The sequence below is a fragment of the Antarctobacter sp. genome, from assembly GCF_048262615.1.
Lineage (GTDB): Bacteria > Pseudomonadota > Alphaproteobacteria > Rhodobacterales > Rhodobacteraceae > Antarctobacter.
This window is the reverse complement of record NZ_JBLXFB010000003.1, coordinates 164,761-219,777: the sequence shown is the minus strand read 5'-3', so window position 1 is coordinate 219,777 and position 55,017 is coordinate 164,761. Positions and strand designations below refer to the sequence as shown.

Sequence of the window (55,017 nt, the reverse complement as noted above, 5' to 3'; positions counted from 1 at the left end):
TCGGCGGGAGCCTCGTGCACCCGGCGAAAGGCGTTGATCAACCGAATCCGCGTGGCATTGCGCCAGACCAGCACCGGCGAGCGGGCCATCAGATCAACCTCGACCCGATTGGCAAAAACCACCCGGTCGTCGCGCCACGCCGCGTCCTCGACCATGCGTTCAAAATCCTCGAATCCCAGCGCGGGATCGGCCAGCGCATGGGCCAGATCAAGGATCGGATTGTCCGCCGCCTGCCGGTGCACGCGGCTCAACTCGCGTTTCTGGCTGTCCTTCAGGCCGTCAAACACCATCTTTCCCGACTGGTTGACGGGGGCCAACTGCGCCGGATCGCCAAACAGGACAAGGTTGGGAAAGATTTCTTGCAGGTCTTCGAACTGCCGTCCGTCCAGCATCGAGGATTCGTCGACAAAACCGATGTCCAGTGGCTCTTCGCGCCGCTTCCAGCCGGTGATGAAATCGCTGCCCCGCAACCCCGCCGCCGCCAGTGCCGCCGGAACCGATTTGTGTTGGGCATAGACCGCCTGCGCCCGTTCCAGCGCGACATCGGTCAACCCCTCGATCTCTGGCCGCTCGTCCTCATTGCCCATGAGCCACTCGGCGATCTTTTCATATTCGGGATCGTAAACCGGCGTATAGATGATCCGGTGAATGGTGGTGGCCGGCACACCGCGCATCCGCAGAACGCTGGCCGCCTTGTTGGTCGGTGCCAGCACGGCCAAAGTGCGCTTTTCGCGCGCCCGCCTGCTTTCATAGTCGCCAGAGACTGTCTCGACCCCGACGGCCTCCAGCGCCTTGACCAGTTCGGCCAGCAACAGCGTCTTGCCGCTGCCCGCCTTGCCCATCAAGGCCATCACCCGCGCGCGCCCCTCCTGCGCCGGAAGACACAGCCCGTCGTCAAGGTCCACCCCGGCCTCGCGCAAAAGCTCTGTGACGCTGTCATAAGCAGCGGCTTGATCATCGGAAAAAACGAGGGAGGGTACGGTCATGGCGGCACATTACCCCGCGCGGCGGAGGGCCACCAGAACCCTTTGCGGCTTCTTCTTTGTCCAAATACCCAATTCCGCGACGGCTTCGGCCACCGCCCTAACGGGCCAACAGAAAACGCGCGCGGGCATCAACCCGCGCGCGTCTTGTAGAAACGATCTGACACGTCAGATTCTGCAAACGCTCAGGCGGCTTCCAGTTCCTTGGGAACCACGATGTCGCCGAAGGACAGGGCAAACCAGCGCTTGGACATCTCCGGAGTGATCCCCGCAGTTTTCGACACCTGCGCCTGCGCGGCGGGGGTAAACTCCCACAACCCCACGCTGATCTGTTCACGGCCTTCGCCCTGCTGGCCCAGCACTTCGGGAGATGAGCCAATGCGGCGATAGATGCGCACCATCCGCGCATCGAAGACGCCGACATAGTGCTCTACGCCGAATTCCTGCATGACCTCACCCCCGGCCAGCATCAGCGCCGCCGCCACACCGGGTGTGGCCCCACGCGCCAGACAGAACCGGGTGCATTCCCAGATCACCGGTGACTGGATGCGTACACCGTCAGTCAGGTGAACAAAATGATCGTTGACCATGGTGCGGCCCACGGTGGGCAGAAGGCGCATGGATCCGCCATGTGTGCCGTCGGTATTTTCCCAGATGACATAAAGCGGGTTTTCGGCATCGTATTCGTCGCGCTCATAGCCGTTCTCGTCAACGGAAACCTCCCAGCCAAGCCGTGTCTTGAACTGGTCGGCCCGGTCGCGGAACATGGCGTCGGCGAGCTTCGGGAATTTGTGCAGGTCGGTGCCGTAGATGTAGCGGATCATGTTGTTTCCCCTCGGAATGTGAATTCGATGAGGAGAGATTGCCGCCGGACTGGTTAACGAGATTCAACCTCAGCGCGCGCTCATGGAACGCACGCTTTACCAAAGGTCGTATTCAGACCACAATCACACCCCGGCTGAGAGCTCGGGCAACCGCGTGTGTGGTGTTCAGTGCGCCCAGTTTATGCCGGGCACTTTCGACGTAAACGCGCAAGGTATGCTCGGAAATCGAAAGGGTATCAGCGGCTTGCGCCCGGCTATAGCCGACAGCAAGGAGGGTCATGGCTTCGATCTCACGCGGGGACAAAGACTGTGCTGCCTCCGGTGTGCGTCCCGGTTCGAATTCCAGCGCCTTCTGGTTAAAGTAGTGCGCGATCAGGATCAGGTCGCGCCGGTTGGTTACTGTGAAATCCTCCCATTCCGTGTCGTTGCAGTTGTGCGTCAGCGAGAACAGGGCGAACTGGCCATTGGGCCCACGCAGGGGAATTGAAAACCCCTGATTGCCGATGCCATAGGCGATGGCGTCCTGCATAAGCGCCCTTGCCGCCTTGCTTGACCAATCCAGCCGTTTCCAGTCGACGGGGTGGAATCGCTGGTAGCACCCCACCACCACCGGATCGACGCGCAAATAGCCCTTTTCCAGATACCGGTTGACCCACTCCAGATCGTAGGTGCCGCATCCATATTGTTCGCCATTGCTGTTGACCCAGTGATAGACAATGTGGTCGACCCCGTAGCTGTCCCGCAATTCCTCGATCAGAATTTGCAGGTCTTCGAGTCCCTCAGCGGATTCGAGCCGCTCTATCAGTCCGTCCAGTCGTAGTGCGTTTCCCGACAAAAAGCCCAATGCCATTACCCTCGGCCTGGGACGCAATCTCTGCCTGCGCAACGAAGGATGCATCATCCAGCTGCGCGGCCAAAGACTGCATGCCATTGGCCCGAGCGAATGATTTCAGGTCAGTGAGAACGTCCAAAATCCAGTCATGTCCCATGATCAGCCTCGTGTATAGATGGTTAACGCTTCATTAAAACAACCATAGCACGCAGCCAAAGGTGCCGAAATTCACGTAATCTTCCTCCCCAGAAATAGCGAGGGGGTGTTCCGCCAAGTATCTGAAACGGCTGAAACCGGCCCTGAAACGCAAGACGCCCGCGATGCCGGAGGCGATTCGCGGGCGTCTGAAGGTCGATGGAAACGCGGCAAAGGTTACGGGCGTGCGGCCAGTGCATCCTCCAGCGTCCGCAGTCCGGTCTTGGGGGCCTGCACCAGCACCGACATGTTGCCGGGCTTGTGCTCGTTCCGGAGCATCTTCATATGCGCGTCCGGGATCTCGGCCCAGGGGAACACCTCGGACATGCAGGGATCAAGGCGGCGTTCGATCATCAGCCGGTTGGCAGAGGCTGCCTGCTTGAGATTGGCAAAGTGCGAGCCCTGTAGACGCTTTTGGTGCATCCACATGTAACGGACGTCGAAGGTGCAGTTGAACCCCGAGGTGCCGGCGCAGATCACAACGATACCGCCCTTTTTGACCACCAGGGTTGAGACCGGGAAAGTGGCTTCGCCGGGGTGTTCGAACACCATGTCGACGCTCACACCTTTGCCGGTGATGTCCCAGATCGCCTTGCCGAACTTGCGGGCCTCTTTCAGCCACGCATTGTATTCGGGCGAGTTGACGATCGGCAGTTGCCCCCAGCAGTTGAAGTCCTTGCGGTTGATCACGCCCTTGGCCCCCTGCGCCAAGACGAACTCACGCTTGCTTTCGTCCGAGATCACGCCGATCGCGTTTGCACCTGCCGTATTGGCCAGCTGGATCGCATAGGATCCCAGCCCGCCCGACGCGCCCCAGACCAGCACGTTCTGGCCGGGTTTGAGCTCATGCGGGTGGTGGCCGAACAGCATCCGGTAGGCGGTCGCCAGCGTCAGCGTGTAGCAGGCGCTTTCTTCCCACGTCAGATGCTTGGGGCGGGGCATAAGCTGCTGTGCCTGCACCTTGGTGAACTGCGAGAACGACCCATCGCCGGTCTCGTAGCCCCAGATCCGCTGGGTGGGGGAAAACATCGGATCGCCGCCGTTGCATTCCTCATCGGCGCCATCGTCCTGATTGCAGTGGATGACCACCTCGTCGCCGACCTTCCAGGTCTTGACCTTGTCGCCCACCTTCCAGACGATCCCCGAGGCATCGGACCCGGCGATGTGATAGTCCTGACCATGCACGTCAAAGGGCGAAATCGGCTGGCCAAGGCCCGCCCAGACACCGTTGTAGTTGACGCCTGCGGCCATCACCAGAACCAGCACCTCATGGCTGTCGATGTCCCAGACATCGACCACTTCCTGCTGAAAGCTCTGGTTGGGTTCGCCGTGGCGGTCGCGACGGATCGCCCACGCGTACATCTTTTTGGGAACGTAGCCCATCGGGGGCATTTCGCCGACTTCATAGAGATCTTTTTCCGGCGCATCGTATTGAGCGATGTTGGTATGCGTATCCAGAGCCATGTCGGTCTCCTGTAGGCCAGAGTTGAACGTTGAACCGGTTCTGCGGTGCAGAATCGCGGCGTCTGATCAACGGAATATTCGGGCTCACGCAATATTGCAACATCATTTGACCCTATTTTGTAATTTTATGACCGAGCAGACGCAGAATGCCCTACGCAAGCGCAGCATTTCACAGTGACCGTTCCAGGTTGGAAGGTCCGCCAGCGACATCTGAACGCGCAACGACGCGTAGATTCAGAAAAGGTGATCGATAGAGCGCGCGTAGTAGGCTGCCAGCGGCTTACCATCGGAGGTCAGCGCAAAGGTGCCCTCCCGTTCCTGTACGATGCCGCGTTCGATCAACGCGCGCAGACCAAAGTCGACGCTGTAGTCCCGATTGTTGCGGGCAAGATGGACATGTGCCTCAGGCAAGGCCGCGATCGCCGCGGAAAAAGCGCGTTCCAGTTCGGCGCGGCTTTGCGGGCCGCGCATAAGAAGATGTGCCACCAGCGGCACCGGCAAGACCGGGATGATGGCGGCGATCCGCGACATAAGTGCCTCTGCAAGCTCTTTGGCATCGTTGGCAAGCGCAGGGTGCTTACGCAGCGACACAGGCTCACCAAAGCTGACCGCCGCATAACCAAAGCGATGAAACCGTCCGGTCAGGCGCAACCAGACCTGTCGAAAAACCGATCTTATGACACGGGTAACAGAAGCATCGAACCGGCGCGGCCCCTGACGGTCAGCGGCAATCAGCACCTTGTCTTCCAGAACACGGTCGTAGTTCAGCCCTACCGGAACAAAGACGACATCGCGCGCAGTCAGGTCGAGATCGTCGAGGAGATAGGCAAGCAGGCCCAGTTTCGGCGGCGCAAGCGCACCGTCAAGGCTAAGCCCCCCTTCGGGAAAGATGGCCTGGGTCACACCGCCGCTGGTCGCCATCTGGACATAGCGCCGCAATACCTTGCGATAGAGCGCATCACGCGCGGTCCGGCGGATGAAATAGGCCCCCATCGACCGGATCAGACGCGACAGGGGCCAGACCCGCGCCCACTCTCCCACTGCATAGGACAGCGCCGACCGGTTGGCCGCCAGATGCGTGACCAAAACATAATCCATATTGGACCGGTGGTTCATGACAAAGACAACCGTCGCCGATGGATCTATGGCGGATAGTCCTTCGCTTTCATGGCGTCCCAGCCGCACGCGATACAACGTATTCGACAGCCAGCGCGCGCCCCGCAGGCCAAGGCCGAAATAGGCGAAGGCCGAGAACGACGGCACAATCTCCTTTGCGTAGCGGCGCGCCCGTTCAAAGGCGACGTCCTCTCGCAAACCGTTTTCGGCGGCGTGTTCGATGATCGCCTGAGTGACGTCCGGGTGATACAGCAACCGCTGCATCAGGTCATAGCGGCGCAACAGGCGGAAGGGTTCGATCGGGCGCTCCAACCGTTCATTCAACTGCGCAACAGCACGTTCCAACCGGCGACGCAGCACCCAGCGCACCGAGGGAAACAGGAAATGTGTCGCGAAACTGACCACCGCAAAGGCGAGGATCAGGGCAAAGAGCCAAAGCGGCAGGGAAACTTGTGACGTCATCGTGCCGACTCTTGCAGCGGCTTGCACGCCCGGCAAGGGGCAGCTGTCGTCGACCCGCGTTTTGTGCACATCGTGCGTTTTGACCTCGAATTGCGCGTTTCGTGCAAAGTTGACCGCTCCGCGCCACGGCTCAGTACCGCGCCGCGCCGCAGCAGATTGCGCTTATCCCGGAGTCGGCCCATGCTGCATCTGCTCGCGCTGCGACGCGGCGAATTGACAGCGACATAATATTTCGCTTATCCATTCCCGGACGCAACAAGATTGCCGAACCCGATTCATGCCGACGGAGGCCCCGATGACCGCAACCCAGACCCCTGAACGTGACCGGCAATCCAATGAGGCCGCGCGTCAAGCCGACAAACCTTGGCTCATCCGCACCTATGCAGGTCATTCCACGGCAAAGGCGTCAAACGAACTGTATCGTGGCAACCTTGCCAAGGGACAGACGGGCCTGTCTGTCGCCTTCGATCTGCCGACACAGACAGGATACGACAGCGATCACATTCTGGCACGTGGTGAAGTAGGCAAGGTCGGCGTGCCAGTCTGCCATCTGGGCGACATGCGGGCGCTGTTCGATGCGATCCCGCTGGAGCAGATGAACACCTCCATGACGATCAACGCGACGGCGCCTTGGCTGCTGTCCTTGTATATCGCCGTGGCAGAGGAACAGGGCGCGGATGTCAGCAAACTGCAAGGCACGGTGCAGAACGACCTGATCAAGGAGTACCTCAGCCGGGGTACATATATATGTCCGCCGAAACCCAGCCTGAAGCTGATCGGGGACGTGGCCGAATACTGCTATACCAATGTGCCCAAGTGGAACCCGATGAACGTGTGTTCCTACCACCTGCAAGAGGCGGGTGCGACGCCGGAGCAGGAACTGGCCTTTGCGCTGGCCACGGCCACGGCGGTTCTGGACGAGTTGAAGACACGGGTGCCCGCCGAGGATTTCCCGACACTGGTCGGGCGCATCTCATTCTTTGTGAACGCAGGCATCCGGTTTGTGACCGAGATGTGCAAGATGCGCGCCTTTGTCGATCTCTGGGATGAAATCTGCCGCGACCGCTATGGCGTCGAGGACCCCAAGTACCGTCGCTTTCGTTATGGCGTGCAGGTCAACAGCCTTGGCCTGACCGAGCAGCAGCCGGAAAACAACGTCTACCGCATCCTGATCGAAATGCTGGCGGTGACGCTGTCGAAAAAGGCCCGTGCCCGCGCCGTTCAATTGCCCGCCTGGAACGAGGCGCTGGGCCTGCCCCGCCCCTGGGATCAGCAATGGTCCATGCGGATGCAGCAGATCATGGCCTATGAAACCGATCTGCTGGAATTTGACGACCTGTTTGACGGCAATCCGGCGGTCGACGCCAAAGTCGAAGTTCTGAAAGAAGGTGCGCGCGCCGAGCTGGCCAATATCGACAGCATGGGCGGCGCGGTCGAGGCGATCGAATACATGAAGGGCCGACTGGTGGACAGCAACGCCGACCGGCTGAACCGCATTGAGCGGGGTGAGACCGTGGTTGTGGGCGTGAACAAGTTCACCCATGGCGAGCCCAGCCCGCTAATGGACGCGGACGGCGGTATCATGACCGTCGACCCGGCCATGGAACAGGACCAGATTGACCGGCTGACTGCCTGGAGGGATGAGCGCAATGATGGTGCGGTCCGTGCCGCGCTGGCCGACCTGCGCGCCGCCGCCGCCGAGGGGCGCAACGTGATGCCCGCCTCTATCGCCTGCGCCAAGGCGGGGGTGACCACCGGCGAATGGGCCGCACAGATGCGTGCCGTCTTTGGCGAGTATCGCGGGCCGACTGGCGTGTCCCGGTCGGTGTCGAACAAGACAGAGGGGCTGGAGGATCTGCGCGAAGCCGTCAATCTGGTCAGCGACAAGCTGGGCAAGCGCCTGCGCTTTCTGGTCGGCAAGCCGGGACTGGACGGGCATTCGAATGGCGCTGAGCAGATCGCATTTCGCGCGCGCGATTGCGGTATGGAAATCGACTATGAAGGTATCCGCCTGACACCGGAACAGATCGTCGAGGCCGCGCGCGAAGGCGCGCATGTTGTCGGGCTGTCGATCCTGTCGGGCAGCCATATTCCGCTGGTCGAGGATCTGATGCAGCGGATGCGCGCCGAAGGTCTGGCCCATGTGCCCGTGATTGTCGGTGGCATCATTCCGGACGAGGACGCCAAGCGACTGAAGGCAATGGGGGTCGCTCAGGTCTATACGCCCAAGGATTTCGAGCTGAACACAATCATGCGCGATATCGTGACTCTTGCCGATCCGGCCTCTGTCGCAGCGGAATAACTACACATAATACCCCATACGCCGACACAAATGGCCCCGCAATTCCAGCGGGGCCATTTCATTTTGGCGCTATTTAGCGTCAATTTTATAGACCCACTTGGCCGGTCGGCGGCCTCAGAAAACGCATTCCACTCTCTATACGTTTGGATAGAAACCATTCCCGCTTGCCAATGACACAAAATAGCAGTTGAACTGCATTCAAATCAGCTTGAAAAAGCAGCGTCCAAAAATAATGGAGAAGAAACATGGATATCGATCTGGAAAAACTCTCTCGCGAACAGCTTGTTCAATTGATTTCTGATGCGCAGAAGGCGCTCAAGACCGTCGAGACCCGCAAGCGGGCAGAGGCAAAACGGGCTGCGGAAAAGGCCGTAAAAGAGTTCGGCTTTTCGCTGGATGAAGTGTACTCGGCCAATGTCAAAGGCAGCAAGGGCGCTCCGAAATACGCCAATCCCTCTGATCCCAGCCAGACCTGGACAGGCCGCGGACGCAAGCCTAACTGGGTGATTGCGGCACTGGACGGGGGCAAGTCCCTCGACGATCTCGCGATCTGATATGACGATTCATATCGGGGCCGCCGCGGGCGCTATTGCCGAAACCGTGCTGATGCCCGGCGACCCGCGGCGGGCGAAATGGGCCGCGAACCAGTTTCTGGAAGATGCCGTCTGCGTGAACGAAACGCGTGGAATGCTGGGATATACCGGCACATGGAAAGGGCATCGGGTAACGATTCAAGGCTCTGGCATGGGAATGCCGAGCCTTTCGATCTATGCCAATGAATTGCTGCGCGATTACGGGGCAAAGACCTTGATCCGCATCGGCTCATGCGGGGCAATGCAGGACCATGTGGAACTGCGCGACATCGTGATTGCAATGACCGCCACGACCCTTTCCACACCGTCAAAGGGGTTATTCAGGGAATTGAATTTCGCCCCGTGCGCGGATTTCTGCCTGCTGGAAGCCGCTGTTGCCGCGGCGCGCGGCCATGGTGTCACGACCCATGTCGGCGGAATCTATTCGTCGGACGTTTTCTATGACGAACGACCGGATTTGAACGAACAGATGGTGCGGCACGGCGTTCTGGCGGTCGAAATGGAAGCCGCAGAGCTATATACCGTTGCCGCGCGTTTCGGCGCGCGGGCGCTTGCGGTGCTGACTGTATCGGATCATCTGAAAACCCATGCGGCGCTGCCGGCAGAGGACCGCGAGAGGTCATTCGGCGAAATGGTCGAGATCGCTCTGGAAGCGGCTTTTACCTAGCCGACAGGTGGCGGCGGGGGAAACCCCGCCCTACAGACCATGCGACCGGTCATAGCCGTTAACGGGCGGGCTGTGCCACCCTTCCAGCGCGCTGTCGTCGGGTGCAAGCACCTCAACCTTCAGCGGATGGCAGACTGCGGTGTCTGAACTGTGCTGCGCCGAACAATCCCCCCCCGGACAGGCGCTGAGCGCCCCCAGCAAGTCGATCTCGGCAAAAAAGGTGATCTGGTCGCCGGGCCGGACAGGGCTTGCCTTCATGAAATATTGGCCGGTGTCGCGGATGAACCCGGTGCACATGAAAACATTCAGCACGTCATGAACATGGGGTTCGGCTTCTTCCAAGGGCATACCACGCGCCTCGGCCAAGGCCCGGATCAGGTTGGAATGGCAACAATGGTGGTACTGCGTGCCCGCCAGCAGGTTGCCGGTGTAGGGGTCGCAGCGTGTGCCGATCACGTCATGGACCGATCCGCCGAACGCATCTATGCCGTACCAGTTCAGACTGTCCTCGACGATGGTCGCCATAGGCCGCAGCATCGGAAAGCTGGACCAGAGGCGCTCGCCAGTGGTGACATGTGTGCCGTGCAGGGCGCGTGTCTTGCCAGAATAAAACCGTTCTGACAGGTCGTGCGCGTTCCATAGGTTCAGGTCCCCCACCTGCGGGCCCTCGACCGAGGAGATGCGAAAGAAATGTCCCGCTGGCACCGTAAAGGAACAGGCGTCGCGAGGTTGCGCCAGAACCTCGGCGGTGGGTTTTGCCGTTGCCAGAGCCGCTCGGTAGAACGGCAGATCAGGTTTCGGCAGAGTCTCATTGGGATAGCAGATCACAGGAGCAACGGCGCGGCGCTCTTCGGCATCAGGGGGAGGTAGGGTCATGGCGCGTCTCCTTTTGCGCCGAGTGAACCCCCGGAGAATGCAGAACGCAAGAGGGCACAAACCGCGTTGCCTGCCCCGCTGTCAGGGGCGTCCCTGCGCGTCGGGCCGATGGCATTCCAGCGGCGGTTTTCCGATCACGCCCGACACCTGTGCACCGCACTGAATGCAGGTCCACGTACTTTGGCCGTCCCTTCGCCGTTCGCGCCACCGGCAAAGCCGCGTCGCTCGGTTGGAAAAGACCGCGATCAGAACAAAGGCGATGATAAGGCCGACGACAACAAACATGGCCCCACTTAACCGGCGCGACGGTGTAGGAAAAGCTGCCTGTATGCCATTTGGCCCGCGTTGCCCCCGGCCCTGTCGGGCGGCCAACACTCTCTGATATCGGCCTTTGAGAGGCGTGCTATGAAGAGGTCAATCCAGCTTTGCGCGCACCTGTCCAAGGTGCCCGGCCCGACAGACCGGGCACGACCCGATAGCCATCATGTCAGGCGGCCAGCGGCACATCCTCGTAGACCGCCGCGGTGCTTTCGGGGCGTTTTTCGGGGGTGTAATACGCCCAAGCCTGATTGAGGGCTTCAAGGGCAGCTTGGGCTTTGGTTGTCTGCTTCTCGGTCATCGGGTTGCCTTTCTCACTACGGCGCCCCTCCCTGACGGGATACTTAGTCCTGCGCCGCAGGGGTGACACCCGCCAAAGCCGCAAACACGGGTTGCAGGCTGTGCAAGGGAAGCTGCGTCACCCAAACGAATGCGCCCCGACCGCGCAATGGCGGTCGGGGCGTATGCCCGAATGAAAAGCCGATCAGACCGTGCGGTCGACCATCATTTTCTTGATCTCGGCAATCGCCAGCGCCGGGTTCAGACCCTTGGGGCAGGTCTTGGCGCAGTTCATGATGGTATGGCAGCGGTACAGCTTGAAAGGATCTTCAAGTTCGTCGAGGCGTTCGCCGGTGGCCTCATCGCGGCTGTCGATGATCCAGCGATAGGCGTGCAGCAGGGCGGCCGGTCCAAGGTAGCGGTCGCCGTTCCACCAGTACGACGGGCAGGAGGTCGAGCAGGACGCACACATCACGCATTCATACAGGCCGTCCAGTTTCTTGCGGTCCTCGATGGATTGCTTCCACTCTTTCGCCGGGCGGTTGGTCTTGGTTTCCAGCCACGGCATGATGCTGGCGTGCTGGGCGTAGAAATGCGTCAGGTCCGGGATCAGGTCCTTGACCACCGGCATATGCGGCAGCGGATAGATTTTTACATCGCCGTCGATTTCATCGAGCCCGTAGATGCAGGCCAGCGTGTTGATGCCGTCGATGTTCATCGCACACGATCCACAGATGCCTTCGCGGCACGACCGGCGGAAGGTCAGCGTCGGGTCGACCTCGTTCTTGATCTTGATCAGCGCGTCCAGAACCATCGGGCCGCAGGCGTCCATGTCGAGGAAATAGGTGTCGACCTGCGGGTTCTTTCCGTCGTCCGGGTTCCAGCGATAGATGCTGAACTTGCGGATGTTCTTGGCGTCCTTCGGCTTGGGCCAGGTCTTGCCGGTCTTGATCTTTGAATTCTTGGGGAGCGTGAATTGTACCATTTCTCTCTCCTTAGCGAAGCAAGGCTGGCAGGCCGTTCACGGCCAGACAGCGGAGGGTTTCGGGTTTGGACGCGATGTCCATGGCAATCTGAAACGTGCTTTGGGTCGGCCCCAGAACCGAGTCGGCGGCCAGCGCACGGATCTGCTGCGCATTGGCGTTGTCGATCAGGCAATCCAGCGTCGGTTGCAGCGGCACGCCGGGAAACTGTTCGGACACCACCGGGGTCAGCGCGCTGCGGGCCGCATTCCGGGCGATCTGATCCTGCGCCTGCGGCGAGCAGGCGGCAAGGACCGCAAGGGCCACAGCGATAAGGCCATGACGGGTCAATCGAAACAATAGAGCGTGCCTCGATACAGGCGCGGAGCGCCGGGATAACAGCCGACCGGGGCTGCGGGCGCCACCACAACAGGTTTGCGGTAACGTGTTTGGGGAACAGCTGTGGCCTGTCGGTTGCGACACTCGCGAAGGGCCTGCTGGTATCGGTCAGCATAGCCCCATTTTGACCCTGTATAGGCGTATTCATGCGCCCATGCCTCACAGTTGCGGGAGGTCTGGCCATAGCCATCCGCGATCGCGGGGGCCGCCGCCATGCCCAACACCGTGGCGAAAGAGGCCAGTCGCAGCCTTACGCGCCTGCCTCGGACTGAAGCGGTTCGCGGACCATGTTCCTTGACGGTATCACACATCTCGTTCCCCCTTGCTCACGCGCATCACGGCGCACTGGCGGTTCGCCTCAACCAAGATCGGCACGAGGCTTGCGGACTTGCACTCTGGCGCGCGGTGGCGGGTCAACGGGCCACGCCCGCCAATCTGCCCCGCCCCGGAACCCATTTCGGTTCCGGGGGGTCTGACTTGGCCGGTGATAAGCCTGCGCGCCATAGAGCCGCCTCCGCCGACCTCAGAAAGTCCGCGCCTTGGGTGCGATCCTCTGAAGCGAAATACCGCCCTGTTCCTCAGTCGAGAGCGGATCGACCACAACGGGGCGATGGCTGAGGGCAACGCTGTTGCCTTCGACCCGTGCAATTGTGTGCACACGCCAGTTTTCATCGTCTCGGGTCGAGAAATCCTCATGCGCATGGGCACCACGGCTTTCCTTGCGCGCCTCTGCGCCGACGATGGTGGCCAGCGCGTTGGGCATCAGGTTGGTCAGCTCCAGCGTCTCCATCAGGTCCGAGTTCCAGACCAGACTGCGATCCGTGACCTTGAGGTCATCCATCTTGCCCGCGATGGCGGTCATCGCCTCGACGCCCTCTGCCATGGTCTTGGCGGTGCGGAAGACGGCGGCGTCGCGCTGCATGGTCTTCTGCATTTCCAGCCGCAGTTCGGCGGTGGTCGTGCCGCCGCTCGCGTTGCGGATGCCGTCAAAGCGGTCAAAGGCCTTTTCGATCTGGTCCTTGGGCGCGGCGGGAACGGCAGTTTCGGGGTCGACGACCTTACCGGCGCGGATCGCGGCGGCGCGGCCAAAGACCACGAGGTCAATCAGCGAGTTTGAGCCAAGCCGATTGGCCCCGTGGACAGATGCGCAGCCCGCCTCACCCACGGCCATCAGGCCGGGCACAACGGAATTGGGATCGCCCTCGGTCGGGTTCAGCACCTCACCCCAGTAGTTCGTCGGGATGCCGCCCATATTGTAGTGGACCGTGGGCAAAACCGGGATCGGTTCCTTGGTCACGTCGACACCGGCAAAGATCTTAGCGCTCTCCGAAATGCCGGGCAGGCGTTCGGCCAGTGCCTCTGCGGGCAGGTGCGACAGGTTCAGGTGGATGTGATCGCCTTCGGCACCCACACCGCGACCTTCGCGGATTTCCATGGTCATGGAGCGTGAGACATAGTCGCGCGGTGCAAGGTCTTTGTAGGTGGGGGCGTAGCGTTCCATGAAACGCTCACCTTCGGAGTTGGTGAGGTAGCCGCCCTCGCCCCGCGCGCCCTCGGTGATCAGGCAGCCCGAGCCGTAGATGCCGGTCGGGTGGAACTGCACGAACTCCATGTCCTGAAGCGGCAGGCCCGCCCGCGCCACCATACCGCCGCCGTCGCCGGTGCAGGTGTGCGCGGAGGTGGCCGAGAAATAGGCGCGGCCGTAGCCGCCGGTGGCCAGCACGACCATCTTGGCGTTGAAGACGTGGAAGGTGCCGTCGTCCAGCTTCCAGCAGAGGACGCCTTTGCACTCGCCATTTTCCATCAGCAGGTCGATGGCGAAATACTCGATGTAGAATTCGGCGTTGTTCTTCAGCGACTGGCCATAGAGCGTGTGCAGGATGGCGTGGCCGGTCCGGTCGGCGGCGGCGCAGGTGCGCTGCACCGGGGGGCCTTCGCCGAACTCGGTGGTGTGGCCGCCGAAGGGTCGCTGGTAGATCTTGCCCTCTTCGGTGCGCGAGAAGGGCACGCCGTAATGCTCAAGCTCATAGACCGCCTTGGGTGCCTCACGCGCGAGGTATTCCATGGCGTCGGTGTCACCCAGCCAGTCCGACCCTTTGACCGTGTCGTACATGTGCCACTGCCAGTGGTCCGGTCCCATGTTCGACAGTGAGGCGGCGATGCCGCCCTGTGCGGCAACCGTGTGCGAGCGGGTCGGGAAAACCTTGGTCACGCAGGCGGTGCGCAGACCCTGTTCGGCCATGCCGAGCGTGGCGCGCAGCCCTGCGCCCCCGGCCCCGACGACCACGACGTCATAATCATGCGTCTCGTATTCGTATGCTGCCATTGGTGTATACCTGTCGATCTGTAGCGGGAGGCGATTTTTCGGCGAAAAATCGTCACTGGCGGATGGGTCTTGTGCAGCGCCTCAGAGGGCGATGCGGGCGATGGCGAAGAGGCCGACGGCGGCGGCACCGTAGCTGAGGCAGGTCATGAGGAGGATCAGGATCTTTTCCATCGCACCATGCACGTAGTCCTCGATCAGGACCTGAACACCCATGTTGAAGTGGTGAAAGCCGACGAGGAGGGTCAGCCCCGCAACGATCGCCGGGAACGGTCGGCTGTAATAGGCCAGCACCTCTTCATAGGTGCCGCCCAGCGCGCCGCCAAAGGTGAAAATGAAAAAAGGCACAAGGAACAGCAGCGCGACAGAGCTTTTCTTCATCGCCCAGTGATGTTCGGTGCCGGATTTGGCTGCGCCCCAGCCCACTGCGCGCTTGCGATCGGTCAGAAATGCCATGGTCGGGCCTCCTCAGACAACGATGATGGTAAAGAGGGTCAGGAGGACAGAGCCAATGATCACGCCCCAGCCCAGCATTTCGGCAGTGTCGACCTCCAGCATCTTGGCCTCGTCCCAGATCAGGTGACGCACCCCGGCAAGCAGATGATACCAGATCGCCCAGACAGAGCCGAGCAGCACCAGATCGCCAAACCACGACCGCAGCACCGCGTCGGCGGTGGCGAAATACTCGGGCGAAGTGGCTGCGGCAAGAAACCACCAGACGATCATCAGCGCGGCCAACAACAGCGCGTTGCCGGTGATCCGGGTCAGGATGGAAGTGATCGTGGTAAGCTGCGGGCGGTAGACCTGCAGATGCGGAGAGAGCGGGCGATTGCCCCGGTTCACGTCGGCCATGGATGATGTCCTTTCGGGTCCGTTGCTTCATGTTCTACTTCTTTCGCGCGGCGTGTCACGGGGGAGGCCGGTACAATCCTGCGGTTTTTTGGCGCAATGGCGCGGTTTTTGGCAATTTGTGATCATGCCTTTGGAGTGTGTGATCACAGTTTTGCGCTAACGCGTCCCCGGCTGCGCCGCTGTCTGCTTGGTCAATTCGCGCAAGAGTTTTTGACGGATTCTGTCGGGATACTCGGCATAGCTGCTGGCCGTCGCGACAAAGGCACCGGGGCCGAAGATGACGTTTTCAAAGAAATAAGCGGTGAGATCGTGCTCTGCCGCACCCTCGATGGCCAGTGCGTTCACGATGATCCCACCTGCGCCAAGCAGGGGCCGCAGCCTGTCCGGTGGCACCCCCTCGTTCGACAGCCCGTCCCCGGAGAGGTCGATCACCCGGCGGCGGCAATGCGGGACGTCGTCGAACAGCAGGGCCGAGACTCGCAACGCCTCACCGATGGCCGTTGAAAAATGCCGCCAAGCGCGCGGCGAATTTGCGATTTGATCCGCCAGCGCTCGGGTTTCGGCAAAGCTGCGAACCTCACGCCAAGGCAGCGTCACCTGCTGGCGCGAACTGCCGGTCCATTGCACCAGCGCCACTTGCGCGCGACCGCGGATCAGCGCCTCGGCCACGGCGCTGTCGCGCAGGGCCTCGGCCAAACCCTGCATCTGAGTGTCGTATTCCTCGGTGTCCACAGACCCCGAGACGTCCACCGCCAGTACCAACGCGATGTCGCAGGCCGCCAGACGGCACGGCAGGAGGCACATGGCAAGGACCAATGGCAGCAGGCGCATAAGACAGATCAGACCCGTCTGCATCGCGTCGCGCAAGTCACGTCGAGGTGACCGCCTGCGCCACCGGCCAAGGTGGCTGCGCAGTCAACACGCGCCAGCGCCAAGTGGCGCCGCGCCAGTCGGGAAGGCCGAGATGGCAAAGTACCTTGCGGGCCTGCCGACGCAGGCGCGGGTCGGGCGATGAGCTTTCGCGGTGGATTTCGTAATCCAACGGCGACAGGGAACGCCGTTTCAGCAGGCCGTGAATGACCTCGGGGCCCTCTTTCGCGGGTATCTTCAATAGATCGTCCGATGCCTTGGGATGCCTTGTGTCTCTCAGGCCATGACGCCCATGCCGTGACGCGATTCGCCAAACCTTGGCAAAGTTTAGGCGCAGGGGCACATCCGCCATAAGACCCTGTTTTCCGGCGGCGGCAGTCTCGACAACTGTTGCCCCGCATCCAAGCAGGCCAACAGGCATCGCCCCCCCCCCCCGCTGCGCCGCTGTCAGAGCGGCATCAGCGCCCAGTAATCAAGGTCCAGCAGCACATCTGGCAGGTATTTTCCGTCCGGGCCTTTAAGCTCGAACGGTGCGCCGCCCTTGGTCGCCACAAGCCGCAGGCGGATCGCGCCGACGCCGGGGGCAGAGGTCTCGGCTTTGTCCAGCACCTCGGACCAAGCCTTGACCGTGTTGCCCGCCAGACAGGGATTTGCGTGCGCGCCACCGTTCAAACCGACAATGATCTGCGCGTTCGCCAGCCCGTTAAAAGACAGCGCGCGCGCCATCGAAATCACGTGGCCGCCATAGATCAACCGCTGATCGGGGCGCGCGGTGACGTCGAAATGCACCTTGGAGGTGTTCTGCCACAGGCGCGTGGCCATCATGTGTTCGGCTTCTTCGATGGTGACGCCGTCGACATGGTCGATGGTTTCGCCGATCTCGTAGTCCGAAAGGCGGTGCTTTTCGCCCGCCAGTGTAAAGTCGTAGTTGGAGAAATTCAGCCCCTCGGGGATCACCAGATCCGCCGGATCAAGGCTCTTCTTCAACTCGGGGATGACCGGCTCAGGCGCGGGCGCATCCATGTCGCGTTTGCGCAACATGACCCAGCGCGCGTAGTCCATGACCGTTTCATCATTCTGATTCAGCCCGCGCGAGCGCACATAGACCACCCCGGTGCGTCCGTTGGAGTTTTGTTTGACCCCGATCACCTCGGACTGCGAGCGGATGGTATCCCCCGGCCAGACCGGCTTTAGCCAGCGCCCCTCGGCATAGCCAAGGTTGGCTACGGCATTCAACGAGACATCCGGGACCGTCTTGCCAAAGACGATGTGAAACGCGGCAAGGTCGTCGATGGGGGCCGCAGGCAATCCGCAGTCGCGCGCAAATTCATCTGACGAATAAAGCGCGTGCCGCATCGGGTAGAGCGCATGATACAACGCCCGCTCTCCGCCAGAGACGGTGCGCGGGACGGCGTGGTCGATGACCTCGCCCACGGTGTAGTCTTCGAAAAAGCGACCCGGATTGGTCTTGGCCATGTGTCACTGCTCTCCAAGCTTGATATCGGGGGAATAGGTGCCGGGGGCCTCTTTCACCACGGCCTGACCACAGCGCATGACGCCATTGGCGGCGTCAAAGGCATAGGTGGGCGCGCCGTGCAGATCCCACCCGGCGTTCAGGGCGGCGGTCACTTTGTGGCAAAAGGCCGAGGTGTCGTCACTTGATAGAAAACGGTAAAGTTTCATATGCTTACCCAAATGCCTGATAGCCGAGAAGGCCGTGGATATAGCCGATCACGACCAGAAGGACGACAGACGCGGCCAGAAAGATGAAGTCCTTTTGGGTTGCGCCTTTGGCGGGCGGAGTCCAGTTCGGCTCTGCCCGGTTGATCACCGCCATCTCGACCAGCGCCCAGACACCCAAACCGCCGAACAGCACAAAGCTGGGCGTGTCACCGTTCACCAGAAGGTGCGCCACCGCCCAGAGCGCAAACCCGGTCAGCATCGGGTGACGCATCTTGTAAAAGAGCGCGCCTTTCGAGGGTCCGGGCGACGTCAGATAAAGGGCGAAGATCATGATCAGGTTGTTGATGCCCACCGTGGCCGGATGGCGGCCCCAGAAAAACGCACCATCGGCCATGCGATAGCCAAAGATCATCAGCAGGATGCTGACGACAAGCGCCAGCGCCACAACGCCTTTGCCCTTGTCGCCCATGGGTGTGCGGATGCCGGGGGCGACCCGCTTGAACAGATGTGCGCCCCACCAGAGCGCGACGCCGAGAATCAATAGCAGCATGTGAGCCTCCATGGTTTCGGCGCGAAGGTGCGTTTATTCCGCCAGCGCCGCAATGGCTTCGGCTTTGGCAAGCGTCTTGCGGGCGGTTTCGACGTGCAGGTTCTCGACGATCTTGCCATCGACCACCGCGACCCCCTGCCCCGCTTTGGCCGCCTCCTCAAAGGCGTCGATCTGGCGGCGGGCAAGGTCAATCTCGTCCGAGCCGGGGGCAAAAGCCCTGTTGGCGATCTCGACCTGAGCGGGATGAATCAGCGTCTTGCCGTCCATGCCCATGTCGCGGCCCTGCACGCATTCCGCCTGCAACCCTTCGTCATCCTTGAACGCGTTGTACACGCCATCGACTACAATCTTGCCATGCGCCTTGGCCGCCAGAACGCACAGGCCGAGGCCGGTCAGCATCGGCAGGCGGTCAGCGCGGAAGCGGGAGTTGAGTTCTTTCGCAAGGTCGTTGGTGCCCATGACCATGCCTTGCAGGCGCGGATGCGCCGCGATCTGGTTTGCCGCCAACATCCCGGCGGGCGTTTCCATCATCGCCCACAGCGGCTTGTCCGTCAGCGCGGCCAGCGCATCCAGCTGGGCGGTGCTTTCGACCTTGGGCAGCAGGATCGCATCGCAATCCATCGCCGCGGCGGCCTCGGCGTCGGCCTGCCCCCATTCGGTATCAAAGCTGTTGATCCGCACGATACGGGTGCGGTTGCCGTAGGACCGCGACAGCGCCTCGGCCAGCGTGTCGCGGGCGGCGGTCTTTTCGTCCAGGGCGACAGCGTCTTCCAGATCGAAAATGATGGCATCGATGGCCAGCGCACGCGCCTTTTCCAGCGCCCGCTCCTTGGAGCCGGGAATGTAGAGAACGGATCGGTAAGGGCGCGTGCGCAGGTCCATCGGAGTCTCCATCTAAGTCTCCGCCCGAGTCGTGGGCGAAATTTTGTTGCGCGGAATTGCGCATTTTTTGCGGGATAGTTCAAGGCCGAATACGCCGCGCCGCAGCAAATCAGTATATTATTGTGCACAATCCGCTGCCATTTCCGGCGGATTCGACGCAACGCACGGTGCATTAACCGGATCTAAGCGCCCGAGGGCGGACGATGCAGGCATGTCGTTTGACGCGACAACGGGGCATCAGGCCACAGGGATGGCGCCCCGGACTTGAGGGGACATACCCTGTGCCGGGCGCGCGGAAAATCCGCCGGACCTGCCCGGCGCGCAGCCGAAAGGTGACACTATGACGGAGAAGACAATCAAGCTTGTGATGCTGTCGGCGGGCCTGCTGCTCGGCGCGGCCACTTTCGCCGAGGCGCAGGACCTGCGCCATTGCGCGCCTCGGGACAAGGTGGTCACCCGACTGGCCGCCAAGTATGGCGAGACCCGGCAAAGCATGGGTCTGGGCGCGAACAATGCCGTGATGGAACTGTTTGCCTCACCCGACTCGGGTTCGTGGACGATCACCGTGACGATGGCCAACGGCATCACCTGCCTTGTCGCCAGCGGTCAGGCGTTCGAGGAACTGGCCGAAGCCCTGCCTCCCAAGGGGGATGATGCTTGACCCACAAGGAACCGGTTTTCGCAAAAGGATCGGTTCCTGACTTTCCTCGCCCGGACACGCGGTCGTCAGGTCAGTGCGTCCCAGACAAGCTTTGTCCCGGTGAGGGTCAACGCAACATAGGCGATGCCAAAGAATAGCCGTTCGGGCACCATGTGGTGCGCCTTGATCCCCAGCCATGTGCCAAGCAGCGCAAAGGGAACAAGAATAAGGTCCAGCAGCAGCGTCTCTTTGGTGAAAATGCCCATCCCGGCATAAATCCCGACCTTGGACAGGTTCACGGCCCAGAAGATCAGCACCGTGGTTGCCTGAAAGGCGGTCTTGCCCAGACCCTGCCCCAGAAGATAGACCGCCGCCGCCGGTCCGCCCGCATGGCTGACAAAGCTGGTAAAGCCCAGAACCACCCCGGCGACCAATCCCGTCCCGGACCCGAATTTCTTGCCGCCAAGACGGATCAGCCCGGTCATTTGCGCCATCTGCCAGGCCACGAACAACAGCGCCACCAGTCCAATCAGCAGCCGCACCGCGTCCGGGTTTGTCCATGCGTAGAACAGCGCCCCCAGCAGCGTGCCCGGCACCGATCCGATCAGCAGCACCTTTGCGGCAGCCCAGTCCCATTTGCGCCAATAGGCCGGCAGGCTTGCCACGTCGATCAGCATCAACAGCGGCAACATCAGGCCCAGCGCGACGCCCGGTTCCAGCACAATCGCCAGAATCGATGCGCTGGCAAAAGCCACGCCAGAACCGAAGCCCCCCTTGGAAATGCCTGCAAAGATCACTCCCGGGATGCACACCGCGAAAACGGATGCGGTAAATAAATCCATGGATGCCTCTGAGAAAATCTTGCCCGTGACAGGTCTTTATCCTGCATTTAGCGCTATCTACAAGGTGCGCGGACCAAGCGCCGCAGCGCAGCACCCTTGCGCGTCAGCCCGTCTGGGCGTACGCAAAGCGCCAAATTCACGCAAGGCGGAGATTGAATCCATGGCCAGACCCAAGATCGCGCTCATCGGCGCGGGACAGATCGGTGGCACGCTTGCCCACCTCGCGGCAATGAAAGAACTGGGCGACGTCGTCCTGTTCGACATCGCCCAGGGCACCCCCGAGGGCAAGGCGCTCGACATTGCAGAGTCCGGTCCGTCCGAAGGCTTTGACGCCAACCTCAAGGGCACGCAGGACTACGCCGATATCGCTGGCGCAGACGTCTGCATCGTCACCGCCGGTGTCCCGCGCAAGCCGGGCATGAGCCGCGACGACCTGCTGGGCATCAACCTCAAGGTCATGAAATCCGTCGGCGAAGGCATCCGCGACAACGCCCCCGACGCCTTTGTGATCTGCATCACCAACCCGCTGGACGCGATGGTCTGGGCGCTTCAGCAGTTCTCGGGCCTGCCCGCGAACAAGGTCTGCGGCATGGCCGGCGTGCTGGATTCGGCCCGCTTCCGCCACTTCCTCGCCGATGAGTTCAACGTGTCGATGAAAGACGTCACCGCATTTGTGCTGGGTGGCCACGGCGACACCATGGTGCCGTCGGTGCGCTATTCCACCGTTGCGGGCATCCCACTGCCCGACCTGATCGACATGGGCTGGACCACGCAGGACAAGATGGACGCGATCGTTCAACGCACCCGTGACGGCGGCGCGGAAATCGTTGGTCTGCTGAAGACCGGCTCGGCCTTTTACGCGCCGGCCACCTCGGCCATCGAAATGGCCGAAGCCTATCTCAAGGACCAAAAGCGCGTTCTGCCCTGCGCCGCCTACTGCGATGGCGAGTTCGGTCTAGACGGCATGTATGTTGGCGTGCCGACCGTGATTGGCGCTGGCGGCATCGAGAAGATCGTCAACATCAAGCTCAACAAGGAAGAGCAAGAGATGTTCGACACCTCGATCAAGGCCGTTCAGGGCCTTGTCGAGGCCTGCAAGGCCATCGACAGCTCGCTGGTCTGAGACCGCGCCACCTCCTGAAAGCCTTGAATGCACGCCTTCGGGCGTGCATTCTTTTTTCCTATGTTTCGCTCAAGTTTATTTGCCGTGTTCTGGACCGCAAGCGTTGCTGCCGCACAGGACATTGACCTGACGCCGCTGGTTTCAAGCGTCGGATTGTCTGACACCATTCTGGCGCTGGAACAGGACCCGCCCACCCCCGGACGCGACTTTGCCCTTGGCGGCGTGCGTTTTCTGCACGGGATCGAAAAGACATTGCAGCTGCGCTATCGGCACAATGCCAATTTCGGCGATCTGGAGCTTCCAGTTCTGCGACTCCCCCTGCCCGACAACCCCAATGCCACGCCGTTTTATCCCGGTCTGGTCACGGACCTAATGGCAGGGGTGGTTGCCGACATGGATGTGGCGCAAACCGCGCTGACCGGGGCCACCGGCGACTTTGGCGTCACGCTGGATCTGACGCGCGTCTGGTTCGACATCAATGAGAACGGGCGCGCGGATGCGGGCGAGCCCCTGATGAGCGCCGCCGGGGCCGCGCTGGGTCGCGCCCTGCCCGCCGAACGGCTGAACAGCCTCACCATCCGCTTTGACAGCGCGGACGCGGCATGGCTCACCGCCTACACCCATCTTCTGGAGGCCTTCGGGCATCTGGTGCTGGCCTTCGATCCGACCGAGGTGATCGCAGAGGTGAACGATACCATTGACAGGATGGCGGAGCTGCGCGGCCCCGATGCCGTCAACCAGGTCTATCTGTTTCTCAGCGAAGAGGACGCCGTCGACAATATCGCCGTGCTCTACGGTGCCGTGAACCGCCCGCCGGAGGTGGCCCACATTCATGCGATGCGGGACAATCTGCTGGCGATGGTCGCCCAAAACCGGCGGTTCTGGGATCTGGTCGCGGAAGAGCCTGACAATGATCGCGAATGGATCCCGGGGGCCGGTCAGATTTCGGCGCTGGGGATCGAGATGCCCGCAAACACCAAGGAACGGTGGCTGGCGGTGCTGACTGACGCCGAGGACATCTTGCTGGGCAAACAGTTGATCGGACACTGGCGTCTGGGCGGTCAAGGCGGGGTAAACTTGGCGAAACTTCTGCAAGACCCGGTGCCGGTCGACATCGTGACTTGGGTGCAGGGTCACGGGCTGATCGACTACATGGAACGCGGACCATTGGTGGACGACGCAAACCTGCGCCTGTTTCAGGAAATGTTCCGCGGCGATGCGCTGCTCTTCATGGTCTGGCTGAACTGATAGCGCTCACCCCGAATCACTTTGCCCACAAGAGTTTCTTAATTTGTGATCACAGCTTTTAGAGGTGTGATCACAAATGTAGGAAACCACCCCCTGAAACCGCCCATGCGGCAAATTAGCGGTTCAAACCTGCGCCCTACCCTGCCTAGGTAGGGCAAATCCGCAGCAAAACGGGGACAGTCGACCCATGAACATCCACGAATACCAGGCCAAGGCCCTACTTCGCAGCTACGGGGCGCCTGTCTCGGACGGCCGCGTCGTCCTGAAAGCCGAAGAGGCAAAAACCGCAGCTGGCGCACTGGACGGCCCGCTCTGGGTGGTCAAGGCGCAGATCCACGCCGGTGGCCGTGGCAAGGGCTCTTTCAAAGAGGCCGACGCTGGCGAAAAGGGCGGTGTGCGCCTCGCCAAATCGGTTGAAGAAGCCGAGATGGAGGCCAAGCGCATGCTGGGCCGCACCCTTGTGACCAAGCAGACCGGCGACGTCGGCAAGCAGGTCAACCGCATCTACATCGAAGACGGCTCTGGCATCGAAACCGAACTCTACCTTGCCCTGCTGGTTGATCGTCAAACCAGCCGCGTGTCCTTTGTCGCCTCGACCGAGGGTGGCATGGACATCGAAGAGGTCGCCGAGTCGACCCCGGAAAAGATCCTGTCGTTCAGCGTCGACCCCGCCACCGGCTATCAGGCCTTCCACGGTCGTCGCATCGCTTTCAACCTTGGGCTGGAAGGCAAGCAGGTCAAACAGTGCGTCGCGCTGATGGGCACCCTGTACAAGCTCTTTGTCGAAAAAGACATGGAGATGCTGGAGATCAACCCGCTGATCGTGACCGACGGGGGCGACCTGAAATGCCTCGACGCCAAGATGAGCTTTGACGGCAACGCGATCTACCGCCACGCCGACATCGCCGAATTGCGCGACACCTCCGAGGAGGACCCCAAGGAACTGGAGGCCTCCAAGTATGACCTGAACTACATCGCGCTGGATGGCGAGATCGGCTGCATGGTGAACGGCGCGGGCCTTGCCATGGCGACGATGGACATCATCAAGCTGTACGGCGCAGAGCCTGCCAACTTCCTCGACGTGGGCGGTGGCGCGACCAAGGAAAAGGTCACAGAGGCGTTCAAGATCATCACCTCTGACCCGCAGGTCAAAGGCATTCTCGTGAACATCTTCGGCGGCATCATGCGCTGCGACGTCATCGCCGAGGGCGTGATCGCCGCGGTCAAGGAGGTCGGGCTTCAGGTTCCGTTGGTTGTGCGTCTGGAAGGCACCAATGTGGAGAAGGGCAAAGAGATCATCTCGAACTCCGGCCTGAACGTCATTGCGGCTGACAACCTCAGCGACGGTGCCGAGAAGATCGTCAAAGCGGTCAAGGGGTAAGCAGCGGTTCGGCATAGCCGATGAAAGGTCCAGCGGACCTTTTAAGCTGCGAACGGGCGGAGCCCGGGGAACGGAAAATGAACAGTCTGACTACAGCAATTTTCCTAACTGCGCTTGCGTCACATGCGTTGGCGCAAGAGAAGTCAGGCTATTCTTTTTCCCTCCCCGATGTTCGAGACCAAGACGAAGCCTGCAAGACCGAGGCTCTCGATGTTTTGCAAAAGCGTTTTGAGGGCGTCAAAGGCATCTCCTTTCAAATGCCGGACTTCTGGGACTCTGCAATCCCCGGCGTCCGCATTCTGGCTTATTCCGATGCGAACATCGCCGCGGAACAAGGCGACGTCCGCACCCAAATTCAATGCCTGATCTACCTGCCCGCGAACCAAATTGTCGAAGTCGCTTTCCAATTTCCTGATGACGGGCTGCTCGGCTCAAAGAGCCTGCCAGTCCTGAGTTCCGGAGAGCGGCTTGCCGTGCAAATGCACGTCGCGAACAGCAACAAATTCATCCAAGGAGCCGACTGATATGGCAATCCTCGTAGAAGAAAACACCAAGGTCAACCGTCCGGGCCTCACCCGCTGTTCCGCTTTCGCAAGAGTTACGGGCTGAGGGTCATGGCAGACGCGATCGTCCATATTGGCTTTAACAAGTGCGGCTCGACCGCGATCCAGAAATGGCTCGCGGATTCGATCCCGGATTTGAAAAGGCAGGGCGTGTTCTTTCAAAGAACCGACCCGCGGCCGGACGTCGTCTGCACCAATCCGCATTTGTCCTTGTTGGCCTATACGCTCGCGGACCAGGATGCCTTCGCGCACCCTGTTCACGACGTTCTGGGGGCTCCTCCCGGAGACAGGGCAGCACAGGACAGGGTTGCGATGGCCTTCAGGGAGAAAATCGAAACTCAGGCGGCAGAAATGCCCGGTCGGATTTTTGTTTTCTCCTGTGAATTGCTCACCGCGCGGGTGCTTGGCGATCGACCGATCGCGGCGCTTGTGGATTGGTTTCGGAGTGTCTTTGTGCGGGTTCGGGCCATTGTCTACATCCGCCGCCCCGAGCCGTGGCTTGTCAGTCTGTTCGGGCATGAGAAACTGCGCGACGCGACACAGGAAACGCTGTCGGATTTTGTGCTTAGGATTCGCACGGCCTCTTTTGCGTCCAGTTTGCAGTCTTGGAATAGGGCACTTGGCCCCGATCTGATCGACGTCAGATTGTTTCAGGAGAAATGGCTCTCCGGTACCGGTCTGATCGCGGATTTTGTCGAGGCACTGAAGGTGCCCGGCCTGCTATCCGGATCTGACCGGTCTCTTATCAACACGGGCTTTCAGTCAACCGGTCGTGGCTTGCGATCCTTGATCTCTGCGGCCCTGGGACGCGGGAAACAGCGCCCCTCTCTCTCACCCGACGTCTCCCAGGCTGTACGCTCGGCAAACGCTGACGATATGGACTGGATCGAAAACACATATTTTTCGGCCGATCGCGACAGATTTCGCGGCTGGTTGAACGCAACTCAAGAAACCTGAAAGAAGGCGACGCAACATGGCAATCCTCGTCGACGAAAACACCAAGGTGATCTGTCAGGGCCTGACCGGCTCGCAGGGGACCTTTCACTCTGAACAGGCGATCGCCTATGGCACCAAGATGGTGGGCGGCGTGACGCCCGGCAAAGGTGGGACCACCCATCTGGACCTGCCGGTCTTCAACTCGGTGCATGAGGCCAAGGCCGTGACCGAGGCGAACGCCTCTGTGATCTACGTGCCGCCGCCCTTTGCGGGCGACTCGATCCTCGAGGCGATCGACGCCGAGATGGAGCTGATCATCTGCATCACCGAGGGCATCCCGGTGCTGGACATGATGAAGGTCAAGCGCGCGCTGGAAGGCAGCAAGAGCCGTCTGATCGGCCCGAACTGCCCCGGTGTCATCACCCCCGACGCCTGCAAGATCGGCATCATGCCCGGCCACATCCACAAGCGTGGCTCTGTCGGCGTGGTGTCGCGGTCGGGCACGCTCACCTATGAGGCGGTCAAGCAGACGGCGGACATCGGTCTGGGCCAGTCGACGGCTGTTGGCATCGGTGGCGACCCGATCAAAGGGACCGAGCATATCGACGTGCTGGAGATGTTCCTGGCCGACGATGAAACCCAGTCGATCATCATGATCGGTGAGATCGGTGGCTCTGCCGAGGAAGAAGCGGCGCAGTTTCTGGCCGATGAAAAGAAGAAGGGCCGTTGGAAGCCGACGGCTGGCTTTATCGCGGGCCGCACCGCCCCTCCGGGGCGTCGCATGGGCCACGCGGGCGCGATTGTCGCCGGCGGCAAGGGCGATGCGGAGAGCAAGATCGAAGCCATGAAAGAGGCTGGTATCGTGGTCGCTGACAGCCCCGCGACGCTGGGTGAGGCCGTGCTGAAGGCCATCGGCTAACGCAATGGCGCGCCTGGGGCCTCTCATTGTTGTTGCTGCCCTCGCGCTTGCAGGCGCGGGGGCGGTGGCGTGGTGGCTGACGCAACCCGAGGCGGGCGCGCCTGAAACGCCGCAGGGTGCCTTCATGGCGCTCTGCAACACCGCCATGCCGCAGGCGGAGGCAGATCCGCTGATCCGTCAGATCGGCTGGACTCCTTTGGATACCGCCGGACAGGCCGCCTTGCTGGACGCCACCGGCACCTTTCATGTTGCGTCTCGGGCTGCTTTGGGCGGACCGTTTGACGCCGAAATGGAACGCGCGGTCTATGAATCGCGGGCTGCCGACATGCGCGCGGATCTGGCAAAAGACGGTGTCATGGCCTACGGTTTTGACGATGGCGCAATGCTTGCTGTTTACAACAGCGATGCGGACGGACTGCCCAAGACCGCATTCTGCGCCATGTTTATCGCCGACGAAGACCAGAGCGACTGGTATTACGAGATGATCGAACCCTTTCCCTATGTCACCGATGTCCATGCCTGGGCGTCGTCCGTGTCGACCGAAGGGCGCCAACCGCGTCCCGGCCTCTGGGTCGCGACCTTGGCCCTGATCCGCAAAGATGGCGGATCATCGGCAGAATGGCAGCAGCTGACGGACATGCTGGGCGGCGAACCGAAATACCGCAGCATGGCGCGCACGGGCTTTCGCGGGGAGGTGTCGCAATGACCCGCCCGCGAGCCGGCGCGACCAGCCTCCGCCCCTTCCGATGTCCGCTGATACGTTGATCCGCTGATGCGAACCCATCCCCCCATGCCCTTCTTCGAAAGGCCAGCCTCATGAACGACCAAAGCCCCAACGACCTGTTCCACGCCTCCAGTTTCATGCAGGGGCACAACGCGGAATACCTTGAACAGATGTACGCCCGCTATGCCGCCGACCCGAATGCGGTAGATGACGCATGGGCGGCGTTTTTCAGCCAGCTTGGCGATGCCGAACTGGACGTGCAGAAAGAGGCGCAGGGCCCCAGTTGGGCGCGCAAGGACTGGCCGCCGCAGCCGAACGACGATCTGACCGGCGCGCTGACTGGCGAATGGCCGATGCCCGCCGTTCCGGCAGAGGCCAAAGGCGCCGCCAAGAAGATCAAGGACAAGGCCGAGGCCAAAGGGATCACCGTCAGCGACGAGGCGATCCAGCGCGCCGTTCTGGACAGCATCCGCGCGCTGATGATCATCCGCGCCTTCCGCATCCGGGGCCATCTGGCCGCCGATCTGGACCCGCTGGGCCTGCGCGACACCTCGAACCACCCGGAACTGGACCCGAAAAGCTATGGCTTTACCGAAGGGGACATGGACCGGCCGATCTTTATCGACAACGTGCTGGGCCTGCAAATCGCCTCGCTGCGCGAAATCCTGTCGATCATCCGCCGCACCTATTGCGGCACCTTTGCCTTGCAGTACATGCACATTTCCGACCCCGAGCAGGCCAGCTGGCTGAAAGAGCGGATCGAGGGCTTTGGCAAAGAGGTCAAGTTCACCCGCGAAGGCCGCAAGGCGATCCTGAACAAGATGGTCGAGGCCGAGGGCTTTGAGAAGTTCCTGCATGTGAAATACATGGGCACCAAGCGGTTCGGCCTTGATGGCGGCGAAAGCCTGATCCCCGCGATGGAGCAGATCATCAAGCGCGGCGGCAATCTGGGCATCAAGGAAATCGTGATCGGGATGCCGCACCGCGGGCGGCTGAGCGTTCTGGCGAACGTCATGGGCAAGCCCTACAAGGCAATCTTCAACGAATTTCAGGGCGGCAGTTTCAAGCCCGAGGATGTCGACGGGTCGGGCGATGTGAAGTACCACCTTGGGGCCTCGTCGGACCGCGAGTTTGACGGCAACACCGTGCACCTGTCGCTGACCGCCAACCCCAGCCACCTTGAGGCGGTGAACCCGGTGGTTCTGGGCAAGGTCCGCGCCAAGCAGGACCAGTACAACGATGCCAGCCGCACGCAGGTCATGCCGATCCTGCTGCACGGCGACGCGGCCTTTGCCGGTCAGGGTGTGGTGGCGGAATGTTTCGCCCTGTCGGGCCTGCGCGGGCACCGCACCGGCGGCACCATGCATGTGGTTGTGAACAACCAGATCGGCTTTACCACCGCGCCGCACTTTTCACGCTCGTCGCCCTATCCCACCGACAACGCGCTGGTGGTCGAGGCGCCGATTTTCCACGTCAACGGCGACGACCCCGAGGCCGTGGTCCACGCCGCCAAGGTCGCCACAGAGTTCCGCCAGAAGTTCGGCAAGGACGTGGTGATCGATATTTTCTGCTATCGCCGGTTCGGTCACAACGAGGGCGATGAGCCCATGTTCACCAACCCGATCATGTACAACAAGATCAAGAAGCATAAGACCACGCTGACCCTGTATACGGAACGTCTGGTCAAGGACGGGCTGATCCCCGAGGGCGAGATCGAGGACATGAAGGCCGCGTTTCAGGCGCAGCTGAACGAGGAATTCGAGGCTGGCAAGGTCTATCGCCCCAACAAGGCGGACTGGCTGGATGGCCGCTGGTCGCATCTGGACAAGCAGAAAGAGGGCAAATACCAGCGCGGCAAGACCTCTTTGTCCAAAGAGGCGATGAAGGACATCGGTGCTGCGCTGACGCGGGTGCCCGACGGGTTCCCCATCCACCGCACCGTGGGCCGCCTGATCGAAACGCGGGCCAAGATGTTCGAGACCGGCGAAGGGTTTGACTGGGCCACCGCCGAGTCGCTGGCCTTTGGGTCGCTGCAACTGGAGGGGTATCCGGTGCGTCTGTCCGGGCAGGACAGCACGCGCGGGACGTTCTCGCAGCGGCATTCGGCCTTTATCAACCAGGAGACCGAAGAGCGGTACTATCCGCTCAACAACATCCGCGAAGGGCAGGCCCGCTTTGAGGTGATCGACAGCGCGCTGTCGGAATACGCGGTGCTGGGGTTTGAATACGGCTTTTCGCTGGCCGAGCCGAACGCGCTGACCCTGTGGGAGGCGCAGTTCGGTGACTTTGCCAACGGCGCGCAGATCATGTTCGACCAGTTCATCTCTTCGGGGGAATCGAAATGGCTGCGGATGTCGGGCCTTGTCTGCCTGCTGCCGCACGGCTTTGAGGGTCAGGGGCCGGAACACTCCTCGGCGCGGCTGGAGCGGTTCTTGCAGGCCTGCGGTCAGGACAACTGGATCGTGGCGAACTGTTCGACGCCCGCCAACTATTTCCACATCATGCGCCGCCAGTTGCACCGGACCTTCCGCAAGCCGCTGATCCTGATGACGCCGAAGTCGTTGCTGCGGCATAAATTGTGCGTGTCGACGGCCAAGGATTTCACCGGTGGGTCGTCGTTCCACCGCGTGTTGTGGGACAGCGCGGAATCGGGCGAGAGCGACACCAAGCTGGTGGCCGACGACAAGATCAAGCGCGTGGTGATGTGTTCGGGCAAGGTCTACTACGACCTGCTGGAGGAACGCGACGCGCGCGGCATCGACGACATCTATCTGCTGCGGGTCGAACAGTTCTACCCGTTCCCGGCGATCAGTCTGGTCAAGGAACTGGAACGCTTCAAGCAGGCCGAGATGCTCTGGTGTCAGGAAGAGCCCAAGAACCAGGGGGCCTGGACCTTTATCGAGCCCAATATCGAATGGGTCCTTGGCCGTATCAAGGCCGAACACCCGCGCCCGCGTTACGTGGGTCGCGCCACATCGGCCAGCCCTGCGACGGGTCTGGCCAGCCAGCACAAAGCACAGCAAGAGGCGCTCGTGAACGAAGCGCTGACGATGGAAGGAAACTGAGATCATGACCGAAGTGCGTGTTCCCACGCTTGGGGAATCGGTGACCGAAGCAACGGTCGCAACCTGGTTCAAGAAGCCCGGCGATGCCGTGGCGGTGGACGAAATGCTGTGTGAGCTGGAGACCGACAAGGTCACGGTCGAGGTGCCCTCGCCCGTTGCGGGCACCCTGTCGGACATCGTGGCCGGTGAGGGGGAGACCGTGGGCGTCGATGCCCTGCTGGCCAATATCTCCGAAGGGGCCAGCGGGTCGGTTGCGGCCCCCAAGACGGCGTCCGCCGAAGCGCCCGCCGCCTCGGGCGGTGAGGCTTCGGCCAGTGTCGACGTCATGGTGCCCACGCTGGGCGAATCCGTGACAGAGGCGACCGTCTCGACATGGTTCAAGAAGGTCGGCGATACCGTCGCGCAGGACGAGATGCTGTGCGAGCTGGAAACCGACAAGGTGTCGGTCGAGGTGCCCGCGCCCGCCGCCGGTACGCTGACAGAGATCATCGCCAAGGAAGGCGACACCGTGCAGGCCGACGCCAAGCTGGCGGTCCTGTCCTCGGGCGCAGGTGCAGCCGCCCCGGCGGCCAAGAGCGAAGCCGCAGGCGGCGAACAGTACACCACCCCGCCCGCCGGTGACGGTGGTCCGGGCAAGGACGTCAAGGACGGCCCCGCCGCCGAAAAGGCCATGGCAGAGGCTGGCGTCAAGCGTGAGCAGGTGCAGGGCACCGGCCGTGATGGCCGCGTGACCAAACCCGATGTCGCCGCCGCCGTGGCCGCCGCCAGCGCGGCCCCCAAGGCTGCGGCCCCCGCCGCCGCCGCGCCGCGCGCCCCCGTCCCGGCAGACGACGCCGCGCGCGAAGAGCGGGTCAAGATGACCCGCCTGCGCCAGACCATCGCCCGCCGCCTGAAAGACGCGCAGAACGCCGCCGCGATCCTGACCACCTACAACGAGGTGGACATGACCGAGACCATGGCCCTGCGGAAGGAATACAAGGACCTCTTCGAGAAGAAGCACGGCGCGCGCCTTGGCTTTATGTCCTTCTTCACCAAGGCCTGCTGCCACGCGCTGAAAGAAGTGCCCGAGGTCAACGCCGAAATCGACGGCACCGACATCGTCTACAAGAATTTCGTGCACATGGGCATCGCGGCGGGCACGCCACAGGGTCTGGTGGTTCCGGTCATCCGCGACGCCGACCAGATGTCCTTTGCCGAGATCGAGAAGGCGATTGCCGAAAAGGGCAAGCGCGCCCGTGACGGCAAGCTGTCGATGGCGGAAATGCAGGGCGGCACCTTCACCATCTCGAACGGTGGTGTCTACGGCTCGCTTATGTCCTCGCCGATCCTCAACCCGCCGCAGTCGGGTATCCTTGGCATGCACAAGATCCAGGACCGTCCGATGGTCATCAACGGTGAGATCAAAATCCGCCCGATGATGTATCTGGCGCTGTCCTACGATCACCGCATCGTCGATGGCAAAGGCGCTGTGACCTTCCTTGTCCGTGTCAAGGAAGCGCTGGAAGACCCGCGCCGGTTGCTGATGGATCTGTGATCCACGCCAAAGGCCGGGCTGAAGCCCGGCCTACACCGCCGTATTGAACAGGTGCGCAGTCATTGCGCACCTTGCCCACCTCACCGAATTGCGCCCGTCCCCCATGAGCGATGCCCAAGACAAAACGTCCACTTCGCGGCGCATCGCCCTTGCTTCTTGCATGCGCAACGAAGGGATTTTCGTCCTCGAATGGCTGGCGCATCACCGGGCGCTTGGCTTTGATGAGGTGATCGTGGTCACGAATGACATCACCGATGGCTCTGACAGGCTGCTGGAGGCGCTGTCGGACAAGGGCCTTGTCACCCACATCACGCAGGACGTGCCCAAGGCGAAAGCGCCGCAGGACAGCGGCATGGACCTTGTCCTGCGCCATGCTCGCGACAGCGGCACCACCCATGTCCTGCACATCGACAGCGATGAATTTCTGGCCTTGCAAAACGGCTCTTTGGCAGACCTGATGGCACGCACCGAGCAGGCCGATGTGGTCGCCTTTCCGTGGCGCGCCTTTGGTGACAGCGGCGTCACGCACTGGACGCCCGGCGATCTGGTGACAGAGCGCAATACCCGCGCCGAAGCCGCCCCCGTGCCGCGTGAAACCAAGAGCAAATGCCTGTTCCGGGTGGCCAGCTTTGCCCGCGCCACCGATCACAACCCGCTGGACCCGCAGGTCGATGACCCGGTGGTGATGACCCCGGATGGCGCGCTTTTGGACAACCGCACGCTGTATAACCCCAAAAGCGCCCGCTTTCGCCCGCATTACGTCGCCGCCCGTTCCAAGACCGCACAGCTGTTTCACTATGCCCTGCGCTCTGAGGATTGCTTTCTGATGAAAAACGACCGGGGCGACGGTCAGGGCCGACAGGGCGATACCAAATACCATCTGAACAGCCATTGGCACCGCAAGGCCAACCGCAACGAGGTCGAGGAGCGCAGGCTGGCGGATCACGCGCCTGCGCTGCGCGCGACGCTGGCCGAATGGCGCAGCGATCCGGCCATCGCCAAGGCCGAGAAAGCCTGTCAGGACTGGTTCACCGCCACCCGCGCGCGCCTGCTGACGCCGGTAAACCGCGCGGCCTGGACCCGTGGAAAGGCCCCTGTATGAAAACCGCCCCGATGCCGCACACCGCATGCCATGAGGTCCCGGATCATACCCGTGACGGGGGTCCGCAATGACCCCCGAACTGACCGCCCTCACCCTCGCCGCGCTATTGCAGGTGGTGCAGTTTGTGCTGATGTCGGTGCCCGCCAACCTTGAGCTGGGTCCGGGCAAGACCATGAGCCCGCGCGACCGCGCCCGGCTGGGCGGGTCGCTGGAGGATCAACTCTCGCCCAAGACCGCGCGGCTGCTGCGGGCGCTGAACAACCATTTCGAAGGGCTGATCCTGTTCTCCATCGCGGTCTTCGTGATCACCTTTTCGGATCAGGGCAACGCGATGACCGCCGGGCTGTCCTTCCTCTATCTGCTGGCCCGGACCCTCTATGTCCCGGCCTATTATTTCGGCTGGACGCCGTGGCGGTCGATCATCTGGCTGGTGGGCTTCGGCGCCACCGCCTTGATGCTTGTGGTGGCCCTGATATGAGCTTTCAGTCCCGCACCACCTCCCGGCTTCTTCTCTGTTCAAATGCCCCGGGGGGGGGTCTGCCTCGCGCAGACGGGGGGCAGCGCCCCCCTCCCCCGCTGACAACGAAAGGAACATACCTTGGCACACTACGATCTCATCGTCATCGGTTCTGGCCCCGGCGGCTACGTGGCCGCGATCCGCGCGGCGCAACTGGGTCTGAAAACCGCCTGCGTCGAAGGGCGCGACACGCTCGGCGGCACCTGCCTGAACATCGGCTGCATTCCGTCCAAGGCCCTGCTGCATGCGACCCATTCGCTGCACGAGGCAGAGCATAACTTTGCCGCCATGGGCCTGAAGGGCAAATCGCCGTCGGTCGATTGGGAGCAGATGAAAAGCTACAAGCAGGATGTGGTGAACCAGAACACCAAGGGCATCGAATTCCTGTTCAAGAAGAACAAGGTCGACTGGATCAAGGGCTGGGCCTCGATCCCCGAGGCGGGCAAGGTCAAGGTCGGCGATGAGGTCCACGAGGCCAAGAACATCATCATCGGCTCCGGGTCCGAGCCGTCCTCGGTGCCCGGTGCCGAGGTGACCATCGACGAAAAGATCGTTGTGACCTCGACCGGGGCGCTGGACCTGCCGAAGGTGCCGAAAAAGATGGTGGTGATCGGGGCCGGTGTGATCGGGCTGGAGCTGGGCTCTGTCTATGCGCGTCTGGGCACTGAGGTGCATGTGATCGAATACCTCGACCAGATCACGCCGGGGATGGACGGCGACGTGCAGAAAGGTCTGTTGAAGATCCTCAAGAAGCAGGGGCTGGCGTTCACCCTTGGCGCGGCGGTGTCGAAGGTCGAGACGCTGAAGACCAAGGCCAAGGTGACCTACAAGCTGCGCAAGGATGACAGCGAACAGACCGTGGACGCGGATGTGGTGCTGGTGGCAACAGGCCGCAAGCCCTACACCGACGGGCTGGGACTGGACGCGCTGGGAGTTGAGCTGAGCCCGCGCGGCCAGATCAAGACCGACGCCCAGTGGCGCACCAATGTGCCCGGCGTCTATGCCATCGGGGACGCCATCGACGGCCCGATGCTGGCCCACAAGGCCGAGGATGAGGGCATGGCCGCCGCCGAGGTGATCGCGGGCAAACATGGCCATGTGAACTACGGCGTGATCCCCGGTGTGATCTACACCACGCCCGAGGTCGCCTCTGTCGGCAAGACCGAGGCCCAGTTGAAAGAGGAAGGCGTCAGCTACAAGGTCGGCAAGTTCTCGTTCATGGGCAATGGCCGCGCCAAGGCGGTGTTTCAGGGCGACGGCTTTGTCAAACTGCTGGCCGATAAGGACACGGACCGCATCCTTGGCTGTCACATCATCGGCCCGGCGGCGGGCGATCTGATCCATGAGATCTGTGTCGGCATGGAGTTCGGGGCCTCGGCCGAGGATATCGCGCTGACCTGCCACGCGCATCCGACGTTTTCGGAGGCGGTGCGCGAGGCGGCGCTGGCCTGTGGCGACGGCGCGATCCACATGTGAACCTGCGCCTGTGGCCGGGTCGGAGCGGGGGTTTCACACCCCCGCACCCCCGTGGGCGTATTTTTCCAGAGAAGAAACCAGAAGGGCGGTCCGGTCGGGCCGCCCTGTTTGCGTCCGGCGGCACCCCGGTCAGCCCTTGGGGCCGGGGATGAAAACGGTGCCTCGATCGGGCCGGGACGGGCCCCCGTTGTCCCCCGGAGGCGGGCCGCCGTCGGTGCCCGGACCGCGACCGCCCGCGGCGCCGCTCCGCGCGCTGTCGGCAGCGGGGGCGATGCCGACCACAAGGGCTGCGTCGTAATAGGATTTTTGTTCGCGGATGGATGCAAAGGCACCCTCGCCCGCCTGTTCGGCGATCCAGTCGGTGCCGTTCATGGTGTCGCGGCGTTGCCCGCGTTCGTTGTAGGGGGCGACGGACTGGAAGAGGTATTCGCTGAGCGCGTCGGGGAAAAATATCTGGCTGGTCAGAACTGTGCGTTCATCGAGAAAAACCTTGTAGTGCACATGGGTGGTGCGGCCGCGATACCAGCCGGGATAGATCGTGTCGAAACGGGTCACGCCGTCGGCCCCGGTTGTCTGGGTGCCGCGCAGAAAGGTCTCTCCGCGGGCGTCGATGTCGGTGCCGGTGTTCCGGTAACCGGAATAGATGCCACGGGCGTCGCAGTGCCAGATGTCGACGCGCGCGCCCGCGACCGGCTGGCAGTCGGCGTTGACGACTTGCAGGTGCAGGCGCATCGGGATGCCGTCGCGGTCTTCGGTGATGTCGCGGCGTACCATGTCCGGGTCGAAGTAATAGGGGCCTTCGGTGACCTCGGGCAGGACCATGCAGACATTCGGTGTGATCAGCCCGGCCGCCTGCGCCTGCGCGCGGGCGCTGCGGGGAAAGGCCCCGATGCCCGCCACCGCAATGGGCGAGGCCGCGAACCCCGCAAGCAGCGCGCGGCGGGTCGGGTGGGATCGTTTGTCAGCCATCGAGGCCTCCTGTTCGTTGCATTGCCGGAATGAAACGATCCGCGCCAGCCTTTCCGCCTGTCCGCCCGCGCACAGGCCCTGTGCGCGGGCGGAGGGTGGGGCGCGGGCGGCAGCAGGGCGCGGGCGGCAGCGGGGCGCGGGCGCGGGCGCGGGCGCGGGCGCGGGCGCGGGCGGTGACCACCATTCCCGGACCAGAGGCCCTGTCTACCACATCTTGGGCTTGGCGTATTCCGGGTAGGTGCGGTCATAGTCCTTGCCGCCGTATGCCCCGTTGGTCATGTCGGCCATGATCTCACCGCTTTTCGGCAGGCCCGCAGAGATGTCGCCGCAGGTCCAGAGGGCGGAGCGCATCAGCGCCTTGGCGCATTGGGTGTAGACCGCTGCCAGTTCAATCACGATGACGGTGGCGGGCTGCCTGTCGCCTTTGGCGAAGCTGTGGCGCAGGTCCGCATCATCGGTCAGGAAGGCACGGCCATTGACGCGCACGGTGGTGTTGGTGCCCGGCACCAGAAACAACAGCGCCACGCGCCCGTCCTGCACGATGTCGCGCAGGCAATCCAGCCGGTTGTTGCCCCACCAGTCGGGCATCATCAGCGTCTGTTCATCCGTCACGCGCACCACCGGGCCGTCATCGCCACGGGGTGAGCCGTGGACGCCCTCGGGCCCCACGGTGGACAGCACAGCAAAGCGCGCGCCCTCGATCCATTGGCGATAAAGCGGGGTCAGGCGGGTGGCGACCTTGCCCAGCGCCGCCGGGGCGGGTGCGCCGTAGAGCGCGTGCAAAGCGTCGAGTGTGTCAAGCCTGCGCATCGAATCCGGCCTCTTTCATCAGGGCGTTGGAGGCGGTTTCCACCTGACCCTGCAATTGTTGCAAAAAGCTATCCCGGTCCAGTCCCGGTTCGATCCGGGGCAGAAATTCCACTACAGCCAGACCCGGTTTGCGGTAGATCCCCTTGCGCGGCCAGAACAGCCCCACGTTGGTCGCCGCCGGAACGCAGGCCTGCCCGGTCTGTTCATACAGCAGCGCGGTGCCGACCTTGTACGGGGCCTTGACCCCCGGTGCGATGCGGGTGCCTTGGGGGTAGATGATCAGCTGACCGGGAAGGGCCGCGCCGTCTTGCACGTCTTTCAGCATCTTGGCGATGGCCTGCCCGCGTTTGCCGCGTGCCACCGGGACGCAGCCGATGCGCAGGGCGTATTGGCCGATGACCGGCGCCCACATCAGTTCGCGTTTCATGATGAACTTGCCCGCCGGGATCGCCCCGAAGATCAGGATGATGTCCAGAAAGCTTTGGTGTTTGGCGGCGATCAGCACCTCATCGCGCGGGATCGGGCCGCGCACTTCTGTGCGCAGGCCGACCATCCAGCGGGCGGTAAAGCGCACCCAGCGGCAGTAGGTCTTGCAGGCGGCGCGCGCCCCGTGGTGCGACAGCAGCGCCCAGGGCAGAAAGACGATGCCCATGACCGCCATCATGGCATACATCTGCACGACAAAGAGAAACGACATCACCCAGCGCATTAGGCCAGCTCTCCCAGGACACGGCGCGCGGCCAGTTCGGTTGCCAGAAAGGCCACGGCGGCGGCCAGAAGCGGCACCAGCAGCGGCCAGAGCCATTGCAGACCGCTGAAGCGCAGGCCGGTCAGGATACCGCCGGTGTCCCCGGCGGAGGGCATCAGCAGCAGCACAATGAGGCCCACAAGCGTCCCCACCGCCGCCCCGGTCAGCGTGCGCAGGGTAAAGCGGCGCACAAAGGCCCCGGCGATATAGCCGTCCGTCGCCCCTACCAGCCGCAGCACCGCGATGACCTGCGCGTTGGCGGCCAGCGCGGCATGGGCGGCCAGTGTGACCATCGCCCCGGTGGCCGCAGCGATCAGCACGATCGCCGCCCATCCCAGCAGCCGCAGGCGGCCCGCCGCCGTCACCAGCGGCCTGCGCCAGCGGTTGTGTTCGTCCAGCACAGCGCCCGGCGCCTCTGCCTGAAGGCGCAGGCGCAGCCCGTCGGCGTCGTAGCCACCCGATGCCTCCTGCACCTCGATCAGTTGCGGCATCGGCAGGCTTTCCAGCGGCAGGTCAGGGCCGAACCACGGCTCTAACAGGGCGCGTTGCTCATCCGCCGTCAGGGCGCGGGCCGAGTCGATGCCCGGTGTCTGCTCCAGCACCCGCAGGACGGTGGCGGTCTGCGCCGCCAGTTGCCCCTCGGGCGCGGAAATGCGAATGGTCGAGGCGCGGGCCAGTTCGTCGCCCCATGTGGTGGCCAGCCGCCCGGCGGCAAGGCTGAGGGCCAGCGCAAAGACCGTCAGAAAGGCCATGGCGGCGGCGGTGAACAGCGTCAGACGCACGGTGAAGCCGGCGGGCGGCACCACGCGGTCGGCACCGGCGTCTCGGGCGATCAGCCCCTTGATGCGGTCGAGAAGGGCGCTCACAGGTCCGCCCCCGCTGATTGCAACGTGCCGCCCGCGATGCGCAGGATGCGCGCGGGCACAAGGCTTTTGGCGGCGCGGATCAGCATCAGGTCGTGGGTGGCGATCATCACCGTCTTGCCCATCTTGTTCAACTCGACCAGCAGACGCAGCAGGCGTTGCGACATCTCCCAGTCGACGTTGCCGGTGGGCTCATCCGCAAGGATCACATCCGGGCTGAGGATCAGCGCGCGGGCCAGCGCCGCGCGCTGGCGTTCGCCGCCGGACAGTTCGGGCGGCAGCGCCTCGGCCTTGGCGGTCAGCCCGACCCATGTCAGCAGTTCGCGCAGATTGTCGACCTGATCGACGGTGGCCTGCCCGGTGACGGTCAGCGGCAGCGCCACGTTTTCCGCCAGCGGCAGGTGGTCGAGGAACTGGCAGTCCTGATGCACCACGCCGATGCGGCGGCGGGCAAAGGCCACCGCGTCGCGGTCCATGGTCGCGACATCGGTGTCAAAGACCGACACCCGCCCCTCTGTCGCCCGCAAAGCGCCGTAGCAGAGTTTCAGGAAGGTCGTCTTGCCCGATCCCGACGGGCCGGTCAGGAAATGGAACGACCCCGGCGCCAGTTGCAGGGACAGGCCGGAAAACAGCGCCGCTCCGCTGTAGGAATAGGCCACATTGTCCAGCTCGATCACGGGGGCACTGCCTCTGCATTGTTGTTCTGGCCGCAGTTTTGCCCGAGGTATCGGGCCGTTGCAACGCGCGGGCGGCAGAATTGGACTTTTCCCGCCGAAACGGGCAGCTTAAGGTTCACGCGCGGGCCCGAAGGGGCATCGCACAAGACGACACATGCGGGACGATACAGGGGTTCGGGACGGAATGCGGCTGATTTGCCCAAATTGCGGCGCGCAATATGACGTGCCCCTCGAAGTGATCCCCGAGGCGGGCCGCGACGTGCAATGTTCGAACTGCGGCCATACGTGGTTTCAAAAGCGGGTGTCGCAGGCCCCGGCGGTCCAATCCGCGCCCGCGCCCGATGCCGGACCCGGTCCGGTGTCTGAGCCCGTCACCACCCCCGACCTGCCCGATCCCGACCTGCCTGATCCGGACCTGTCCCCCCCGAAAAAGAAGATCGACCCGGAAATGGCCGAGCTTTTCCGTGAGGAACGCGAGTTCGAGGCCCGCCAGCGCGCCGCCGAAGCGCTGGAGACCCAGCCGGATCTGGGCCTTGACGCACCGGGAGAGGACGAGAAGGCCCGCCGCACCCGCGAAAGCCGTGAACGCATGGCGCGGCTCAAAGGGGAGGAGATCGCCCAAGGGGCGGGTCGCCCCGTGCCGCCGCCCTCGCCCGAGGATGCCGAATTGCAGGCAGCGGCCGTGGCGGCGGCGGCCGCGTCACGGCGCGAGTTGCTGCCGGACGTAGAGGAAATCAACCAGACCCTGCGCGCCTCGTCTGAACCGCGGGTGATCGACCGGGACGCCGGAACCCGCTCTGTCGGCAAACCGCGCCAGACCGGCAACCCCTTTGCACGCGGCTTTATGCTGGTGGTGGTACTGGCGGTGATCGGCGTCGGCCTTTACGTCAGCGCGCCGAAACTGTCGCAGCAGGTGCCGCAGGCGGCCCCGGTCCTCGACGCCTATGTCGCCACAGTGGACAAGGGCCGTTTCTGGCTGGACGCGCAGGTCAAGGCGCTGTTGACACAGCTTGACCAGATGAGCTCGGAGGCTGGCACACCCGATCCGGCCCCCGCCGTCGCCACCGACTGACCCACGCGCCAAAGGCGCGCGTTGCGGGACGGTGGGCGGGGCGATGTCACGGCCAAAGGCCGGGACGAGCGCCGTTCAGCGTCCCGCCCCCGCAGTTCAAAAGTCCGGCGGCGCTCAGGTCCGCCCCTTCCAGGGCACCAGCGCCTTTTCGGCGATCCGCATCAGGATATCGATGCCAAAGCCGATGACTCCGATCAGGATGATCCCCATGATCACGATGTCGGTCAGCTGGAATTTCGACGCCACCATGATCATCATGCCCGCGCCTTTTTCCGCCGCCACCAGTTCAGCGGCCACCACGGTGCCCCAGCACACGCCCATCGCCACCCTTGCCCCGGTAAAGATCTCCGGCAGCGAGTTCGGCATGATCACGTGGCGCATGATCTGAAACTTGGACGCGCCCAGCGAATAGGCCGCGTGGACCTTGGAGATCGACACCCCCGACACCCCCGCGCGGGCCGCGATGGCCATGATCCAGAGCGCGGCAAGAAACAGCAGGATGATCTTGCCCACTTCGCCGATGCCCGCCCAGATGATCACCAGCGGGATCAGCGCCAGCGGCGGCACCGGGCGCATGAACTCGACGATCGGGTCGAACCAGCCGCGGAACCAGTTCGACAGGCCCATGGCATAGCCCAACGGGATGCCCACCAGCGCGCCAAAGAAAAAGCCCACGACAACCCGGAACAGCGAGTATCCCAAATGCTCCCACAGGGTCGAGCCGCGATAGCCCTCTTTTGCGATCTCACCCAGCCGGGCCAGCACGGCCTCTGGCGCGGGCAGCCAGATCGGTTCCATCTGCCAGCCTTTGGCGGGCTCGAAGTTCAGCGTGCCCTTGGGTGACATGCCGACGCGGCCGAATTTGGTCTGCACCGATTGGCCGGGCGCGATGGGCTGGCCGTTGATGGCGACAACGGTGTGCCCCTCGTCGCGGCCAAATTCGTCGTTGCTGTCCACCCGGATCAGGCCAGAGCGCCACGCGCCCACCGTGTCGATGTCATTTTTGGCCCAGCCGTCGCCGGGATCGACAACCGGGTCTTCGACCTCTGTGCCCACCTCGAAGACGCGGACCGTGACCGTGGCGTCGTCGGGGGCCTGCCCATCGGCCTCGGCCGTGTAGGTAAAGGTCGCATCGCCGATAAAGGGCCCCGGCGCGTGCAGGAAGCGCGGCACATAGGACGACCCGGTAAAGGCCCCCCAGAGCAGGAAGATCGACAGGACAGAGATCACGCTGGCGATGCGGTTCGGCGTGACCGCCGATTCGTCGCCAAAGGTCACGGTCTTGAGCGAGGTGTAATCGGTCACTGTCTTGTGGACGACAAATTTCACCACCACGAAGGAGACGATGAAGATGGCGATATAAAGGGCAAAGACGATCATTGTTGCTGTTCCAGCCGGGTCATGCGGTTTCCTCTGATCGGCCCATGATTTCCTCTTCCATGTCCCAGATCATCCCGAGGATTTCTTCGCGTTTGTTGCCGAAGTCGGGGTGTTTCTTGACCTCGCGCAGGTCGGCGTTCACCCCCATGTCGGCAAAGGGCAGACGGTATTCGCGGTGGATGCGCCCCGGACGCGGGGCCATGACCAGCAGGCGTTCGCCCAGCAGCAGCGCCTCTTCGACGGAGTGGGTGATCAGGATGATGGTCTTGCCGGTCTCTTTCCACAGCTTCAGCACCAGCCCCTGCATCTTTTCGCGGGTCAGTGCGTCCAGCGCGCCCAGCGGTTCGTCCATCAGGATCACGTCGGGGTCATTGGCCAGACAGCGCGCCAGCGCCACGCGCTGTTGCATGCCGCCCGACAGTTCATAAACCGCCTTTTCCTTGAAGTCGCGCAGGCCGACCACGTCCAGCAGGTGATCGACGTGGCTGCCCCAGTCGCGTTCGCGTTTACCCGCCATGCGCGGGCCGAAACTGACGTTTTCGCGCACGCTCATCCATTCGAACAGCGCGCCTTGCTGGAACACCATGCCGCGTTCGGCATCGGGGCCTTTCACGCGGTGGCCGTTGAGGGTGATGGTGCCGTCGGTGGGGGCCAGAAAGCCCGCGACGATGTTCAAAAGCGTGGTCTTGCCGCAGCCCGAGGGGCCCAGCACGCTGAGCAATTCGCCTTCGGCGAGGTGCAAGGACACGTCCTTGAGCGCCTGAACGGAGGACCCGTTGGGCAGGTCGAACCGCATGGAGATCTTTTCGATGGTTAATCCGCTCATGGCCGCCGGTCTTTCGCTGGATGTTGCAGGAGGGGGAAAGGTGTCTTGCGACACCTTTCGTCAGGGTCGCGACGGACCCAGTTGGTCCGGGACACCCCTGCGGGTGCCCGGACCGGACCCTGCCTTACATGCCGTTCGCGTCGCTCAGCGGACCGACGTTCACGTTGTCGGCGTAGCTGTCGAGCGCGGCATCAATGGAGCCTGCCGCAACAAAGACATCGGCGACGCCCTTCATGAACTCCTGCGCGCCGCCGCCCAGCCACTTGGCGGTCAGTTGTTCTTCGACGGTCGGGAAGATGAAGGTCGAGATGGTGGCCATGGTGGCATCCACGTCCATACCGGCATCCTCGGCGATCACCGGCAGCATCTTGGCGTGGTTCGCCTCATCCGCCCACATGGCGTTGGCCTCGGCTGTCACCTTGAGGAACGCCGACACCACGTCCGAGTTCTCGGCCACCCAGCCTGCGGGGCCGGAGGTGACGTCGAAGACCAGAATGCCCAGTTCTTCCTTTTCGGCGCCGGTCAGCAGGATGTTGCCGTGCTCTTTCATGCGGCGCAGCGAGCCGCCCCAGCCGCAGGCCATATCCACCGATCCCTGTGCAAGGGCGGCGGCCCCATCGGGCGGCGCCATGTCGACCACTTCCATGGTGCCGATATCGACGCCAAAGTGGCCCATCTGCTTGAGAAAGCCGTAGTGCGCGGCGGTGCCCAGCGGCACGGCGACCTTCTTGCCTTCGAGTTCCTTGGCCGAGTCCTTGTCGATTTCCAGCGCTTCCAGCACAACGCAGTTGTCGTTGTCCGAATAGCTGACAGCCACGTCGAGGATTTGCAGGTCCTGCCCGGCGCTGGTGGCGACCACAAAAGGCGGAACCCCCTGCGACACGCTGAGTTGCACATCGCCCGAGGCCATCGCCGCAGACATGGCCGTGCCGGTGTCAAAGCTGACCCAGTTGATGGTGACACCCATCTCCTCGTCATACATGCCGGTGGCCTTGGCGTACTGGAACGGCATCGGCCATTCGAGGAAATAGCCCACGGTGATCTCGCTGTGGCCCGCGGCAAAGGCGGTCTGGGTTCCGGCCAGCACAGCCAGTGCGGCGGCTGTCCCTGCGAGGGTGGTCTTGATCGTCATTGTCGTTCTCCCTGTTATCTGTCCGCCACACCGGCGGATCGGTCCTTACGCACGGAGTGGCGCGCTTGGCGGCGCCTCGTGCCGGGCGCTCTGCCCAATTCGGACCGGAAAACAGACAACGGATCAACGGTTTTTCCCGATGATGTGCCGGATTTCGTCGCAACAGCCGTTCTTTTCCAGAAAGTCAAATCTATCTATCGTGCTGAAAATGTTTGAAAACGCGCGGCGCGGCTATCGCGGAGCCGGTCTTGCCCCGGAACTTTGGACCTATACGCGCTGAAAATCTGGACCTAACGACTGCCCACAAAACCGGCCCATGTGGTATCATCCCACGCAAACCGCGCGACGGCCCAAGGAGAGCAACAGAATGGACGGCACCTATTCCAAGAACGACCTCAGCCATGTTGTCGAGGCCGACAAGGCCCACGTCTGGCATCATCTGGTCCAGCACAAGGGGTTTGAGAGCAAGGACCCGAACATCATCATCGAGGGCAAGGGCATGCGCGTCTGGAATCAGGCGGGCAAGGAACACCTCGACGCGGTGTCCGGCGGAGTCTGGACGGTCAATGTCGGCTACGGGCGCGAGCGGATCGCCAAGGCGGTCTATGACCAGTTGATGCGCGTCAACTACTTCGCGGGCTCCGCCGGATCGGTGCCGGGCGCGCTGTTTTCCGAAAAGCTGATCAGCAAGATGCCCGGCCTGACGCGGGTCTACTATTGCAACTCCGGCTCCGAGGCGAACGAGAAGGCTTTCAAGATGGTGCGCCAGATCGCGCACAAACGGTACGGCGGCAAAAAGCACAAGATCCTGTACCGCGACCGCGATTACCACGGCACCACCATCGCCTGCCTGTCCGCAGGCGGTCAGGATGAGCGTAACGCCCAGTACGGTCCCTTTGCCCCCGGATTTGTGCGGGTGCCGCATTGTCTGGAGTATCGCCGCCACGAGCAGGACGGCGCACCGGACGAGAACTATGGCCTCTGGGCCGCGGAGCAGATCGAACAGGTGATCCTTGCCGAAGGGCCGGACACCGTGGGCGCGCTCTGCCTTGAGCCGGTGACGGCGGGCGGCGGCGTGATCCCCGCGCCCGACGGCTATTGGCAGAAGGTGCAGGAGATTTGCCGCAAGTACGACATCCTCTTGCACATCGACGAGGTGGTCTGCGGCGTCGGGCGCACGGGCACCTGGTTCGGCTATCAGCATTATGGGATCGAGCCGGATTTTGTCACCATGGCCAAGGGTGTGGCCTCGGGCTATGCGGCGATTGCCTGCTGTGTGACATCCGAACGGGTGTTCGAGCTGTTCAAGGACGATGCCAACGATCCGATGAACTATTTCCGCGACATCTCGACCTTTGGCGGCTGCACCGCCGGTCCGGCGGCTGCGATCGAGAACATGGCGATCATCGAGGATGAGAACCTGTTGGGCAACACTGTGGCCATGGGCGACTACATGCTGGACCAGTTGAACGCGCTGGCCGACCGCCACGGTGTCATCGGCGACGTGCGCGGCAAGGGGCTGTTTCTGGGGGCGGAACTGGTTTCGGACCGCGCGACCAAGGACCCGGTGGCCGAGGCAAAGGTGCAGGCCGTGGTCGGCGACTGCATGGCGCAGGGGGTCATCATCGGCGCAACCAACCGGTCTGTCCCCGGCAAGAACAACACGCTGTGCTTCTCACCTGCGCTGATCGCCACCAAGGACGACATCGACGAGATCCTGACAGCCGTCGACGGCGCGCTTGGCCGCGTCTTTGGCTGAGGGATGGACCACCGTTTGAACGAATACGGGCAGCCCATCGGGTTGCCCGTCGACCTGCCCCTACCCCGCCCCGCCCCGCCGCATCAGGTGTTGCAGGGCCGGTATGCGGTGCTGGAACCGCTGTCTGCGGACCATGCCGAGGAGTTCTTTGACGTCTTCACCGATCCCGCTGGCTGGACCTATCTGGGCGAGGAAACCCCCTTTGCAGACCGCCAGCACGCGCGCGACTGGACGGCGGGCAAAGCGCTCAGTCGCGATCCGCTGTTTTATACCGTGATGGTCGACGGCCGCCCTGTCGGGTTCCTGTCGCTGCTGCGGATCACCCCGCAGGCCGCATCCATCGAAGTGGGCTTTATCCACTTCTCGCCCGCGTTGCAGGGCACCCGCGCCGCGACAGAGGTGCAATATCTGCTGATGCGCCACGTCTTTGACGACCTCGGCTATCGCCGCTACGAATGGAAGTGTGACGCGCTGAACGCGCCCTCCCGCCGCGCGGCGCTGCGGCTGGGATTCACCTTTGAGGGCGTGTTTCGTCAGGCGCTGGTCTACAAGGGGCGCAATCGCGACACCGCGTGGTATTCCATTCTGGACAGCGAATGGCCCGCGCTGCGTGCGGCCTATGAACGGTGGCTGTCGCCCGGGAATTTCGACAAAGACCGCCGCCAGAGGCAGTCTTTGGGCAGGCTGATCGGGGCGGCATCAGGCTGATCCGGCGCAATTCGCCTGCAATCTTAGCCGTTCTGCACTGTGTTCAGGATTTGGAAACCCTTTCCGTGACAAAAATTGGCAACCGGGCTGATCAAGACCATGCACCATTTGCCTAAGCGGAGAGTCCCATGCCGCCCAGATACCCCAGTTACGCCTACGTGGAACCACAGGCGACAGGTGTCAGCGACGCCGAGATCGAAGAGATCATCGACGATCTCGTGTCTCAATCCCCCGGAATGAAGTTGCCGCACGGCGATCCGATGGACCCGATCTGTCGCGCGATGAACGTCGACCTTGAGTATTCAAGCCCGCCACATGAAATTCTGCTGGATGTGCCCGCGGACCGCAAAGCCTGTATATGGCTGCCCAAAAAGGGCAAGCCGCGGCAGGATCGCTTTATGGCGGCCATGGGGGTCGGGCACTGGATTCTGCATGTCCCGGTGACCCGTGAGGCCTGTCCCGGCTGCGGGATTCAGGCGCTGCTCAGGCCGACCGACCGCGCCGCGCAGGCAGAGGCCGTGCGCTTTGCCCGAATCCTGCTGATGCCACGCGAGGTGTTTTGCAGCCTCTGGTACGAAGGCCGCGCCAACCTGGTGGCCGACACGCTGAACGTGCCCACGCAGGTGGTCTACGAACGCGCCGCCATGCTGGATATCCCGACCGACGATGGCCGGGGCAACAAGTTCGAATGGAAATCACGTGCGCAGGTCTCTGGCGGCTACTGACGCCCCTGTCCGACGGCAGCCGCCAAAGAAAAAGGGCCGCCAGAGCGACCCTTCGTTCCTGTCTCTCCACCGTGGGCAGAGATCAGGCGTTCACGCTGTCCTTGAGCGCCTTGGCAATGGTCACTTTGACCTGCTTGTCGGCTTCTTTCTTGAACTGCGCGCCAGTCGCCGGGTTGCGCACCATCCGCTCGGGGCGCTCACGGCAATAGACCTTGCCGACGCCGGGCAGGGTGACTGCGCCGCCTGCGGCCACTTCGGCGGTGATGATGTCGGTGATCGCGTCAAGCGCCGCACCGGCCACTTTCTTGTCCGCATCCATCTTTTCCGCCAGTGCCGCCACCAGCTGGGTCTTGGTCATGGGTTTCGCCATTTCATGGTCTCCTTCACTGCCCGTCACACTTAGGGCCTCTGGCTCGCAATAAAACCGGATATGGGGGCAAAACACAACGATTAGGGGCCCATCACACATGCCATTTGTGCGTTTTGTGCCGGTTTCCGCCGCGTCAAAGGAACGCGGTTTCCTCGAAACTGCGGAGTTTCCGGCTGTGAATACGCTCCAGCGGCATCTCGCGCAGCGTTTCCATGGCGCGAATCCCGATGCGCAAATGGCGGCTGACCTGTGATCGGTAGAAATCAGAGGCCATGCCGGGCAGTTTCAACTCACCATGCAAGGGCCTGTCCGACACGCACAGCAGCGTCCCGTAAGGCACCCGGAACCGGAACCCGTTGGCGGCGATCGTGGCGCTTTCCATGTCCAGCGCGATGGCGCGCGACTGGCTGAGCCGCTTGACCGGGCCGCTCTGCTCCCGCAACTCCCAGTTGCGGTTGTCCAGCGAGGCCACGGTCCCGGTGCGCATCACACGCTTGAGGTCGAAGCCGTCCAGTTGCGTCTCCTCGGCGACTGATTTTTCCAGCGCAATCTGGATTTCCGCCAGCGCCGGGATCGGCACCCAGACCGGCAGATCGTCGTCCAGCACCTTGTCCTCGCGCAGGTAGGCATGGGCCAGCACATAGTCGCCAAGGCTCTGCGAATTGCGCAGCCCCGCACAGTGCCCGACCATCAACCACGCATGTGAGCGCATCACGGCGATATGGTCCGTCGCCGTCTTGGCGTTCGATGGCCCCACGCCGATGTTGACCAGCGTGATCCCGGCCTGCTTGGGCCGCTTGAGGTGATAGGTGGGCATCTGCGGCATCCGGTCCGGTTGGACCAGAACCGCATCCGGTGCGGTGATCTCGGCGTTGCCGGTGCTGACAAAGCTGGTGTAGCCGCTGTCGGGATCGGCCAGCATGGCGCGGGCGTAGGCCTCGAACTCATCGACGTAGAACTGGTAGTTGGTGAACAGGACGTGGTTCTGGAAATGCTCCGGGTCCGTCGCCGTATAGTGCGACAACCGCGCCAGCGAATAATCCACCCGCTGCGCGGTGAAGGGGGCCAGCGGCAGGGTGCCGTCGGGCGCGGGCTGCGCCTCACCATTGACGATGTCGTCGTTGGTGGTCGACAGGTCCGGCACGTCAAAGACATCGCGCAGGGCAAAGCTGGCCGCGCCCTCCTGCGGGACGGTCACGTCCGGGAAGTTCGCCACCGCGAAATGCACCGGCATCGGTGTGTCCGACAGGCCGATGCGCACCTTGACCCCGTGGTTGCCCAGCAGCAGGTCGATCTGCTGCGTCAGGTAGTTGCGAAACAGATGCGGGCGGGTGACCGTTGTGGCATAGGTGCCGGGCTGGGTGACATGGCCAAAGCTGAGGCGGCTGTCGATCTTGTCGAACCGCGTCGTGGTCAGGCGAATCTCGGGATAGAAGGCCCGCAGGCGCACGTCGGGATGACCTTTGGACATCGCGCTCAGAAACGCGTCCCGCAGGAAGGTGGCCGCCGTGTCGTAGAGGTCAATCAGGCGGTCCACCGCCGCGCCCGCGTCGTCAAAGCTCTCTTCGCCGGGGACCTCCGGTGTGACGATCTCAAGATTTTCTGCCGTGTCCTGCATGCCTGCCCCCTGACTTTGCGCGGAGGTTGACAGGTCCGGGACGCGGGTTCAAGCTGACGATAAGGTCACAGGTGCTGACATGGATTACGAGACTGTAACGCCGGGCGATTTCGGCGCGTCGCTGCGCGGGCTGGGACTGAACCTGCTGGTGCGGGATGTGCGCGCCTCCGGTGCCATGCTGGCAAGCGTCTTTGGCATGACAGCGCATCGGGTCAGCGCGGATTTCGCCATCGTCCGCTACGGCGCGGCGGTGTTCCAGCTGCACGCAGACGGCACCTATTCCGCAAATCCCTACCTGTCCTATCTGCCAGAGGCGGGTCCGCGCGGCGCAGGCGCCGAGTTGCGGCTGTATGACAGCGACCCCGACGCGGCGGCGGCCCTGGCCGAGGCGCAGGGCATGCACATCCTCCAGCCCCCCACGGACAAGCCGCACGGGCTGCGCGAATGTTACCTGATCTGCCCCGACGGCTATGCTTGGGTGCCGTCACGGGTGCTGTGACTGTTTTCCCGGCGCGCCAGTGGCGCTAGACTGGATCTCAGCTTTCTTCGATAATCATTCGGACACCTCTGATGGCCCTGCGTTTTACCCCCGCTCTCATTGCTTTTGTCGCAACGCTCTGCACCGCCCTGCCCATTTCGGCACAGACGGAAATCCACCGCAACGACCGGCTGACCAACTGGGCGCTGTTCGAGGATGACGGCTATTGCTGGATGGCCACCAATGCGCGCCTGCCGGGGCGCGACCGCCTGTTGCTGACCGTCGATCTGGCGGGCAGCGTGGCGCTGTTCGTTGATTTCGAAGGCGGCGATTTGTTTGACGACACGGCGGATCACCTGATCACTCTTGGCTTGCGCGATATCCTGTTTCGGTCACGTGGCGAATGGGCGTGGACGCTGCGCGACTCCCCCGAACGATTGCTGGAAACGCTGCTGACCAGTGACCAGATCGGCTATGAGGTCTTTGTCCTTTCCGGCGACCGCCAGCGCACGCTGCGCGGCCAGTGGGATACCGAAGAGGCGCAGCAAGCCTACGATACATTGCGCGAGAGCTGTGGCCGCTGATAGGGTTTGCGCAAACACGCCTAACCCCGGAGGCCTCCATGAACGCACCACAGAACATCGCCAACATCGACTATTGGCAAGAGCGCGTCGATCTTGCCGCCGCCTTCCGCTGGACCGTGCGTCTGGACATGCACGAGGCGGTGGCCAACCATTTCAGCCTGTCGATCAACGAGGACGGGACCAAGTTCCTGATGAACCCGGACCGGGTGCATTTCTCACGGATCAAGGCCTCGGACATGCTGGTGGTCGATGCCAACGACCCCGAGACGCTGAACCGCCCCGGCGCGCCGGACCCGACCGCATGGGGCCTGCATGGCGGGTTGCATCGCCACTGCGCGCATGCGCGCTGCGCGATGCATGTGCATTCGATCCACGCCACCGTGCTGGCCTGCCTCAAGGACAAGCGCCTGCCGCCGCTGGACCAGAACGCGGCGATGTTCTTTAACCGGCAGGCGGTGGACGACAGCTATGGCGGCTTGGCGTTCGAGGAAGAGGGCATTCGCTGTGCCCAATTGATGGCCGATCCCAAGGTCAAGACACTGGTGATGGGCAACCACGGGGTGATGGTGATTGGTGATACGGTGGCCGAGACCTTTAACCGGCTCTACCTGTTCGAGCGGGCCGCGCAGGTCTATATCACCGCGCTGCAAACCGGGCTGCCGCTGGACATCCTGTCAGACGAAGTGGCCGAAAAGACCGCGCGCGAGATCGAAGAGTATCCCGGTGGCGACGATCACCACCTGAACGAACTCAAGAAGATCCTCGACGAAGAAGGGTCAGACTACGCGACCTGAGCGTCAGACGCGGGTGAAGGTGACCACCTGACTGAGATCTCTGGCACGCGGGCCGGTTGATTCCGGCCCGAAAATCCGCACCTCGCGCAGGGACAGATCCGAGACCCGAGGCCCCAGCGCGTCGAACCGCGCGGCAAAGCCCTTGGCCGCCCAGTGTTCGGCATTGATCGACAGGGCCACGATGCCGCCGGGGCGCACCACGCGCAGCACCTCGTCCAGCGCCTCGGGGCCGACATGTCCGTGGGTGAACGTGCCGGAACTCACCGCCCCGGCGTAGCTGCCATCGTCAACCGGCAGGCGGTCCAGCAGGTCGCCGGTGAACAGCCGGTCATACAGACCTTTCTGCGCGGCCACATCCAGCATCTCTTGCGACAGGTCGGTGGCCTCGACCGGGCCTATGCGGCACGTTTTCAGCGCGGCCCCCAGCAGGCCGGTGCCTGCGCCAAGGTCGATCACCGGCCCCTGCCCGCCCGCCGCGGCATAGGCCTCGGCCACGTGCAGCGGCAGCATGTAATCCATGTCCACGGCAAATTCGACATCGTAGGTCGCGGCCCATTGCGCATAAAGCCTGCGGTTGTCGTCGGGGGTTTCCAGCCCGTAGGCGGTTTCCAGATCGGGATCATCCTGCATGGTTGTGCAGCCTAGACGGAAACCGGGCCACGGGTGAAACGATTTTTCGTCGAAAAATCGGCTCTGGCTCAGCCCGGTCGCAATCCGGTCTCGACCAGCAGCCCCTTGCGCTTGGCCTCGTAGTAGTACCCGCGCGCGTACCACTTGATGGAATTGTCCCAGTTTCCATCCGCCACGACATAGGCGCCTTTCAGATACTTCAGCCCGTATTTCAGGTTGGTATCCGCATCCAGCAAATCCTTGTTCTGGCCTTGAAAGCCCATGGTCCGCGCGGTTTGCGGCAGGATCTGCAACAGGCCCCAATACGGTCCGCTGCGTGCCTTGGGGTTATGGGTGCTTTCGCGGATCGCCAGACGATGTACCAGCCCGCGCGGCAGGCCGTAATGGTCGGCCCACTTGTTGATCTTGGCGCGCAGCTCTGGCGTTTCATTGGGGTGCAGCGGCAGCGCCATCGGCGTCGGCTTGCCCCCGGCAAGCGATTCACGCGGGGCGGTGGAACAGCCCGCAACGGCGGCAAGGGCGGTGATCAGAAAGGCGCGACGGGCCAACATGGCGGAATCTCCGGACGAACTGTAATTGCTCTAGCCCGCGTTTTTCAACCGTGCGAGTCCGCAGCGGTCGCGTCGGCGAAAGCTCGCCAGAGGCAGCCCACGACCGGCGCCGGACCGCGCCTCGACACAGCCTGCGACATCGCGTCAAGGCTTGCATCTTGACGCCCACAGCGCCACCTAGATCGCATGACAAAGACCCTGCTTTCCCTTGGCCACGGATTTTCCGCCCGCGCCTTAGCCAAATTGCTGCTGCCCGTGGGCTGGCAGGTGATCGGAACCACGCGCAGCGCCGACAAGATGGCGCAGCTTGCCGCCACCGGGATCACCCCGATCCTGTGGCAGGCGGAGGCCGTGGCAGAGGCGCTGCACAGCGCGAGCCATCTGCTGATCTCGGCGGCCCCGGATGCCGGGGGCGATCCCGCCCTGCGCATGATCGGTCCGGACATCGCCCGTCGCGCGCCCGCGCTGGAGTGGGCGGGCTATCTCTCGACCACAGGCGTATATGGCGACCACGCGGGCGGCTGGGTCGATGAGGGTTCGCCCCTGACCCCGTCGAGCAAACGCGGCCAGATGCGGGTCGCCGCCGAACAGGCATGGGCCGACATCCCCGATCTGCCGCTGCATATCTTCCGTCTGGCGGGCATCTACGGCCCCGGACGCGGCCCCTTTGCCAAGCTGCGCAACGGCACCGCGCGCCGGATCATCAAGCCCAATCAGGTGTTTTCGCGCATCCACGTCGAGGATATTGCCCAGGTCTTGCGTGCTTCCATCGCGCAGCCCAATCCCGGCGCCGTCTACAACCTGTGTGATGACGCGCCTGCCCCGCCGCAGGACGTGATCGCCTGCGCCGCCGAGATGCTGGGCATGCCCGTCCCGCCCGAAGTGCCCTTTGACGAGGCGGACATGTCCCCGATGGCGCGCAGTTTCTATGGTGAAAGCAAACGCGTCTCTAACGAGCGCATCAAGAAGGAACTGGGCGTGACCCTGCGCTATCCCGATTATCAAAGCGCGCTGGCGGCAATCCTCGCCGCCGAACAGGCATCCGAATGATGACCGCCGACCCCGAAACGACCGGGTCCCCCCCCAAACGCAGTCCGCAATCCCTTGGGGAATTGCTGGAGGCCATGCGCCCCTGCGAGAACGACACGCATGTCTCTGTCGGCGACGTGCTGAACCGCGTGGGCGATCAGTCCTTTGCCGCCGTGATCCTTGTGCCTGCGATTGTTCTGGTCTCACCGATTTCCGGTATTCCGGGCAGTCCCACACTGGGCGCGCTGATCACTATGCTGGTGTCGATTCAGGCGCTGCTGGGGCGGCGGCATCTGTGGCTGCCCGGCTTTCTGCGCCGCCGCCGTGTCAGCGCGAAAAAGATGACCAAGGCAATCGACTGGCTGCGCAAACCCGCAGGCTGGATGGATCGGCACAGCAGCGGACGGCTCAAGCTGCTGACCTCCCGCCCGGTGAGGCCCATCGCCTTTGCGGCGGTCACGCTGATCGCGCTGTCCTGGCCGTTTCTCGAAATCCTGCCTTTCGTGACATCCTTCTTCGCCGGGGCGGTGGCGATGATGATGTTCGGCGTGATGACGCGCGACGGCATTTACCTGCTGGCAGGATACATTCAGGCCGGTCTGATCACGCTGGCGCTGGTCTCGATCTGGGTCGGGCTGGTCTGAGCGGGCCTGTCAGGCCCGCTTGTCCAGCACCGTTGCGCCCAGAACCTCCAGCACCTTTGCCTCGATATCTGGCGCGTTCATTTTGGCCGCGGCATACATATCGCTTGGGCTGGCGTGGTCGATAAAGGTATCGGGCAGCACCATCGAGCGGTATTTCAGCCCGCTGTCAAACACGCCCTCTTCGGCCAGCAATTGCGCCACGTGGCTGCCAAAGCCACCAATCGCGCCCTCTTCGATGGTGATCAGCGCCTCATGGTCACGGGCCAGTTGCAGGATCAATTCGCGGTCCAGCGGTTTGGCAAAGCGGGCGTCGGCCACGCTGGGGGATACGCCGCGCGCCTCCAGCGCCTCACAGGCTTTCAGCACCTCGGACAGCCGCGTGCCAAAGGACAGGATGGCAATGCCTTTGCCCTCACGGATCATGCGGCCCTTGCCGATCTCCAGCACCTCACCGCGTTCGGGCATCTCAACGCCCACGCCCTCACCGCGCGGATAACGAAAGGCAATCGGCCCCTCGTCATGCGCCGCAGCGGTGGCGACCATGTGTTTCAACTCTGCCTCGTCCGCCGCCGCCATGACGACAAAACCCGGCAGGTTCGACAGATAGGCGACGTCAAAGCTTCCCGCATGGGTCGCGCCGTCGGCGCCCACCAGCCCCGCGCGGTCGATGGCAAAACGCACCGGCAGGCGCTGGATTGCCACGTCATGCACAACCTGATCATAGCCGCGCTGCAAAAAGGTCGAATACATCGCGCAGAACGGCCGCATCCCGCCTGCCGCCAGACCGGCGGCAAAGGTGACGCCATGCTGCTCGGCAATCCCGACATCGAAACAGCGCGAGGGATAGCGTTCGGCGAACAGGTCCAGCCCGGTGCCGTCCGGCATTGCCGCGGTCACCGCGCAGATGCGCGGATCGTCGGCGGCGTGCTGCAACAGCGCCTGCGCAAAGACCTTGGTATAGCTGGGCGCGTTGGAGGGCGCTTTTTTCTGCTTGCCGGTGACGACATCGAATTTCGCCCGCGCGTGCCCCTTGTCCGGGGCGTGCTCGGCGTGGCTATAGCCCTTGCCCTTTTTGGTCAGCACATGGATCAGGATCGGCCCGGTGGCGCGCTGGCGCACGGTGCGCAGCACCGGCAACAACTGGTCCA

Annotated in this window: 57 protein-coding genes (2 of these 57 cut by a window edge); 25 read left to right on the top strand and 32 right to left on the bottom strand. The window is 62.9% G+C overall.

Annotation, left to right across the window (positions count from 1 at the left end; all coding sequences use genetic code 11):
* From ACN0S5_RS04830 to ACN0S5_RS04810, 5 genes are all read right to left on the bottom strand, one after another.
* A protein-coding gene (locus ACN0S5_RS04830) for an ATP-dependent DNA helicase (protein WP_417206471.1) crosses the window boundary here: on the bottom strand, positions 1 to 986 show its 5' portion. Its footprint begins 556 nt before the window's first position; only the first 986 of its 1,542 coding nucleotides appear in the window; its start codon is at positions 984 to 986; the stop codon falls past the left edge of the window.
* A 182-nt stretch (positions 987 to 1,168) separates the two neighbouring features.
* Complete coding sequence (locus ACN0S5_RS04825) at positions 1,169 to 1,807, bottom strand: acyl-homoserine-lactone synthase (protein ID WP_417206469.1); 639 nt, start codon at positions 1,805 to 1,807, stop codon at positions 1,169 to 1,171.
* A gap of 112 nt (positions 1,808 to 1,919) precedes the next feature.
* Positions 1,920 to 2,657 (bottom strand): helix-turn-helix transcriptional regulator, encoded by a 738-nt coding sequence (locus ACN0S5_RS04820; protein WP_417206467.1) that lies wholly within the window; start codon positions 2,655 to 2,657, stop codon positions 1,920 to 1,922.
* A gap of 354 nt (positions 2,658 to 3,011) precedes the next feature.
* The gene (ccrA, locus tag ACN0S5_RS04815) at positions 3,012 to 4,298 is read right to left on the bottom strand and encodes a crotonyl-CoA carboxylase/reductase (protein WP_417206465.1); all 1,287 of its coding nucleotides are present in this window, start codon (positions 4,296 to 4,298) and stop codon (positions 3,012 to 3,014) included.
* A 234-nt stretch (positions 4,299 to 4,532) separates the two neighbouring features.
* Complete coding sequence (locus ACN0S5_RS04810; protein ID WP_417206463.1) at positions 4,533 to 5,876, bottom strand: 1-acyl-sn-glycerol-3-phosphate acyltransferase; 1,344 nt, start codon at positions 5,874 to 5,876, stop codon at positions 4,533 to 4,535.
* Positions 5,877 to 6,171: 295 nt separating this feature from the next.
* On the opposite strand from ACN0S5_RS04810, the gene ACN0S5_RS04805 reads away from it, so the two are divergent.
* The 3 genes from ACN0S5_RS04805 to deoD all read left to right on the top strand — a co-directional run bounded on the left by ACN0S5_RS04805 (position 6,172) and on the right by deoD (position 9,438).
* Positions 6,172 to 8,178, top strand: a complete 2,007-nt coding sequence (locus tag ACN0S5_RS04805; RefSeq protein ID WP_417206461.1) for a methylmalonyl-CoA mutase family protein — start codon at positions 6,172 to 6,174, stop codon at positions 8,176 to 8,178.
* A gap of 245 nt (positions 8,179 to 8,423) precedes the next feature.
* Complete coding sequence (locus ACN0S5_RS04800; RefSeq protein ID WP_417206459.1) at positions 8,424 to 8,732, top strand: H-NS family nucleoid-associated regulatory protein; 309 nt, start codon at positions 8,424 to 8,426, stop codon at positions 8,730 to 8,732.
* Between the two features lies 1 nt (position 8,733).
* Positions 8,734 to 9,438 (top strand): purine-nucleoside phosphorylase, encoded by a 705-nt coding sequence (gene deoD, locus ACN0S5_RS04795; RefSeq protein ID WP_417206457.1) that lies wholly within the window; start codon positions 8,734 to 8,736, stop codon positions 9,436 to 9,438.
* Positions 9,439 to 9,468: 30 nt separating this feature from the next.
* On the opposite strand, the gene ACN0S5_RS04790 is transcribed toward deoD, so the two are convergent.
* The 13 genes from ACN0S5_RS04790 to ACN0S5_RS04730 all read right to left on the bottom strand — a co-directional run bounded on the left by ACN0S5_RS04790 (position 9,469) and on the right by ACN0S5_RS04730 (position 19,432).
* Positions 9,469 to 10,314 carry an urea carboxylase-associated family protein gene (locus ACN0S5_RS04790; protein ID WP_417206455.1) on the bottom strand — a complete coding sequence of 282 codons (846 nt, stop codon included), beginning with the start codon at positions 10,312 to 10,314 and terminating at the stop codon, positions 9,469 to 9,471.
* Positions 10,315 to 10,801: 487 nt separating this feature from the next.
* Positions 10,802 to 10,933, bottom strand: coding sequence for a hypothetical protein (locus ACN0S5_RS04785; RefSeq protein WP_417206453.1), 132 nt, complete (start codon positions 10,931 to 10,933; stop codon positions 10,802 to 10,804).
* A 183-nt stretch (positions 10,934 to 11,116) separates the two neighbouring features.
* The gene (locus ACN0S5_RS04780; RefSeq protein ID WP_417206451.1) at positions 11,117 to 11,896 is read right to left on the bottom strand and encodes a succinate dehydrogenase iron-sulfur subunit; all 780 of its coding nucleotides are present in this window, start codon (positions 11,894 to 11,896) and stop codon (positions 11,117 to 11,119) included.
* Positions 11,897 to 11,906: 10 nt separating this feature from the next.
* Positions 11,907 to 12,233 (bottom strand): hypothetical protein, encoded by a 327-nt coding sequence (locus ACN0S5_RS04775; RefSeq protein WP_417206449.1) that lies wholly within the window; start codon positions 12,231 to 12,233, stop codon positions 11,907 to 11,909.
* 562 nt (positions 12,234 to 12,795) lie between these two features.
* The gene (gene sdhA / locus ACN0S5_RS04770; protein WP_417206447.1) at positions 12,796 to 14,598 is read right to left on the bottom strand and encodes a succinate dehydrogenase flavoprotein subunit; all 1,803 of its coding nucleotides are present in this window, start codon (positions 14,596 to 14,598) and stop codon (positions 12,796 to 12,798) included.
* Between the two features lie 81 nt (positions 14,599 to 14,679).
* Positions 14,680 to 15,051, bottom strand: coding sequence for a succinate dehydrogenase, hydrophobic membrane anchor protein (sdhD, locus tag ACN0S5_RS04765; RefSeq protein WP_417206445.1), 372 nt, complete (start codon positions 15,049 to 15,051; stop codon positions 14,680 to 14,682).
* 12 nt (positions 15,052 to 15,063) lie between these two features.
* Positions 15,064 to 15,447 (bottom strand): succinate dehydrogenase, cytochrome b556 subunit, encoded by a 384-nt coding sequence (gene sdhC / locus ACN0S5_RS04760; RefSeq protein WP_417206443.1) that lies wholly within the window; start codon positions 15,445 to 15,447, stop codon positions 15,064 to 15,066.
* A gap of 156 nt (positions 15,448 to 15,603) precedes the next feature.
* Entirely contained in the window at positions 15,604 to 16,278 is a 675-nt protein-coding gene (locus ACN0S5_RS04755) for a DUF1194 domain-containing protein (protein WP_417206441.1), read from the bottom strand.
* Positions 16,279 to 16,315: 37 nt separating this feature from the next.
* Entirely contained in the window at positions 16,316 to 16,558 is a 243-nt protein-coding gene (locus tag ACN0S5_RS04750; protein WP_417206439.1) for a hypothetical protein, read from the bottom strand.
* Positions 16,559 to 16,764: 206 nt separating this feature from the next.
* Entirely contained in the window at positions 16,765 to 17,793 is a 1,029-nt protein-coding gene (locus ACN0S5_RS04745) for a MaoC family dehydratase (RefSeq protein ID WP_417206437.1), read from the bottom strand.
* Between the two features lie 3 nt (positions 17,794 to 17,796).
* Positions 17,797 to 18,000 carry a DUF1737 domain-containing protein gene (locus tag ACN0S5_RS04740; RefSeq protein WP_417206435.1) on the bottom strand — a complete coding sequence of 68 codons (204 nt, stop codon included), beginning with the start codon at positions 17,998 to 18,000 and terminating at the stop codon, positions 17,797 to 17,799.
* 4 nt (positions 18,001 to 18,004) lie between these two features.
* Positions 18,005 to 18,550, bottom strand: coding sequence for an NnrU family protein (locus ACN0S5_RS04735; RefSeq protein WP_417206433.1), 546 nt, complete (start codon positions 18,548 to 18,550; stop codon positions 18,005 to 18,007).
* A gap of 33 nt (positions 18,551 to 18,583) precedes the next feature.
* Positions 18,584 to 19,432: an HpcH/HpaI aldolase/citrate lyase family protein gene (locus ACN0S5_RS04730; RefSeq protein ID WP_417206673.1), complete on the bottom strand. Its 849-nt coding sequence runs from the start codon at positions 19,430 to 19,432 to the stop codon at positions 18,584 to 18,586.
* Positions 19,433 to 19,799: 367 nt separating this feature from the next.
* Between ACN0S5_RS04730 and ACN0S5_RS04725 the strand changes: the two genes are divergently transcribed.
* Complete coding sequence (locus ACN0S5_RS04725; protein ID WP_417206671.1) at positions 19,800 to 20,093, top strand: hypothetical protein; 294 nt, start codon at positions 19,800 to 19,802, stop codon at positions 20,091 to 20,093.
* Between the two features lie 65 nt (positions 20,094 to 20,158).
* Here the strand turns inward: ACN0S5_RS04725 and ACN0S5_RS04720 are convergent, their stop codons facing one another.
* Complete coding sequence (locus tag ACN0S5_RS04720; protein ID WP_417206431.1) at positions 20,159 to 20,914, bottom strand: sulfite exporter TauE/SafE family protein; 756 nt, start codon at positions 20,912 to 20,914, stop codon at positions 20,159 to 20,161.
* A gap of 160 nt (positions 20,915 to 21,074) precedes the next feature.
* Between ACN0S5_RS04720 and mdh the strand changes: the two genes are divergently transcribed.
* The 12 genes from mdh (at position 21,075) to lpdA (ending at position 35,502) form a co-directional block, all read left to right on the top strand.
* Complete coding sequence (gene mdh / locus ACN0S5_RS04715; RefSeq protein ID WP_417206429.1) at positions 21,075 to 22,037, top strand: malate dehydrogenase; 963 nt, start codon at positions 21,075 to 21,077, stop codon at positions 22,035 to 22,037.
* Positions 22,038 to 22,121: 84 nt separating this feature from the next.
* Positions 22,122 to 23,285, top strand: a complete 1,164-nt coding sequence (locus ACN0S5_RS04710; RefSeq protein ID WP_417206427.1) for a hypothetical protein — start codon at positions 22,122 to 22,124, stop codon at positions 23,283 to 23,285.
* A 187-nt stretch (positions 23,286 to 23,472) separates the two neighbouring features.
* Positions 23,473 to 24,666, top strand: a complete 1,194-nt coding sequence (gene sucC / locus ACN0S5_RS04705; protein ID WP_417206425.1) for an ADP-forming succinate--CoA ligase subunit beta — start codon at positions 23,473 to 23,475, stop codon at positions 24,664 to 24,666.
* Between the two features lie 77 nt (positions 24,667 to 24,743).
* Positions 24,744 to 25,190 (top strand): hypothetical protein, encoded by a 447-nt coding sequence (locus tag ACN0S5_RS04700; protein ID WP_417206423.1) that lies wholly within the window; start codon positions 24,744 to 24,746, stop codon positions 25,188 to 25,190.
* A gap of 90 nt (positions 25,191 to 25,280) precedes the next feature.
* On the top strand, positions 25,281 to 26,186 hold the full coding sequence (locus ACN0S5_RS04695) for a hypothetical protein (protein ID WP_417206421.1): 906 nt from the start codon (positions 25,281 to 25,283) through the stop codon (positions 26,184 to 26,186).
* Positions 26,187 to 26,202: 16 nt separating this feature from the next.
* Positions 26,203 to 27,084 (top strand): succinate--CoA ligase subunit alpha, encoded by an 882-nt coding sequence (gene sucD / locus ACN0S5_RS04690; RefSeq protein ID WP_417206419.1) that lies wholly within the window; start codon positions 26,203 to 26,205, stop codon positions 27,082 to 27,084.
* A 64-nt stretch (positions 27,085 to 27,148) separates the two neighbouring features.
* On the top strand, positions 27,149 to 27,790 hold the full coding sequence (locus tag ACN0S5_RS04685) for a hypothetical protein (RefSeq protein WP_417206417.1): 642 nt from the start codon (positions 27,149 to 27,151) through the stop codon (positions 27,788 to 27,790).
* Between the two features lie 110 nt (positions 27,791 to 27,900).
* A complete protein-coding gene (locus ACN0S5_RS04680; RefSeq protein WP_417206415.1) occupies positions 27,901 to 30,873 on the top strand; it encodes a 2-oxoglutarate dehydrogenase E1 component in 2,973 nt (990 codons plus the stop codon).
* Position 30,874: 1 nt separating this feature from the next.
* The gene (gene odhB / locus ACN0S5_RS04675) at positions 30,875 to 32,407 is read left to right on the top strand and encodes a 2-oxoglutarate dehydrogenase complex dihydrolipoyllysine-residue succinyltransferase (RefSeq protein WP_417206670.1); all 1,533 of its coding nucleotides are present in this window, start codon (positions 30,875 to 30,877) and stop codon (positions 32,405 to 32,407) included.
* A 160-nt stretch (positions 32,408 to 32,567) separates the two neighbouring features.
* The gene (locus ACN0S5_RS04670) at positions 32,568 to 33,509 is read left to right on the top strand and encodes a glycosyltransferase family 2 protein (RefSeq protein ID WP_417206413.1); all 942 of its coding nucleotides are present in this window, start codon (positions 32,568 to 32,570) and stop codon (positions 33,507 to 33,509) included.
* 67 nt (positions 33,510 to 33,576) lie between these two features.
* Complete coding sequence (locus ACN0S5_RS04665) at positions 33,577 to 33,987, top strand: MAPEG family protein (protein ID WP_417206411.1); 411 nt, start codon at positions 33,577 to 33,579, stop codon at positions 33,985 to 33,987.
* Between the two features lie 120 nt (positions 33,988 to 34,107).
* Complete coding sequence (gene lpdA / locus ACN0S5_RS04660) at positions 34,108 to 35,502, top strand: dihydrolipoyl dehydrogenase (RefSeq protein ID WP_417206409.1); 1,395 nt, start codon at positions 34,108 to 34,110, stop codon at positions 35,500 to 35,502.
* A 129-nt stretch (positions 35,503 to 35,631) separates the two neighbouring features.
* On the opposite strand, the gene ACN0S5_RS04655 is transcribed toward lpdA, so the two are convergent.
* The 5 genes from ACN0S5_RS04655 to ACN0S5_RS04635 all read right to left on the bottom strand — a co-directional run bounded on the left by ACN0S5_RS04655 (position 35,632) and on the right by ACN0S5_RS04635 (position 39,569).
* A complete protein-coding gene (locus ACN0S5_RS04655) occupies positions 35,632 to 36,471 on the bottom strand; it encodes an intradiol ring-cleavage dioxygenase (RefSeq protein ID WP_417206407.1) in 840 nt (279 codons plus the stop codon).
* A gap of 204 nt (positions 36,472 to 36,675) precedes the next feature.
* Positions 36,676 to 37,281: a pyridoxamine 5'-phosphate oxidase family protein gene (locus ACN0S5_RS04650; protein ID WP_417206405.1), complete on the bottom strand. Its 606-nt coding sequence runs from the start codon at positions 37,279 to 37,281 to the stop codon at positions 36,676 to 36,678.
* Positions 37,268 to 37,990, bottom strand: coding sequence for a lysophospholipid acyltransferase family protein (locus tag ACN0S5_RS04645; protein WP_417206403.1), 723 nt, complete (start codon positions 37,988 to 37,990; stop codon positions 37,268 to 37,270). The genes ACN0S5_RS04650 and ACN0S5_RS04645 overlap by 14 nt, the downstream gene beginning before the upstream one ends.
* The gene (locus tag ACN0S5_RS04640; RefSeq protein WP_417206402.1) at positions 37,990 to 38,895 is read right to left on the bottom strand and encodes a cell division protein FtsX; all 906 of its coding nucleotides are present in this window, start codon (positions 38,893 to 38,895) and stop codon (positions 37,990 to 37,992) included. Before ACN0S5_RS04640 ends, ACN0S5_RS04645 begins: the two co-directional genes overlap by 1 nt.
* Positions 38,892 to 39,569: a cell division ATP-binding protein FtsE gene (locus tag ACN0S5_RS04635; RefSeq protein WP_417206400.1), complete on the bottom strand. Its 678-nt coding sequence runs from the start codon at positions 39,567 to 39,569 to the stop codon at positions 38,892 to 38,894. The genes ACN0S5_RS04640 and ACN0S5_RS04635 overlap by 4 nt, the downstream gene beginning before the upstream one ends.
* Positions 39,570 to 39,723: 154 nt before the next feature.
* Here ACN0S5_RS04635 and ACN0S5_RS04630 point away from each other — a divergent pair, with 154 nt between their 5' ends.
* Positions 39,724 to 40,641 carry a zinc-ribbon domain-containing protein gene (locus ACN0S5_RS04630; protein WP_417206398.1) on the top strand — a complete coding sequence of 306 codons (918 nt, stop codon included), beginning with the start codon at positions 39,724 to 39,726 and terminating at the stop codon, positions 40,639 to 40,641.
* Positions 40,642 to 40,755: 114 nt separating this feature from the next.
* Here the strand turns inward: ACN0S5_RS04630 and ACN0S5_RS04625 are convergent, their stop codons facing one another.
* From ACN0S5_RS04625 to ACN0S5_RS04615, 3 genes are all read right to left on the bottom strand, one after another.
* A complete protein-coding gene (locus ACN0S5_RS04625) occupies positions 40,756 to 42,021 on the bottom strand; it encodes an ABC transporter permease (protein WP_417206396.1) in 1,266 nt (421 codons plus the stop codon).
* A gap of 19 nt (positions 42,022 to 42,040) precedes the next feature.
* Complete coding sequence (locus tag ACN0S5_RS04620; RefSeq protein ID WP_417206394.1) at positions 42,041 to 42,847, bottom strand: ATP-binding cassette domain-containing protein; 807 nt, start codon at positions 42,845 to 42,847, stop codon at positions 42,041 to 42,043.
* Positions 42,848 to 42,971: 124 nt separating this feature from the next.
* A complete protein-coding gene (locus ACN0S5_RS04615) occupies positions 42,972 to 43,979 on the bottom strand; it encodes an ABC transporter substrate-binding protein (RefSeq protein WP_417206392.1) in 1,008 nt (335 codons plus the stop codon).
* A gap of 367 nt (positions 43,980 to 44,346) precedes the next feature.
* On the opposite strand from ACN0S5_RS04615, the gene ACN0S5_RS04610 reads away from it, so the two are divergent.
* The 3 genes from ACN0S5_RS04610 (at position 44,347) to ACN0S5_RS04600 (ending at position 47,171) form a co-directional block, all read left to right on the top strand.
* On the top strand, positions 44,347 to 45,738 hold the full coding sequence (locus tag ACN0S5_RS04610) for an aspartate aminotransferase family protein (RefSeq protein ID WP_417206390.1): 1,392 nt from the start codon (positions 44,347 to 44,349) through the stop codon (positions 45,736 to 45,738).
* A 3-nt stretch (positions 45,739 to 45,741) separates the two neighbouring features.
* A complete protein-coding gene (locus tag ACN0S5_RS04605) occupies positions 45,742 to 46,446 on the top strand; it encodes a GNAT family N-acetyltransferase (protein ID WP_417206388.1) in 705 nt (234 codons plus the stop codon).
* 128 nt (positions 46,447 to 46,574) lie between these two features.
* Positions 46,575 to 47,171: an ImmA/IrrE family metallo-endopeptidase gene (locus tag ACN0S5_RS04600; RefSeq protein ID WP_417206386.1), complete on the top strand. Its 597-nt coding sequence runs from the start codon at positions 46,575 to 46,577 to the stop codon at positions 47,169 to 47,171.
* Positions 47,172 to 47,253: 82 nt separating this feature from the next.
* On the opposite strand, the gene ACN0S5_RS04595 is transcribed toward ACN0S5_RS04600, so the two are convergent.
* Together ACN0S5_RS04595 and ACN0S5_RS04590 are read right to left on the bottom strand one after the other, a co-directional pair.
* A complete protein-coding gene (locus ACN0S5_RS04595) occupies positions 47,254 to 47,541 on the bottom strand; it encodes an HU family DNA-binding protein (protein ID WP_417206385.1) in 288 nt (95 codons plus the stop codon).
* A 133-nt stretch (positions 47,542 to 47,674) separates the two neighbouring features.
* Complete coding sequence (locus ACN0S5_RS04590; protein WP_417206383.1) at positions 47,675 to 49,159, bottom strand: AMP nucleosidase; 1,485 nt, start codon at positions 49,157 to 49,159, stop codon at positions 47,675 to 47,677.
* Positions 49,160 to 49,238: 79 nt separating this feature from the next.
* On the opposite strand from ACN0S5_RS04590, the gene ACN0S5_RS04585 reads away from it, so the two are divergent.
* The 3 genes from ACN0S5_RS04585 to ACN0S5_RS04575 all read left to right on the top strand — a co-directional run bounded on the left by ACN0S5_RS04585 (position 49,239) and on the right by ACN0S5_RS04575 (position 51,015).
* Positions 49,239 to 49,658 (top strand): glyoxalase, encoded by a 420-nt coding sequence (locus ACN0S5_RS04585; RefSeq protein ID WP_417206382.1) that lies wholly within the window; start codon positions 49,239 to 49,241, stop codon positions 49,656 to 49,658.
* A 71-nt stretch (positions 49,659 to 49,729) separates the two neighbouring features.
* The gene (locus ACN0S5_RS04580) at positions 49,730 to 50,221 is read left to right on the top strand and encodes a hypothetical protein (RefSeq protein WP_417206380.1); all 492 of its coding nucleotides are present in this window, start codon (positions 49,730 to 49,732) and stop codon (positions 50,219 to 50,221) included.
* 38 nt (positions 50,222 to 50,259) lie between these two features.
* Entirely contained in the window at positions 50,260 to 51,015 is a 756-nt protein-coding gene (locus tag ACN0S5_RS04575) for a class II aldolase and adducin N-terminal domain-containing protein (protein WP_417206378.1), read from the top strand.
* 3 nt (positions 51,016 to 51,018) lie between these two features.
* Here the strand turns inward: ACN0S5_RS04575 and ACN0S5_RS04570 are convergent, their stop codons facing one another.
* A complete protein-coding gene (locus ACN0S5_RS04570) occupies positions 51,019 to 51,645 on the bottom strand; it encodes a class I SAM-dependent DNA methyltransferase (RefSeq protein ID WP_417206376.1) in 627 nt (208 codons plus the stop codon).
* A gap of 68 nt (positions 51,646 to 51,713) precedes the next feature.
* Positions 51,714 to 52,196: a transglycosylase SLT domain-containing protein gene (locus ACN0S5_RS04565; RefSeq protein WP_417206375.1), complete on the bottom strand. Its 483-nt coding sequence runs from the start codon at positions 52,194 to 52,196 to the stop codon at positions 51,714 to 51,716.
* A gap of 186 nt (positions 52,197 to 52,382) precedes the next feature.
* On the opposite strand from ACN0S5_RS04565, the gene ACN0S5_RS04560 reads away from it, so the two are divergent.
* Positions 52,383 to 53,246 (top strand): SDR family oxidoreductase, encoded by an 864-nt coding sequence (locus ACN0S5_RS04560; RefSeq protein ID WP_417206374.1) that lies wholly within the window; start codon positions 52,383 to 52,385, stop codon positions 53,244 to 53,246.
* Positions 53,243 to 53,869, top strand: coding sequence for an exopolysaccharide biosynthesis protein (locus ACN0S5_RS04555; RefSeq protein ID WP_417206373.1), 627 nt, complete (start codon positions 53,243 to 53,245; stop codon positions 53,867 to 53,869). The genes ACN0S5_RS04560 and ACN0S5_RS04555 overlap by 4 nt, the downstream gene beginning before the upstream one ends.
* Positions 53,870 to 53,878: 9 nt before the next feature.
* On the opposite strand, the gene dxs is transcribed toward ACN0S5_RS04555, so the two are convergent.
* Positions 53,879 to 55,017: the 3' portion of a 1-deoxy-D-xylulose-5-phosphate synthase gene (gene dxs, locus ACN0S5_RS04550; protein ID WP_417206371.1), read on the bottom strand. It continues 787 nt past the right edge of the window; the window shows 1,139 of its 1,926 coding nt (coding positions 788–1,926); the start codon falls outside the window, past its right edge — the gene reads right to left on this strand; its stop codon occupies positions 53,879 to 53,881.

Excerpts from the sequence above, each read along its gene's own strand:
- ACN0S5_RS04720 (WP_417206431.1), bottom strand. The coding sequence starts at position 20,914 with ATGGATTTATTTACCGCATCCGTTTTCGCGGTGTGCATCCCGGGAGTG.
- ACN0S5_RS04755 (WP_417206441.1), bottom strand. The coding sequence starts at position 16,278 with ATGCGCCTGCTGCCATTGGTCCTTGCCATGTGCCTCCTGCCGTGCCGT.
- ACN0S5_RS04740 (WP_417206435.1), bottom strand. The coding sequence starts at position 18,000 with ATGAAACTTTACCGTTTTCTATCAAGTGACGACACCTCGGCCTTTTGC.
- ACN0S5_RS04555 (WP_417206373.1), top strand. The coding sequence starts at position 53,243 with ATGATGACCGCCGACCCCGAAACGACCGGGTCCCCCCCCAAACGCAGT.
- ACN0S5_RS04735 (WP_417206433.1), bottom strand. The coding sequence starts at position 18,550 with ATGCTGCTATTGATTCTCGGCGTCGCGCTCTGGTGGGGCGCACATCTG.
- ACN0S5_RS04560 (WP_417206374.1), top strand. The coding sequence starts at position 52,383 with ATGACAAAGACCCTGCTTTCCCTTGGCCACGGATTTTCCGCCCGCGCC.
- sdhA (WP_417206447.1), bottom strand. The coding sequence starts at position 14,598 with ATGGCAGCATACGAATACGAGACGCATGATTATGACGTCGTGGTCGTC.
- ACN0S5_RS04595 (WP_417206385.1), bottom strand. The coding sequence starts at position 47,541 with ATGGCGAAACCCATGACCAAGACCCAGCTGGTGGCGGCACTGGCGGAA.
- ACN0S5_RS04575 (WP_417206378.1), top strand. The coding sequence starts at position 50,260 with ATGAACGCACCACAGAACATCGCCAACATCGACTATTGGCAAGAGCGC.
- ACN0S5_RS04590 (WP_417206383.1), bottom strand. The coding sequence starts at position 49,159 with ATGCAGGACACGGCAGAAAATCTTGAGATCGTCACACCGGAGGTCCCC.
- ACN0S5_RS04630 (WP_417206398.1), top strand. The coding sequence starts at position 39,724 with ATGCGGGACGATACAGGGGTTCGGGACGGAATGCGGCTGATTTGCCCA.
- ACN0S5_RS04780 (WP_417206451.1), bottom strand. The coding sequence starts at position 11,896 with ATGGTACAATTCACGCTCCCCAAGAATTCAAAGATCAAGACCGGCAAG.
- ACN0S5_RS04700 (WP_417206423.1), top strand. The coding sequence starts at position 24,744 with ATGAACAGTCTGACTACAGCAATTTTCCTAACTGCGCTTGCGTCACAT.
- ACN0S5_RS04570 (WP_417206376.1), bottom strand. The coding sequence starts at position 51,645 with ATGCAGGATGATCCCGATCTGGAAACCGCCTACGGGCTGGAAACCCCC.
- sucC (WP_417206425.1), top strand. The coding sequence starts at position 23,473 with ATGAACATCCACGAATACCAGGCCAAGGCCCTACTTCGCAGCTACGGG.
- ACN0S5_RS04580 (WP_417206380.1), top strand. The coding sequence starts at position 49,730 with ATGGCCCTGCGTTTTACCCCCGCTCTCATTGCTTTTGTCGCAACGCTC.
- ACN0S5_RS04620 (WP_417206394.1), bottom strand. The coding sequence starts at position 42,847 with ATGAGCGGATTAACCATCGAAAAGATCTCCATGCGGTTCGACCTGCCC.
- ACN0S5_RS04625 (WP_417206396.1), bottom strand. The coding sequence starts at position 42,021 with ATGATCGTCTTTGCCCTTTATATCGCCATCTTCATCGTCTCCTTCGTG.
- ACN0S5_RS04805 (WP_417206461.1), top strand. The coding sequence starts at position 6,172 with ATGACCGCAACCCAGACCCCTGAACGTGACCGGCAATCCAATGAGGCC.
- ACN0S5_RS04565 (WP_417206375.1), bottom strand. The coding sequence starts at position 52,196 with ATGTTGGCCCGTCGCGCCTTTCTGATCACCGCCCTTGCCGCCGTTGCG.
- sdhC (WP_417206443.1), bottom strand. The coding sequence starts at position 15,447 with ATGGCCGACGTGAACCGGGGCAATCGCCCGCTCTCTCCGCATCTGCAG.
- deoD (WP_417206457.1), top strand. The coding sequence starts at position 8,734 with ATGACGATTCATATCGGGGCCGCCGCGGGCGCTATTGCCGAAACCGTG.
- ACN0S5_RS04695 (WP_417206421.1), top strand. The coding sequence starts at position 25,281 with ATGGCAGACGCGATCGTCCATATTGGCTTTAACAAGTGCGGCTCGACC.
- sdhD (WP_417206445.1), bottom strand. The coding sequence starts at position 15,051 with ATGGCATTTCTGACCGATCGCAAGCGCGCAGTGGGCTGGGGCGCAGCC.
- ACN0S5_RS04610 (WP_417206390.1), top strand. The coding sequence starts at position 44,347 with ATGGACGGCACCTATTCCAAGAACGACCTCAGCCATGTTGTCGAGGCC.
- ACN0S5_RS04820 (WP_417206467.1), bottom strand. The coding sequence starts at position 2,657 with ATGGCATTGGGCTTTTTGTCGGGAAACGCACTACGACTGGACGGACTG.
- ACN0S5_RS04800 (WP_417206459.1), top strand. The coding sequence starts at position 8,424 with ATGGATATCGATCTGGAAAAACTCTCTCGCGAACAGCTTGTTCAATTG.
- ccrA (WP_417206465.1), bottom strand. The coding sequence starts at position 4,298 with ATGGCTCTGGATACGCATACCAACATCGCTCAATACGATGCGCCGGAA.
- ACN0S5_RS04585 (WP_417206382.1), top strand. The coding sequence starts at position 49,239 with ATGGATTACGAGACTGTAACGCCGGGCGATTTCGGCGCGTCGCTGCGC.
- ACN0S5_RS04655 (WP_417206407.1), bottom strand. The coding sequence starts at position 36,471 with ATGGCTGACAAACGATCCCACCCGACCCGCCGCGCGCTGCTTGCGGGG.
- mdh (WP_417206429.1), top strand. The coding sequence starts at position 21,075 with ATGGCCAGACCCAAGATCGCGCTCATCGGCGCGGGACAGATCGGTGGC.
- ACN0S5_RS04670 (WP_417206413.1), top strand. The coding sequence starts at position 32,568 with ATGCGCAACGAAGGGATTTTCGTCCTCGAATGGCTGGCGCATCACCGG.
- ACN0S5_RS04680 (WP_417206415.1), top strand. The coding sequence starts at position 27,901 with ATGAACGACCAAAGCCCCAACGACCTGTTCCACGCCTCCAGTTTCATG.
- ACN0S5_RS04730 (WP_417206673.1), bottom strand. The coding sequence starts at position 19,432 with ATGGACCTGCGCACGCGCCCTTACCGATCCGTTCTCTACATTCCCGGC.
- sucD (WP_417206419.1), top strand. The coding sequence starts at position 26,203 with ATGGCAATCCTCGTCGACGAAAACACCAAGGTGATCTGTCAGGGCCTG.
- ACN0S5_RS04810 (WP_417206463.1), bottom strand. The coding sequence starts at position 5,876 with ATGACGTCACAAGTTTCCCTGCCGCTTTGGCTCTTTGCCCTGATCCTC.
- ACN0S5_RS04785 (WP_417206453.1), bottom strand. The coding sequence starts at position 10,933 with ATGACCGAGAAGCAGACAACCAAAGCCCAAGCTGCCCTTGAAGCCCTC.
- ACN0S5_RS04790 (WP_417206455.1), bottom strand. The coding sequence starts at position 10,314 with ATGACCCTACCTCCCCCTGATGCCGAAGAGCGCCGCGCCGTTGCTCCT.
- ACN0S5_RS04650 (WP_417206405.1), bottom strand. The coding sequence starts at position 37,281 with ATGCGCAGGCTTGACACACTCGACGCTTTGCACGCGCTCTACGGCGCA.
- ACN0S5_RS04645 (WP_417206403.1), bottom strand. The coding sequence starts at position 37,990 with ATGCGCTGGGTGATGTCGTTTCTCTTTGTCGTGCAGATGTATGCCATG.
- ACN0S5_RS04825 (WP_417206469.1), bottom strand. The coding sequence starts at position 1,807 with ATGATCCGCTACATCTACGGCACCGACCTGCACAAATTCCCGAAGCTC.
- ACN0S5_RS04615 (WP_417206392.1), bottom strand. The coding sequence starts at position 43,979 with ATGACGATCAAGACCACCCTCGCAGGGACAGCCGCCGCACTGGCTGTG.
- ACN0S5_RS04605 (WP_417206388.1), top strand. The coding sequence starts at position 45,742 with ATGGACCACCGTTTGAACGAATACGGGCAGCCCATCGGGTTGCCCGTC.
- ACN0S5_RS04725 (WP_417206671.1), top strand. The coding sequence starts at position 19,800 with ATGCTGTCGGCGGGCCTGCTGCTCGGCGCGGCCACTTTCGCCGAGGCG.
- ACN0S5_RS04665 (WP_417206411.1), top strand. The coding sequence starts at position 33,577 with ATGACCCCCGAACTGACCGCCCTCACCCTCGCCGCGCTATTGCAGGTG.
- ACN0S5_RS04600 (WP_417206386.1), top strand. The coding sequence starts at position 46,575 with ATGCCGCCCAGATACCCCAGTTACGCCTACGTGGAACCACAGGCGACA.
- ACN0S5_RS04745 (WP_417206437.1), bottom strand. The coding sequence starts at position 17,793 with ATGGCCAAGACCAATCCGGGTCGCTTTTTCGAAGACTACACCGTGGGC.